53 protein-coding genes and 2 tRNA genes (1 of these 55 only partly in view) are annotated in these 56,231 nt (G+C 64.6%); 34 read left to right on the forward strand and 21 right to left on the reverse strand.

All coding sequences use genetic code 11. The features are described 5' to 3' along the window. Window positions 1-105: 105 nt before the first annotated feature. From BLT08_RS02135 to BLT08_RS02145, 3 genes are all read left to right on the forward strand, one after another. The gene (locus tag BLT08_RS02135; protein WP_090303138.1) at window positions 106-882 is read left to right on the forward strand and encodes an NAD(P)H-hydrate dehydratase; all 777 of its coding nucleotides are present in this window, start codon (window positions 106-108) and stop codon (window positions 880-882) included. A gap of 55 nt (window positions 883-937) precedes the next feature. Further along, window positions 938-1,612, forward strand: a complete 675-nt coding sequence (locus tag BLT08_RS02140; protein ID WP_090303139.1) for a class I SAM-dependent methyltransferase — start codon at window positions 938-940, stop codon at window positions 1,610-1,612. A gap of 101 nt (window positions 1,613-1,713) precedes the next feature. Further along, window positions 1,714-1,992 carry a hypothetical protein gene (locus BLT08_RS02145; RefSeq protein ID WP_090303140.1) on the forward strand — a complete coding sequence of 93 codons (279 nt, stop codon included), beginning with the start codon at window positions 1,714-1,716 and terminating at the stop codon, window positions 1,990-1,992. Between the two features lie 119 nt (window positions 1,993-2,111). On the opposite strand, the gene BLT08_RS02150 is transcribed toward BLT08_RS02145, so the two are convergent. Then, window positions 2,112-2,948 (reverse strand): lipoate--protein ligase family protein, encoded by an 837-nt coding sequence (locus tag BLT08_RS02150; protein WP_090303141.1) that lies wholly within the window; start codon window positions 2,946-2,948, stop codon window positions 2,112-2,114. Between the two features lie 306 nt (window positions 2,949-3,254). On the opposite strand from BLT08_RS02150, the gene BLT08_RS02155 reads away from it, so the two are divergent. Then, entirely contained in the window at window positions 3,255-4,160 is a 906-nt protein-coding gene (locus BLT08_RS02155) for a serine/threonine-protein kinase RIO2 (protein WP_090303142.1), read from the forward strand. A gap of 48 nt (window positions 4,161-4,208) precedes the next feature. On the opposite strand, the gene BLT08_RS02160 is transcribed toward BLT08_RS02155, so the two are convergent. Further along, window positions 4,209-4,940 (reverse strand): DUF7847 domain-containing protein, encoded by a 732-nt coding sequence (locus BLT08_RS02160; protein WP_090303143.1) that lies wholly within the window; start codon window positions 4,938-4,940, stop codon window positions 4,209-4,211. A gap of 466 nt (window positions 4,941-5,406) precedes the next feature. On the opposite strand from BLT08_RS02160, the gene BLT08_RS02165 reads away from it, so the two are divergent. The 4 genes from BLT08_RS02165 (at window position 5,407) to BLT08_RS02180 (ending at window position 9,339) form a co-directional block, all read left to right on the forward strand. Next, a complete protein-coding gene (locus BLT08_RS02165) occupies window positions 5,407-5,997 on the forward strand; it encodes a 50S ribosomal protein L15e (protein WP_090303144.1) in 591 nt (196 codons plus the stop codon). A gap of 189 nt (window positions 5,998-6,186) precedes the next feature. After that, window positions 6,187-8,295, forward strand: a complete 2,109-nt coding sequence (pdhA, locus tag BLT08_RS02170; RefSeq protein ID WP_090303145.1) for a pyruvate dehydrogenase (acetyl-transferring) E1 component subunit alpha — start codon at window positions 6,187-6,189, stop codon at window positions 8,293-8,295. 62 nt (window positions 8,296-8,357) lie between these two features. Then, a complete protein-coding gene (locus tag BLT08_RS02175; protein WP_090303146.1) occupies window positions 8,358-8,792 on the forward strand; it encodes a universal stress protein in 435 nt (144 codons plus the stop codon). Window positions 8,793-8,910: 118 nt separating this feature from the next. Further along, entirely contained in the window at window positions 8,911-9,339 is a 429-nt protein-coding gene (locus BLT08_RS02180; protein WP_090303147.1) for an arsenate-mycothiol transferase ArsC, read from the forward strand. A gap of 71 nt (window positions 9,340-9,410) precedes the next feature. Here the strand turns inward: BLT08_RS02180 and glmS are convergent, their stop codons facing one another. The 4 genes from glmS to BLT08_RS02200 form a co-directional block, all read right to left on the reverse strand. Beyond that, window positions 9,411-9,860 (reverse strand): methylaspartate mutase subunit S, encoded by a 450-nt coding sequence (gene glmS / locus BLT08_RS02185; RefSeq protein ID WP_090303148.1) that lies wholly within the window; start codon window positions 9,858-9,860, stop codon window positions 9,411-9,413. Between the two features lie 322 nt (window positions 9,861-10,182). Further along, window positions 10,183-10,893 (reverse strand): phosphoribosyltransferase family protein, encoded by a 711-nt coding sequence (locus BLT08_RS02190; protein WP_090303149.1) that lies wholly within the window; start codon window positions 10,891-10,893, stop codon window positions 10,183-10,185. A 160-nt stretch (window positions 10,894-11,053) separates the two neighbouring features. Then, window positions 11,054-13,009 carry a threonine--tRNA ligase gene (gene thrS, locus BLT08_RS02195; protein ID WP_090303150.1) on the reverse strand — a complete coding sequence of 652 codons (1,956 nt, stop codon included), beginning with the start codon at window positions 13,007-13,009 and terminating at the stop codon, window positions 11,054-11,056. Window positions 13,010-13,215: 206 nt separating this feature from the next. Continuing rightward, on the reverse strand, window positions 13,216-15,357 hold the full coding sequence (locus BLT08_RS02200) for a DEAD/DEAH box helicase (protein ID WP_090303151.1): 2,142 nt from the start codon (window positions 15,355-15,357) through the stop codon (window positions 13,216-13,218). 165 nt (window positions 15,358-15,522) lie between these two features. Here BLT08_RS02200 and BLT08_RS02205 point away from each other — a divergent pair, with 165 nt between their 5' ends. Together BLT08_RS02205 and BLT08_RS02210 are read left to right on the forward strand one after the other, a co-directional pair. Then, window positions 15,523-16,233: an HAD family hydrolase gene (locus BLT08_RS02205; protein ID WP_090303152.1), complete on the forward strand. Its 711-nt coding sequence runs from the start codon at window positions 15,523-15,525 to the stop codon at window positions 16,231-16,233. After that, window positions 16,230-16,871 (forward strand): class II aldolase/adducin family protein, encoded by a 642-nt coding sequence (locus BLT08_RS02210; protein WP_090303153.1) that lies wholly within the window; start codon window positions 16,230-16,232, stop codon window positions 16,869-16,871. The genes BLT08_RS02205 and BLT08_RS02210 overlap by 4 nt, the downstream gene beginning before the upstream one ends. 22 nt (window positions 16,872-16,893) lie before the next feature. On the opposite strand, the gene pyrE is transcribed toward BLT08_RS02210, so the two are convergent. Then, window positions 16,894-17,421, reverse strand: a complete 528-nt coding sequence (gene pyrE, locus BLT08_RS02215; RefSeq protein ID WP_090303154.1) for an orotate phosphoribosyltransferase — start codon at window positions 17,419-17,421, stop codon at window positions 16,894-16,896. Window positions 17,422-17,595: 174 nt separating this feature from the next. Here pyrE and BLT08_RS02220 point away from each other — a divergent pair, with 174 nt between their 5' ends. The 4 genes from BLT08_RS02220 (at window position 17,596) to aglJ (ending at window position 23,930) form a co-directional block, all read left to right on the forward strand. Further along, window positions 17,596-18,582, forward strand: a complete 987-nt coding sequence (locus BLT08_RS02220; RefSeq protein WP_090303155.1) for an alpha/beta hydrolase — start codon at window positions 17,596-17,598, stop codon at window positions 18,580-18,582. A gap of 214 nt (window positions 18,583-18,796) precedes the next feature. Further along, on the forward strand, window positions 18,797-21,235 hold the full coding sequence (locus tag BLT08_RS02225; protein WP_090303156.1) for a PAS domain-containing sensor histidine kinase: 2,439 nt from the start codon (window positions 18,797-18,799) through the stop codon (window positions 21,233-21,235). 255 nt (window positions 21,236-21,490) lie between these two features. Then, window positions 21,491-22,786 (forward strand): UDP-glucose 6-dehydrogenase AglM, encoded by a 1,296-nt coding sequence (gene aglM, locus BLT08_RS02230; protein ID WP_090303157.1) that lies wholly within the window; start codon window positions 21,491-21,493, stop codon window positions 22,784-22,786. A 118-nt stretch (window positions 22,787-22,904) separates the two neighbouring features. Continuing rightward, window positions 22,905-23,930: an S-layer glycoprotein N-glycosyltransferase AglJ gene (gene aglJ / locus BLT08_RS02235; RefSeq protein WP_090303158.1), complete on the forward strand. Its 1,026-nt coding sequence runs from the start codon at window positions 22,905-22,907 to the stop codon at window positions 23,928-23,930. 12 nt (window positions 23,931-23,942) lie between these two features. Here aglJ and BLT08_RS02240 read toward each other — a convergent pair whose 3' ends face one another. After that, window positions 23,943-24,272, reverse strand: a complete 330-nt coding sequence (locus tag BLT08_RS02240; protein WP_090303159.1) for a hypothetical protein — start codon at window positions 24,270-24,272, stop codon at window positions 23,943-23,945. 133 nt (window positions 24,273-24,405) lie between these two features. On the opposite strand from BLT08_RS02240, the gene BLT08_RS02245 reads away from it, so the two are divergent. Next, window positions 24,406-24,615 (forward strand): ribbon-helix-helix domain-containing protein, encoded by a 210-nt coding sequence (locus BLT08_RS02245; protein WP_006090254.1) that lies wholly within the window; start codon window positions 24,406-24,408, stop codon window positions 24,613-24,615. Between the two features lie 306 nt (window positions 24,616-24,921). Here BLT08_RS02245 and BLT08_RS02250 read toward each other — a convergent pair whose 3' ends face one another. Continuing rightward, window positions 24,922-25,344 (reverse strand): JAB/MPN domain protein-containing protein, encoded by a 423-nt coding sequence (locus BLT08_RS02250; protein WP_090303160.1) that lies wholly within the window; start codon window positions 25,342-25,344, stop codon window positions 24,922-24,924. 50 nt (window positions 25,345-25,394) lie between these two features. Continuing rightward, window positions 25,395-26,078 carry a hypothetical protein gene (locus BLT08_RS02255; protein WP_090303161.1) on the reverse strand — a complete coding sequence of 228 codons (684 nt, stop codon included), beginning with the start codon at window positions 26,076-26,078 and terminating at the stop codon, window positions 25,395-25,397. 106 nt (window positions 26,079-26,184) lie between these two features. Here BLT08_RS02255 and BLT08_RS02260 point away from each other — a divergent pair, with 106 nt between their 5' ends. After that, entirely contained in the window at window positions 26,185-26,868 is a 684-nt protein-coding gene (locus tag BLT08_RS02260) for a VOC family protein (RefSeq protein ID WP_090303162.1), read from the forward strand. A 284-nt stretch (window positions 26,869-27,152) separates the two neighbouring features. Continuing rightward, the gene (locus BLT08_RS02270; protein ID WP_090303164.1) at window positions 27,153-27,644 is read left to right on the forward strand and encodes a YciE/YciF ferroxidase family protein; all 492 of its coding nucleotides are present in this window, start codon (window positions 27,153-27,155) and stop codon (window positions 27,642-27,644) included. Between the two features lie 440 nt (window positions 27,645-28,084). On the opposite strand, the gene BLT08_RS02275 is transcribed toward BLT08_RS02270, so the two are convergent. Both BLT08_RS02275 and BLT08_RS02280 read right to left on the reverse strand, forming a co-directional pair. Further along, a complete protein-coding gene (locus BLT08_RS02275) occupies window positions 28,085-28,375 on the reverse strand; it encodes a DUF5779 family protein (protein WP_090303165.1) in 291 nt (96 codons plus the stop codon). Between the two features lie 176 nt (window positions 28,376-28,551). Beyond that, window positions 28,552-29,007, reverse strand: a complete 456-nt coding sequence (locus BLT08_RS02280) for a ferritin-like domain-containing protein (RefSeq protein ID WP_090303166.1) — start codon at window positions 29,005-29,007, stop codon at window positions 28,552-28,554. A gap of 538 nt (window positions 29,008-29,545) precedes the next feature. Here BLT08_RS02280 and BLT08_RS02285 point away from each other — a divergent pair. The 12 genes from BLT08_RS02285 (at window position 29,546) to BLT08_RS02340 (ending at window position 42,138) form a co-directional block, all read left to right on the forward strand. After that, entirely contained in the window at window positions 29,546-30,139 is a 594-nt protein-coding gene (locus tag BLT08_RS02285; RefSeq protein WP_090303167.1) for an Lrp/AsnC family transcriptional regulator, read from the forward strand. A 389-nt stretch (window positions 30,140-30,528) separates the two neighbouring features. Continuing rightward, entirely contained in the window at window positions 30,529-31,770 is a 1,242-nt protein-coding gene (locus BLT08_RS02290; protein WP_449406630.1) for a LeuA family protein, read from the forward strand. Between the two features lie 374 nt (window positions 31,771-32,144). Then, window positions 32,145-33,965: a biosynthetic-type acetolactate synthase large subunit gene (ilvB, locus tag BLT08_RS02295; RefSeq protein WP_090303168.1), complete on the forward strand. Its 1,821-nt coding sequence runs from the start codon at window positions 32,145-32,147 to the stop codon at window positions 33,963-33,965. 52 nt (window positions 33,966-34,017) lie between these two features. Beyond that, window positions 34,018-34,686 (forward strand): acetolactate synthase small subunit, encoded by a 669-nt coding sequence (ilvN, locus tag BLT08_RS02300; RefSeq protein ID WP_090303910.1) that lies wholly within the window; start codon window positions 34,018-34,020, stop codon window positions 34,684-34,686. Then, window positions 34,679-35,737: a ketol-acid reductoisomerase gene (ilvC, locus tag BLT08_RS02305; RefSeq protein WP_090303169.1), complete on the forward strand. Its 1,059-nt coding sequence runs from the start codon at window positions 34,679-34,681 to the stop codon at window positions 35,735-35,737. The genes ilvN and ilvC overlap by 8 nt, the downstream gene beginning before the upstream one ends. Window positions 35,738-35,759: 22 nt before the next feature. Further along, window positions 35,760-36,035: a DUF7989 family protein gene (locus tag BLT08_RS02310; protein WP_090303170.1), complete on the forward strand. Its 276-nt coding sequence runs from the start codon at window positions 35,760-35,762 to the stop codon at window positions 36,033-36,035. After that, a complete protein-coding gene (leuC, locus tag BLT08_RS02315; protein WP_090303171.1) occupies window positions 36,032-37,453 on the forward strand; it encodes a 3-isopropylmalate dehydratase large subunit in 1,422 nt (473 codons plus the stop codon). Before BLT08_RS02310 ends, leuC begins: the two co-directional genes overlap by 4 nt. Further along, window positions 37,450-38,091, forward strand: coding sequence for a 3-isopropylmalate dehydratase small subunit (gene leuD, locus BLT08_RS02320; protein WP_090303172.1), 642 nt, complete (start codon window positions 37,450-37,452; stop codon window positions 38,089-38,091). Before leuC ends, leuD begins: the two co-directional genes overlap by 4 nt. 170 nt (window positions 38,092-38,261) lie before the next feature. Beyond that, window positions 38,262-39,176, forward strand: coding sequence for a DMT family transporter (locus tag BLT08_RS02325; protein ID WP_090303173.1), 915 nt, complete (start codon window positions 38,262-38,264; stop codon window positions 39,174-39,176). A 171-nt stretch (window positions 39,177-39,347) separates the two neighbouring features. Further along, window positions 39,348-40,331 carry an isocitrate/isopropylmalate dehydrogenase family protein gene (locus BLT08_RS02330; protein WP_090303174.1) on the forward strand — a complete coding sequence of 328 codons (984 nt, stop codon included), beginning with the start codon at window positions 39,348-39,350 and terminating at the stop codon, window positions 40,329-40,331. 170 nt (window positions 40,332-40,501) lie between these two features. Beyond that, window positions 40,502-40,996 (forward strand): protein-tyrosine phosphatase family protein, encoded by a 495-nt coding sequence (locus BLT08_RS02335; protein WP_090303175.1) that lies wholly within the window; start codon window positions 40,502-40,504, stop codon window positions 40,994-40,996. Between the two features lie 56 nt (window positions 40,997-41,052). Continuing rightward, window positions 41,053-42,138 carry an alpha/beta fold hydrolase gene (locus BLT08_RS02340; RefSeq protein ID WP_090303176.1) on the forward strand — a complete coding sequence of 362 codons (1,086 nt, stop codon included), beginning with the start codon at window positions 41,053-41,055 and terminating at the stop codon, window positions 42,136-42,138. A gap of 29 nt (window positions 42,139-42,167) precedes the next feature. Here BLT08_RS02340 and BLT08_RS02345 read toward each other — a convergent pair whose 3' ends face one another. From BLT08_RS02345 to BLT08_RS02365, 5 genes are all read right to left on the reverse strand, one after another. After that, window positions 42,168-42,875 carry a hypothetical protein gene (locus tag BLT08_RS02345; RefSeq protein ID WP_394328191.1) on the reverse strand — a complete coding sequence of 236 codons (708 nt, stop codon included), beginning with the start codon at window positions 42,873-42,875 and terminating at the stop codon, window positions 42,168-42,170. A gap of 182 nt (window positions 42,876-43,057) precedes the next feature. Further along, window positions 43,058-43,870 carry a diphthine synthase gene (gene dph5 / locus BLT08_RS02350; RefSeq protein ID WP_090303177.1) on the reverse strand — a complete coding sequence of 271 codons (813 nt, stop codon included), beginning with the start codon at window positions 43,868-43,870 and terminating at the stop codon, window positions 43,058-43,060. Between the two features lie 70 nt (window positions 43,871-43,940). Then, window positions 43,941-44,015 (reverse strand) — tRNA-Arg (locus BLT08_RS02355). Between the two features lie 134 nt (window positions 44,016-44,149). After that, the gene (locus BLT08_RS02360) at window positions 44,150-44,542 is read right to left on the reverse strand and encodes a RidA family protein (RefSeq protein ID WP_090303178.1); all 393 of its coding nucleotides are present in this window, start codon (window positions 44,540-44,542) and stop codon (window positions 44,150-44,152) included. Window positions 44,543-44,592: 50 nt separating this feature from the next. Then, a complete protein-coding gene (locus BLT08_RS02365) occupies window positions 44,593-44,997 on the reverse strand; it encodes a Rieske (2Fe-2S) protein (RefSeq protein WP_090303179.1) in 405 nt (134 codons plus the stop codon). Between the two features lie 91 nt (window positions 44,998-45,088). Here BLT08_RS02365 and BLT08_RS02370 point away from each other — a divergent pair, with 91 nt between their 5' ends. The 3 genes from BLT08_RS02370 (at window position 45,089) to BLT08_RS02380 (ending at window position 47,081) form a co-directional block, all read left to right on the forward strand. Further along, a complete protein-coding gene (locus tag BLT08_RS02370; RefSeq protein ID WP_090303180.1) occupies window positions 45,089-46,069 on the forward strand; it encodes a class I SAM-dependent methyltransferase in 981 nt (326 codons plus the stop codon). A gap of 85 nt (window positions 46,070-46,154) precedes the next feature. After that, a tRNA-Thr gene (locus BLT08_RS02375) sits at window positions 46,155-46,228 on the forward strand. A gap of 340 nt (window positions 46,229-46,568) precedes the next feature. Continuing rightward, window positions 46,569-47,081, forward strand: a complete 513-nt coding sequence (locus BLT08_RS02380) for a hypothetical protein (protein WP_090303181.1) — start codon at window positions 46,569-46,571, stop codon at window positions 47,079-47,081. A 395-nt stretch (window positions 47,082-47,476) separates the two neighbouring features. Here the strand turns inward: BLT08_RS02380 and BLT08_RS02385 are convergent, their stop codons facing one another. The 3 genes from BLT08_RS02385 to BLT08_RS02395 form a co-directional block, all read right to left on the reverse strand. Further along, a complete protein-coding gene (locus tag BLT08_RS02385; RefSeq protein ID WP_090303182.1) occupies window positions 47,477-48,124 on the reverse strand; it encodes a helix-turn-helix domain-containing protein in 648 nt (215 codons plus the stop codon). Between the two features lie 168 nt (window positions 48,125-48,292). Beyond that, complete coding sequence (locus BLT08_RS02390; RefSeq protein WP_090303183.1) at window positions 48,293-51,190, reverse strand: DUF1508 domain-containing protein; 2,898 nt, start codon at window positions 51,188-51,190, stop codon at window positions 48,293-48,295. Between the two features lie 228 nt (window positions 51,191-51,418). After that, window positions 51,419-52,252, reverse strand: coding sequence for a pantoate kinase (locus tag BLT08_RS02395; protein ID WP_090303184.1), 834 nt, complete (start codon window positions 52,250-52,252; stop codon window positions 51,419-51,421). Window positions 52,253-52,624: 372 nt separating this feature from the next. Between BLT08_RS02395 and BLT08_RS02400 the strand changes: the two genes are divergently transcribed. Both BLT08_RS02400 and BLT08_RS02405 read left to right on the forward strand, forming a co-directional pair. Then, window positions 52,625-53,491 carry a lipase family protein gene (locus BLT08_RS02400; protein ID WP_090303185.1) on the forward strand — a complete coding sequence of 289 codons (867 nt, stop codon included), beginning with the start codon at window positions 52,625-52,627 and terminating at the stop codon, window positions 53,489-53,491. A 282-nt stretch (window positions 53,492-53,773) separates the two neighbouring features. Continuing rightward, window positions 53,774-54,661 carry a lipase/acyltransferase domain-containing protein gene (locus BLT08_RS02405; protein ID WP_394328183.1) on the forward strand — a complete coding sequence of 296 codons (888 nt, stop codon included), beginning with the start codon at window positions 53,774-53,776 and terminating at the stop codon, window positions 54,659-54,661. Window positions 54,662-55,080: 419 nt separating this feature from the next. Here the strand turns inward: BLT08_RS02405 and aspS are convergent, their stop codons facing one another. Further along, window positions 55,081-56,231: the 3' portion of an aspartate--tRNA(Asn) ligase gene (gene aspS, locus BLT08_RS02410; RefSeq protein WP_090303187.1), read on the reverse strand. The gene runs 154 nt beyond the window's last position; only the last 1,151 of its 1,305 coding nucleotides appear in the window; its start codon lies off the right edge, out of view — the gene reads right to left on this strand; it ends in the stop codon at window positions 55,081-55,083.

Here is a 56,231-nt window from a genome sequence, read left to right on the forward strand (position 1 = left end):
ACGGAGTAATCCGCCGGGTTGTGCATTCGGTCGTTTCGTACAGCGTCGCAATGCACCAGAACTCGCCTGCCGAACGGCTACCCGTCACGACCGGACAGTCAACGTATGGCCCGTCTTCAGCAGACGCTTTCGAACATCTCCGAGGAAACGGGGGTCGACAACGGTCGCGTCGGTATCGTTGCGGGGGCGATCGAGTACCCAAATCAGCCGGCCCTCGTCGGCCGGTCGGCACTCAGGACCGGCTCGGACCACGTCCGCGCGTTCGTCGCCGACCCGATCTACGAGATCGTCGCGGGTCACGAGCCGAACCTGCTCGTCGACCGCTACGCGGGCGAACAGTTCGAGGAGAGTGCGGTCGAACGCACCCGCGAGATGAGCGAGTGGGCCGACGCGCTCGTGATCGGTCCCGGACTCGTCGACGCCGACGGGGACGCCGTCTCTCGAGCGATCGAGACCGTCGACGTTCCGACCGTCGTCGACGCCCTCGCGATCGAACCCGCCCTCGAGGCCGACCTCTCGAATGCAGTGCTCACCCCCAGCGACAAAGAGGTCGACCCGATCGAAGACGCCTACGGGAGCCTCGAGGCGTTTTCCGAGGAGACGGGCGCCGTCGTCACGCTGACCGGGAACGTCGACGAGATCGTTGCCGACGGCGAGCGGACGAGCAATGAGACGGGGACCTCGGCGCTGACGGTCGCTGGAACGGGCGACACGATGGCCGGAATCACCGCCTCGCTGCTCGGGCAGGGGATGGACCGCAGCGACGCGGCGGAACTGGGCGCGTGGATCCTCGGCAAGAGCGGCGAACTGGCGACGGCCGAGTACGGTCCCGGCGTCCTCGCGACCGACGTAATCGATCGGATTCCGGATACGATTCGCTGAGCGAGCCCCGAGGCGGGAAACCATTACCTCTCGTCGCGTCGTCAGTACGACTGAGATGTCCGATCAGCGCTCCTCACCTGCGGCGACGACGCAGGACGAAATCTCCCACCCCGTCTTCGCCGTGCTCTACGACCTGTGTCCGGAACCCGCGGAAGTCGAGGCCCAGCGAGCGTATCTCGCGCGCGACCTCTCGGGCCGGGTGCTCGAGCTCGGCTGTGGCACCGGCGGGATGTTCCCGTTCGTCGTCGACGGTGCCACGGGAGACCTCGAGTACCACGCGATCGAGCCGGATCCACACATGCGCAAACGAGCCGCCGAGGCCGCGCGCGAGACCGGTCTCGACGTCGACCTCCGTGACGCGCGGGCCGAATCGCTGCCCTACCCCGACGGCAGCTTCGACGTCGTTTTCGCCGGCGTCGTTTTCTGCACCGTACAGGACCCCGACGCGGCGCTCGAGGAGGTCGTGCGGGTGCTGAAACCGGGCGGCGAGTTCCGCTTCCTCGAGCACGTCCACGCCGACGGCTGGCGCGGAACCGGCCAGGAGCTGCTCGATCCGCTCTGGAAGCGCGGGGCCGGCGGCTGTCACCTCACCCGAGAGACCGTCGCGCGGTTCGTCGCCCACGACGCGCTCGGCGTCGAGGAGGTCGATCGGCTCGATGTCGGGGTCTTTCCGGCGTCCCCGATCGTCCGAGGAACGCTACGTCGGCGGCGGAACGGCGTGCTCGGCTAAACGTTTGATCTCGGGAGAGCGGGGTACTTTCGGCGCCGAATTTACCGAACCCGGAGTCTGCAGGTGGAACCGTTTCCCGCGAGTCTGTTCAAGAGGGATATATGTCTGAACCGGACCGAGAGCCAACGGAGACGACCACGACCTCCAAGGAGGAAGCCGAGGAGGAAGGGCAGTGGATGGCCCGTAACGGGATCGGGATCGCCGTCGTCTCGATCTTCTCGCTGCTGTTGATCATGCTCGCAGCGATGCAGTTCACCGGCGTCATCGACATCTTCGCACCGATCGCAGAGACTGAGGGTCAGCAGTGGGGCGTGTTCTTCGTCCTCGCGCTGATCGTGATCATCGTCGGCGGCTGGAGTTGGAAGGCGATCATGAGCTGAACAGGCGCGATCCGCTCGTTGGCGATGAACCAATCCCCTACCGTCTCGCGGTGTGGCTCGAGGCGGCCCCCGTTTTCCGATCGATCACTGATCCGGAGCCACGGCACCGTCCACGGGAGTCACCGTTCGGTCGCCTCGAGTACCTCTCGATTCCGGATCCAGGCGTCGGCGCCGAATTTCCGGTCGGCGAGGTCGCGAGCGGCCTCGAGCTCGCCCGCCTGCCATTCCGATTCGTCGGCGTCGCACCACTCCCCGAGCGCCGACGCGAGCGTGTCGACGGCCTCCTCGCGGTCGATGCCGGCTTCCTTACGGATGCTCGTCACCCGGTCGGTGAACGTCTCGTGCTCGAGGTCCGTGTCGAAGACGCCGACGTGGTGGGCGGGCTCGAGGTCGTAGCTGATCGAGCCGTGCTGGATGACGACGTCGCGCTGGCGGTACTGGGCGTTGCCGCTGATTTTCTTCGCCTCGGCACCCCCAGTCGCCGGTGCGACGACGTCGTGGGCCGGGTTGATGTCTCGGAGGTAACACGAGGGCTGGTAGATCGACGACTGTTCGGCGCCCGCGAAGTCGGCGTCGACACCCATGCGCTGGAGGCCCTCGAGCACCGGCTGGCAGAACAGGTCGTAGCAGTCCATCAGGTTCCCGGGCACCTCGTCGGCCGGCGCGATGATCGTGTAGGAGATGTCGGCGTAGCGGTCGTGATAGATCCCACCGCCGCCGGTCTGGCGGCGCGTCACGTCGATTCCCTCGCGCTCGCAGTAGTCCCAATCGACCGTTTCGGGGTCTTGGCGGTACCCCAGCGACAGCGTGCTCGGCTCCCACGAGTAGACGCGGACAGTTCGCAGGTCGTCCTCGAGTGCCGTTCGCGCGGCCACTTCCTCGACGGCCATCTGTACGTCCCCCGCGCGCGGATCGTCTCGAATCAGCCGCCACTCCCGATCGGCGAGATCGCTCATACCACTTGGTCGCTCGCAATCGAGTTAGTGATTGCGACGTCTCGAACGACGAGCGACGCGCAACTGATCGCCGTCACGCGTTCCGTGTAGACGAATCGACCGATTCTATATCGCACTATTTGATTTATTAGCGACCACAGGGACCGGTCAAACCGACACTGGACGGGTCACAACTGTGGCTGGTAGCAAACCCGGGTGGCACCTGAATCGGACTCGATCGAGTACGTTACTTCCCGCGACACGTCCGTCACCCCCGGTGACCTGCACGTCACGACGTTTTTACGTACACGCCGGCTACCACGCGCTATGGTGCGGAACGTCGCCGGACTACTTCCGGAACTCGAGACCGAAGACTTCTATCTCCTATCGGGGGTCGAGCAGGGAATGCGCTTCTCCGAGTGGGTTCAGCGGGAGAAACTCCCGAAGTTCTCGAGCCTGACCGAGGAGGAAGTCGACTACCGGCTCGAACGCTGTCTCAAACGAGGGTTGGTCGAGAAGAAAACGATCCAGTACGAGGGCTACACGCTCCAGTTCGAGGGATACGATATCCTCGCGTTGCGAGCGCTCGTCGAGCAGGACACGATCAGCGAGTTCGGCTCGCCGCTGGGCGTCGGCAAGGAGAGCGACGTCTACGAGGTCAAATCCTACAAGCCCCACGCGCTGAAGTACCACCGCGAGGGGTACACGAACTTCCGGGAGGTCCACAAGGAACGGGACTACACCTCGGACAACGAGCACGTCTCCTGGATGTACACCGCTCGGAAAGCCGCCGAACGGGAGTACGACATCTTAGAGGAGCTGTATCCCGACGTCTCGGTTCCCCGGCCGATCGGTCAGAACCGCCACGCCATCGTCATGGAGAAGATGGACGGCGTCGAACTCTCGCGAACGAAACTCGAGGACGCGCAGGTGCTCGGGGTCCTCGATCTGCTCGTTCGCGAGGTCGCGCGCGCGTACGAAGAGGGGTACGTCCACGCGGACATGAGCGAGTACAACGTCTTCGTCAGCGAGGAAGGCGTGAAAGTCTTCGACTGGCCGCAGGCGGTCCCGACCGATCACGAGAACGCAGACGAGTTCCTCCGGCGCGATCTCACGAACATCGTGGGCTACTTCCGACGGAAATACCCCAAGCACGTGCCCGACGAACTCGAGAGCGACGACGTCGCGGAATCGGTCGCCGACGGGTCGTTCGAGACGGTGACAGACGTCTGATCGGCGTCGGAAGTCGGGAAAAACGAATTCTGGTTGATCGAACTGTTCTCAGGCCGGCGTCCCGGCGGCGCCCGGTCGCGGCTCGGCTTCCGGTGGTTCCTCGAGCGTGTGCAGTTGATCGTACGCGCGAGCGGTGGTGGCGAGAACGTAGACGGTGACGACGGCGCCCCCGATCTGAACGAGGGTCGTACCGACAACGCCGCCGGCCAATATCGCTGGCACGCCGACTGCGGCGTTGACGAGCAGGCCGAGGAAGACGACGGCGACGCCGAGACCGAACAGTCGGAGTCGGCTGCCGCGAGTCAGCCCCCAGCTGCTGCGGAACGCCTGCACGAAGTTCTGGTCTTCGACCGCGACGAACACGCTCCAGTAGTAGAGGCTGACGAGGATGAACAGCCCCGGAACGAGCAGGAAGATGCTCCCGACGGCGACGGCGAGGGCGAAGACGATCGCCCCGACGAAGAGGTTGAGCGTGGCCAGCCCGATATTTCTGCGCTGGAACTCACGCGGAATGCTCTCCCGTTCGTCGGAGGCGAACGTTCGCAGCGCAACGATCGCGACGACCAGCGTCGCGATCGTGATGGCAAACGAGAGCAGTCCCGTCGCAACGTCGACGAGGCCGATCGCCGGTGCGGTTTCCGCGGCGGGGCCGAGGTTCGTGGGCGCGACGAGGGCGTTCACCACGGCAAGTACGGCAAATACGGCGACGAAGATGAGTCCGTTCCGCTCGCGGGTGCGGTCGAACCCATCAGTCATCGCGTCGATGATGCTGAAGACCATGCATATAGTACGCGTCCTGAGGAGATATAGTTATGTTAGCACATTTAGATAAACCAGACGGTCCCGTCGGAGAGGCGCTCTCGGGGCCGCGTGTGGGGTTTTGGTTCCGTCGTACTCGAGCGGCCGTGTTCTCAACATCAACCTGATACCGGTATACAAAATGTCCATCGTCGCTTCGATTGGCGCCGGAGTCCGCTGAGCGGACGCGTCGACCCGCGCGGGCGGAGTTATCCATCCACCGACTCCCGTCCATCGACTCGAGCGCCCCGGTCCCCCTTTTCCACGCGAGTGCGTTCCCGGAGTTCGAAGCCCTTATACTCGAGAGTTGGGTAGACTGTCGTAGACTCGCTGAGTCGCGGGCATCAGCGGGCACCTGTTCGGCGACGACGCCACCACAGGTCGGGATGTGATCCGCGGGGATCGGCCCCGGTCGGGATTGAACCAGGAAACGCCCGCGGTGATAGCTATGGCAAAAAGCTTCTACTCCCACATCAAGGACGCATGGAAGGACCCTGACGACGGTAAGCTCGGGGAGCTGCAGTGGCAGCGAAAACAGGAATGGCGAAAGGAAGGCGCAATCGAGCGAATCGATCGCCCGACCCGCCTCGACAAAGCCCGCGAACTCGGTTACAAGGCCAAGCAGGGCATCATCGTGACCCGGGTCTCGGTCCGCAAGGGGACCGCCCGAAAGGAGCGATTCACGGCCGGTCGCCGAACCAAGCGCCAGGGTGTCAACCGCATCGGGCGGCGCAAGAACATCCAGCGCATCGGCGAGGAGCGCGTCTCCCGCAAGTACCCCAACCTACGCGTGCTCAACAGCTACTGGGTCGGGGAAGACGGCTCGCAGAAGTGGTTCGAAGTGATCCTCGTAGATCCCGAACACCCCGCCATCCAGAACGACGACGATCTCAACTGGATCTGCGACGACGCACACAAGAACCGCGCGTTCCGTGGCCTCACCAACGCTGGCAAGGCCAACCGCGGTCTCAACAACCGCGGCAAGGGCGCCGAGAAGGTCCGCCCGTCGAACAACGGCGGCAAAGGCCGCGGCAAGTAACGCGGTTCCGCCGGTCGCGGTCGGCTTCACACCAACTGCTTCGATTTTTGGCGACTCGTCCGCACTCGAGAGCGACTGCGCCGCGAGACGTGGTGCGGTTCTCAGACGGCGGACGGGCGCTCCGTGCTCCGGCCTCATCCGCGCGATAGCGGCGACGGACACTAAGTAGCCGTCCGTGGTACGGCGGGTATGCCACGATCACCGGTCGCCGAGTTCACGATCGATCGCGTGCAGGTACTCGATCAGGAGGGCCGCGTCGACGAATCTCTGGAGCCGGATATCGACGACGAGCGGTTGCTCGAGTGGTACCGGACGATGAAACACGCCCGCCGACTCGATCGGCGGGTGATCGCCCTTCAGCGGCGGGGCGAGCTGGGGACGTACGCGCCGTCGACGGGGCAGGAAGCCGCTCAGGTGGGGAGCACCGCGGCGCTTTCGGACGACGACTGGACGGTCCCCGCGTTCCGCGAACACCCCTCGGCGCTCGCCCGCGGGCTGTCCGCACAGGGTATCTTCGAGTACGCGATGGGGCTCGAAGAGGGCGGCGAACCGCCCGACGAGGTGCCGATCATGCCGCCATCGATTGCGGTGGGTACTCAGCCGCTCCACGCGGCCGGAATCGGTTGGGCCGAGGCGATGAACGGCAGCGACACCGTCGCGCTCACCTACTTCGGTGACGGGGCGACCAGCGAGGGCGAGGTGTACGAAGCGATGAACTTAGCGGGGGTCTACGAGGCCCAGACGATCTTCTTCTGCCAGAACAACCAGTACGCGATATCGACGCCGCTGTCCAAACAGACGCGGGCCGCGACTCTCGCCCAGAAGGCCGTCGCCGCGGGTATCGAGCCGATTCAGGTCGACGGCAACGACATCCTCGGCGTCTATCTGGTCACGCAAGAGGCGATCGAGCGCGCTCGACGCGGCGTTCCGACGCTGATCGAGGCGACGACGTATCGCCGGGAGATGCACACCACCGCGGACGACCCTTCAGTCTACCGGACCGTCGAGGAAGAGGAGGAGTGGGAGCCCTTGGACCCCATCCTGCGATTCGAGGGCTACCTCCGCGAGCGCGGGATCCTCGACGACGAGACCGTCACGGAGATCGAGAGTGACATCGAGGAGGTTCTCGAGACCGACCTCGAGGCGGCCCGGGAAACCGCCGCGAACGCCGATCCCGCGGACATGTTCGAGACGGCCTACGGCGATCCACCTGAGTACCTCGAGCGCCAGCGCGACGCCTTTCTGGACGATTCGGGGCGCGAGGTCGCCCCCGCAGACGGGAGCCGGCGCGGCGACGGCGGTTCGGCGGCGGCCGAGTCGGGTGTCACCGAGGACGCCGAGCGGTTGAATATGGTCGAGGCGATCCGCAAGACGCTGGGCGCGGAGCTGGAACGAGACGACGACGTCCTCGTCTACGGGCAGGACGTCGGGGTCGACGGCGGCGTCTTTCGGGCGACGCAGGGCCTGCTCGATACGTTTCCGGGACGAGTCCACGACGCCCCGGTCGCAGAAGCGGGTATCGTCGGCCTCGGCGTCGGCCTCTCAGTGGCCGGCTACCGACCGGTCGCGGAGATCCAGTTCGCCGGCTTCAGCTTCCAGGCGTTCTCCCAGATCCACCAACACGTCTCGCGGCTTCGGAGCCGCTCCCGCGGAAAACTCACCTGTCCGATGGTGATCCGGGCGCCCTACGGCCTGGGCGTGAAAGCCCTCGAGCACCACTCCGAGAGCTACGAGGCCGGCTACGCCCACGTGCCGGGACTGAAGGTCGTGATTCCCGCCACCGCGGGGGACGCGGCCGGCTTGCTCCGGTCGGCGATTCGAAACCCCGACCCGGTGCTCTTTCTCGAGCCCATGCCGCTGTATCGGGCGGCCCGGCGGCCGGTTCCCGAGGAGCACACCGTCCCGCTCGGCGAGGCACGGGTCGTCGCGGAGGGAACCGACGTCACCGTCGTCACTTGGGGCGCGATGGTCCGCGAGGTCGAGGGAGCCGTCGACGCGAGCGAGGTGTCGGCCGACGTGATCGACCTGCGATCGATTAGCCCGATGGACGCCGAGACGGTCCTCGAGTCGGTCCGGAAGACGGGTCGCTGCGTCGTCGTCCACGAAGCGCCGCGGACGGGCGGCTTCGGCGCCGAAATCGCGGCCCGCATCTCGGACGAAGCGGTCTGGCATCTCGAGGCGCCGATCGAACGCGTCGCGGGCTACGACGTTCCGGTCCCGCTGTTCGGTCGCGAGGAGGCGTACCGACCCGACGAGGCGCGAATTCGGGCGGCGATCGAACGGGTCGCCTCGCAGTAGACGTCGAGTTCCAGCCCTCCTCCGGCCCGAAGCTTATTTCGGAGGACGGTGTAGGTCGACGTATGGTAGACCACGTGCTCGTTCCCGTCGACGACTCGGATCGATCGGTACAGGCGCTCGAGTTCGCCTGCAAAGAGTATCCCGGCGCTCGAATCACGGCGCTGCACGTCCTCGATCCGGGCGACTTCTACGCCGCGACGGGGATCGAAGGCGGTGCGATGGCCAACTACGAGGAGATTCAGGACGCCCACGAGACCCGGGCGGAGGAAATTCTAAAACACGCGCGCGAGGTGGGAGCCGAACACGGTGTCGAGATCGAGACGGACCACATCGTCGGCGGCATCTCGCGGTCGATCGTCGAGTACGCGGACGACAACGACGCCGACCACATCGCCATCGGCAGCCACGGACGGACGGGCGCGAGCCGCATCCTGCTCGGCAGCGTCGCCGAGAAGGTTGCCCGCCGGTCGTCCGTTCCGGTGACGATCGTTCGGTGACTGCAGTCACGCGGCGACGAGTTGGCCCGACAGCGTCTCGTGAGTGTTACCTGTGCATATTGTTCTCACAGGAGCGCACATACGAACGATTAGGGCGCCCCAGCAACTGGTTCCGTGTATGACCGACGACGACACCCACGTTGCGTTCGTCTGCGTCCAGAACGCCGGCCGAAGCCAGATGGCGACCGCGTACGCCGAACGCGAGCGCGAGGCACGGAAACTCACCGACGCGGTCGTGATCCACTCCGGCGGCACGCATCCCGCGGACGCGGTCCACGATATCGTCCGCGAAGCGATGGCCGAGGAAGGGATCGATCTCTCCGAACGGGAGCCACAGCACATCTCCGACGAGACGCTCGAGTCCTGTGACTACGTCGCGACGATGGGCTGTTCGACGCTCGAACTCGAGGCCGAGACGGACGTCCGCGACTGGGATCTGCCCGATCCCCACGGCGAGAACCTCGAGACGATCCACGAGATTCGGGAGGACATACGTGGGCGTGTGAAGGCACTGTTCGACGAGATCGACGCGACTCGTCAGGAGTAACTGATCGGAACCGGGAGCACCGCCGCTCCGGGCTTGCAGCGAAAAAATGCGTCGGTAGTCGGAGGACTCGACTACGCGGAGACGGTCTGGCTCTCCCGCTCGGTTTCCGACGGGCGAACGTCCAAGTCGGCCCGGAGCGCTTCGATAGCGTCCTCCGGATCGGTCTTGGAGTCGAAGACGCGGTCGAAGCCCATCTCGCGGAACAGCTTACGCGTCTCGTCGAAGTCGTCCTGTCCGACGGCGAGGTTGCCGCCGATGTAGGTCGTGACGTCCTCGAGATCCGCGTCCAGCATCTCCTGGTGGAGCCCCTCACAGTCCTGCTCGGCGTGACCGTAGAGCGAGGAGACGAGTACAGCCTCGGCGTCGTGGGCGGTTGCGGCGTCGACGAACTCGTCTTGGGAGGTCTGCACTCCGAGGTTGACGACGTCGAATCCGGCCGCCTCAAACGCTTGTTCCAGGATGGTGATCCCGACAACGTGGGCATCGGACCCGATCACGCCGAGGATGACTGTCTTCGTCATGTTCGTACCTCCACCGAATACGGCGACCACCATAAACCTAATGATTAATAATGTGGCAACAGTTCACACGGTGGCAGTCGTGCGATTGGGACCACTCTGGAAGGGCCATATTCGATTCGGTCGTCTACGCACTTGCTCGAGGCGAAATCCCACTGGTTGGCTCGAATCGGTGGACTACTGCCCGTTCAGGCGACGACGAAAGTCACGATTCGAAAGTCGCTCACACCTATACGTGCTCGCGAGACGGTCGACCTGATCGAACGCGATACAAAACCGGGAGCAGCGATTTCGAGGCGGCTGATACGCCGGCAAGCGGGAGCGATCAAACGGTCGTCAGCGCACCGATCGGCGCGTCGGTCCGGCCTCGAGCGCGCTCGATGCCGTCCTCGCCCGCGGCGATCAGCGCGAAGACGCCGGCGACGTCGGCGTCGGCGGTTTCGACGATGTCGAGGAGGAGTTCCTGCGTTTCGCCCGAGCGAATGAGGTCGTCGACGACGAGCACCGACTCGCCCTCCTCGATGGCGGACTCGGGGAGGTAGTAGGTGAGTTCGATCCCCGACTGGAGCCGTTCGCGCGCCTCGATGAACTCCTCGACGGCGGTCTCCTTGCGCTTTTTCGCGTAGGCACAGCGGGTCCCGTAGTAGCTTGCGAGTGACGCGGCGAGCGTAATCCCGTCGGTCGCGGCGGTCAACACTACGTCGGGGCGATCGAACTCGAAGCCGTTGGCGACGACGGGCGCGACGAGGTCGAGAAACGGCTGGTCGAAGACGGCCGAACTGTTGTCGACGTAGCCCTCGTCGTCGACCCGGATGCGGGCCTCGAGTTCCTGTCCGAGCGCCTCTCGGCCGAGGTCCTCGACGACCTCGCGTGCGCGTTCGGTTCCGGGAAGGACGTGGCCGTTGACGTATCGGTTGAGGTCGCCCGCCGGAAGCTCCGTGGTCTCGGCGAGCTCGTCGTAGGTCCGCGTCTCTTTCAACATCCGCAACACGTCGACGGCCCGCAGCTGGAGGGCGGCCTTCTCGGCTCTGTTCATACAGATATGCACGATTCCGCAACTATGGCTATTTCGATCGAAATCAGCGCTCGAGATCAGCACAGACGTGGGTTCGTCCGGAGACGATCGGCGTCCAGTCGTCGGAACGGACGACGGCTGTTCGAGTACGCGGGAAACCACCAAAATCGGGGGAACGGTTTCAGTCCTGCAGGAAGTCCGGTTCGGTCCGCTGCTCGTCGCGTTCGGCCTCGAGGTGGTTCCGGAACTCCTCGATCTCGACGTCGTACTCCTGATCCTCGAAGCGGTCACGGACCGAGATGTTGCCGTCGTCTTCCTCGTTGTCGCCGACGATGATCTGGTAGGGGACGCGGTCGTCGTGGGCCGCGCGGATCTTGCGCTCTAACGTGGAATCGCGGCCGTCGACCTCGACGCGGAAGTCGTCGAACTCGTTGGCGACGCGGTGGGCGTAGCCGAGGTTGTCGTCCGAAATCGGCAGGACGCGGACCTGCTCGGGGGCGAGCCACAGCGGGAACCGACCCTCGTAGTGCTCGATGAGCATCATGAAGAACCGCTCGTAGCTGCCGTACAGTGCCCGGTGAATCATCACCGGCTCGTGCTCTTCGTTGTCTTCGCCCACGTAGCTCAGGTCGAACCGGTCGGGCATGTTGAAGTCCAGTTGGACCGTCGGGCCGTCCCACGACCGGCCGATGGCGTCCTCAAACGCGAAGTCGATCTTCGGCCCGTAGAAGGCGCCGTCGCCCTCCTCGAGTTCGTAGTCGAGATTTCGCTTCTCGAGGACGTTCTCGAGCTGTTCTTCCGCCTGCTCCCAGATTTCGTCGCTGCCGACGGACTTCTCGGGACGCGTCGCCAGCGCCATCTCGTAGTCGAGGTCGAACGTCTCCAAGACGTCCGTGATCATGTCCATGATCTCCTCGACCTCGCGTTCGATCTGGTCGGGGCGGATGAACAGGTGGCCGTCGTCGATCGTGAAGGCCCAGACTCGCGACAGGCCGGAGAGTTCGCCGCGCTGCTCTTTTCGATACACCTTGCCGTTTTCCGCGTAGCGGATCGGCAGGTCGCGGTAGCTCCAGGACTGATCCTGGAAGATGGCGGCGTGGCCCGGACAGTTCATGGGCTTCAGGCCGAACTCGTCGTCGCCGACGTCGAAGATGAACATGTCGTCGGCGTAGTTCTGGTAGTGACCGGAGCGGTGCCAGAGATCCGTTTTGAAGACGTGGGGCGTCTCGACGTAGTCGTAGCCCGCGTCCTGATTGAGCTCCTCGACGAAGTCCTCGAGTTCCTTGAGGACCGTCTTCCCCGGCGGGTGATACAGCGGCAGTCCGGGGCCGGTGACGTCCTGGATCGAGAACAGGTTCATCTCGTTGCCGATCTTCCGGTGGTCGCGCTTTTCGGCTTCCTGCTGGCGCTCGAGGTAGGCCTCGAGATCGCTCTCGTCCTCGAAGGCCGTGCCGTAGATCCGCGTCTGCATCGTGTTTTCTTCGTCGCCGCGCCAGTAGGCGCCGGCGATCTCCAACAGCTCGACGGCGCCGACCTCGCCCGTCGATTCGACGTGCGGGCCGGCACAGAGGTCCTCCCACTCGCCCTGGCTGTAGAAGGTGACCTGCTGACCCTCCTCGGCGAGCTCCTCGAGGAGTTCGAGTTTGTACGGTTCGTCGGCGAGTCGCTCCTCAGCCTCCTCGATCGAGACGTCCTCGCGCTCGATCTCGTAGTCCGCGGCGATGATCTCCTCCATTTCGGCCTCGATCGCAGCGAGATCCTCCTCGTCGACGTCGAGGTTGTCGAAGTCGTAGTAGAAGCCGTCGTCCGTCGGCGGACCGATGGCGAGTTTGACCTCCTCGGCGTCGAACAGGCGTTCGACCGCCTGGGCGAGACAGTGCGACGCGGAGTGGCGCATGACTCGGAGGTACTCCTCGGACTGGTCCGTGATGATCTCGAGTTCGGCGCCGTCGTAGGCTGGCTGTTCTTTCGCGACGAGTTCGCCGTCGAGTTTGCCGGCGACCGTGTCGCGGCCGAGACCGGGACCGATCTCGTAGGCGCAGTCCTCGACCGTCGCGTCGGCGTCGACCTCGAGTTCGGAGCCGTCTGGCAGTACAACTACGATTCGTTCCTCTGACTGGGAATCTGATTCTGACATGGGTGGCGCTGTGGCTGGTTAGTGAACTTCACACAGAAGTTCGGTCGGGCGTCCGCGTATGCCGCTCGGCTGTGCGTTCGAGGCGACACAGCGAGCGGTAGGTGTGGGTTAGAAGCGGGCGGAAGCCCCTGTAAAGCGGACACCTACCATCGTGAACTCGAATTGTCTCGAGTAGGATAAAAGCCTTCTGATGGTGTACCGATCCGTCAGAACTGATCGAACGTCGTGGCGATCGTCTCGTCGCTGCCGATCTCGTTCTCGAGTTCGGTCGGATCCGGCGCGGGGAACGTCAGCACCGGGTCGTCGTCCGTAACCGTCTCGACGAGTCGCTCGAGTTCGGCGAACACGCCGCTGTCCTCACCGGTTCCCGTCATCCGACACCACGCGCGCGTCCGGGTCAGGCCGACGAACGCTTCGTTTCGCGGACTGACGCGGTTGTCGTGCCAGTAGGGGTCGTCGAGGTACTCGAGGTTCAGCAGGTAGACCGACGCCGCTTCGTTCCCCTTCGCGCGGTTGATCCCGGAAATCGTCACCTCGCCTTGTTGTGCGAAGACGCTCTTGTTTCCCTTCCAGACGAGGTTTCCGTCGACGGACCGTTCTGCGAGCAGGTCGCCGAGTCGCTGCCCGATCGATCGGACTTCGCCGATCGATCCGAGCGGCACTGCGAGCACGTTTTCCGGATTTAGGCCGTGATCCTGTACGTCCGACGTGATCGCGTCGGCGACGGTGGTCAGCTCGTCGTCCTTCTCGTCGAAGGAATCGAATCCGACGAACGGCTTTGCCTCGGGCGTGTCTGCGAGCGGGTGTGGCGAGTGCTCCGCCGGGCGGCGGATGGAGACGGGTTCGCCGTTCCGGCGGAAGTCGCCCTCGAGCACTTCGTAGCCGATGTCTTCCCAGCCGTCCTGCGTCGTAATTGCTTGGACGGCGCCGCGGTCGCTCGTGAGTCCCATTCCGAAGACGTGGGCGAGGAGCAGTACGGACCGCGGGGTCCGGTACGATTTACGCATGATCTGGCTCTTCTGAATACCACCGTGGTAGGACCCGCTGAGATCGACTGCTGGCTCTCCCTCGTCGTCCGTTCCGAAGATGTGTTTCGGGCTCGGCGCGGATAGGCTCGTGAGGTTCTGTGCCTCGTCGTAGGCCCAGATGAGCCGCTTCGGCGGCTTCAGCGCCTCGTAGCACATCTCGTAGAACGCCGGCTCCATGTCCTGTGCCTCGTCGATGAGGATCGCATCGTAGCGCTCCTGGATCGGCTCGTCGTCGACGAGTTGCTGACAGCAGGCCTCGAGTAACTCGCCCGGACTGCTCTTGTCGAACTCGTCTTTGGCGGAGCCGACGTGGTGTGGCGTCCGTCCCGCGTCCTGAGCGATCTTGTAGTACATCCCGTGTTCGCTCTTGCCACCCCAGCCGTGGAGCACCTCGAGTCGTTCCCAGTCGGGTTCGTCGCCGCCGAAATCGGCGTAGAACCGCCTGACCGAGTCCCGAATCGTCTGATAGAGACTTCGCGTGTTGAAGGTGAGTGCGATCCGCCAGTCGGGGTGTTTGGCGTGCATCGCGGCCGCCTTGCGCGCGAGAAGTGCCGTTTTTCCCGAGCCGGCGATTCCGCGGATCTGCTGTGGACCGTCGGGAATCTGGACGCCGATCTCCTCCTGGCGTTCGTCGAACCGTTTCAGCCCCTTCTGGACGGTTTCGTACAGTCCGGCTTTCGTGTCCCCCGCGGAGAGCACGGGTCCGCGGTCGCTACTGATCGCCTGTCCGCCGCCCAGTACCGCGCGGGCGTCGGCGTACTGTTCCGTCGTCAACTCGGTGTCGCCGGGTAACGACGCGAAGACACCCCGGAGGGACGCGGCCGTGAGATCGTCTTTCAGGATCACTCGAGGCGAAGACGGGTGATCGTCGAACCCGCGGCTCTCCCACTCCTCGCGGGTGATGTTCGGGAGGGCGACGATCGGCGTCACGGCGATGTGGCAGTTGCCGCGTTCGTCGACCAGCGTCGGCTCGCGCATCATCGGCGATCGGATTCGGAACCCGTGGTCGCGCGCCTGCGAGTACGGCGCCGCGTGGTCCTGGGCGGTTCCGCGCAGGGACCATCGAGCGCCGTCGATCGACTCGATGTGTTCGATCCGGTACCCCTTGCATTCGATAATCGAGAGCCCGCACCGACGGTGTAAAAGAACGAAATCGGCCTCCCGATCCAGGTCGTCGTTCTGCTGGTCGACGATCGGATAGCGGTAGTAACAGACCCCGATATCGTCCGGCGTGAAACACTGCTTGAGCCGCTCCCACACTTCCAACTCGGCGTCGACACCTGCCGCGTCCGAGTCATGCTCGGCCGAGATAAATTTCACGGCTGGTGTCAGGAATCCGCACGTAATAAACCAATCGGCCACCACGTCCCGGGATGGCACTCGAGTCCGGCGTTTCGGGAGCTCCCGGGTCGGAATCGCTCGACCCGCGTCTCAGCTACTCGACCGGACCGATACTCGTTTTTCGCTGCCCCGTGATATCGAGGTATGACCGTCGACGCCGTGCTCTTCGACTTCGACGACACGTTCTACCCCTACTCGCCGTGCAACGAGGCGGGGAAGGAGGCCGCCCTCGAGACCGCTCGCGAACTGGGCTACGAGTTCGACCGCGACTCGTTCGAGGCGTTCTACCAGACGGGGCGTCGTGCCGTCAAACGCGAGATTTCCGGGACGGCAGCGTCTCACGAGCGCTTTCTGTACTTCAAACAGGCCCTCGAGCAGCACGCGGGCCGACCAAAACCGGCCGACGCGCTCGCGCTGGGCGAGGCCTACTGGGAGGCGTACATCGAGGCGATGGAGCTCTTCGACGGCGTCGAGGCGACCCTCGAGACCCTCCGCGAGCGCGGAATCGACGTCGCTATCGTCACGAATCTCACGACGCGCGTGCAACTCAAGAAACTCGCGGCGCTGGAACTCGAAGAACACATCGACTTGTTGCTGACCTCCGAGGAGACGGGACAGGAGAAGCCGGGGTCGGTCATGTTTTCGCTGCCTCTGGCGCGCCTCGAGTGTTTTCCGTCGCAAGCGGTGATGGTCGGCGACAACGTCGAGGCGGACATCGTGGGTGCCAACGCCGTCGGCTTGGAGACCGTGTTGTTCAACGCAGATATCGACGAGGACGACGACCCGCTCGAGGGTCACCGGGCGCCCGACCACAGGATAGATGCATTCGGGGACCTAACGGAGGTTGTACTGTGATTCTCGAGAGCCAGCGACGACAGGTGGTCGAGCACGCGCCGGATCTCGCCGCGTTGACGCCCGGCCGGACGGGCAATCTGAGCGTTCGCGACGGGAACTCCGGCGACGCCTTCGCCGTCACGCCGACGGGCGTTCCCTACGACAGTTTCGGCGTCGAGGACACGCCGGTCGTCGGCGTCGACGGCGAGCACCGCGACGGAGAGATGGCCCCCAGCAGCGAGGTGCCGATGCACGCCGCGATCTACCGGCGCGAGGACGTCGGCGCGATCGTCCACACCCACTCGCCGTGGTCGACGGCGATGGCGGTCGCCCACGAGCCCCTGCCCCCGATCCACTACATGATCGTCGCCGTGGGCAAGCGGGTGCCGGTCGCCGAGTACGCCCCCTACGGCACCGACGCGCTCGCCGAGAACATCGTGACGGCGATGGACGAAGCCGACGCGACCGCGTCGTTTATCGAGAACCACGGGCTGGTCGTTACCGCACCCGATCTGGAGACCGCCCTCGAGAACACCCACCACGTCGAGAGTCTCGCGCGGCTGTACCTGCAGACGAAAGCGGCGGGTCTCGAGCCGCGGACGCTTTCGGACGAGCAGTTGGAGACGGTGCTCGAGAAGTTCGAGTCGTACGGGCAGTAACTATCGTGTTCCGGGATTCCGTTTAGTCCCGATCGGCCAGCAGGTCGCTCGCGGTCACGAGCGACTCCATCTCGACGCCGGCGTCCTCGACGTTCTCGCGGCCGCCCTCCTCGCGGTCGACGACGACCAGCGCGCGGTTGACGGTCGCCCCCGCTTCGCGAAGCGCCTCGATGGCGTCGACCAGGCTCGTGCCCGTGGTGACGATGTCCTCGAGCACCACGACCTCCTCGCCCTCTGCGAGTCGCCCCTCGATCAGGTTCCCGGTGCCGTACTCCTTGCGCTGCTTGCGCGCGATGACGTAGGGAACCCCGGCCGCGACGCTGGTAGCGGCCGCGAGTGGGACGCCACCGAGGGCGACGCCGCCGAGTTTGTCGTCGGCGTCCACGCGCTCGGCGAAGGCCTCGGCGATGGTCTCGAGGCAGTCGGGATCGGTTTCGAAGAGGTACTTGTCGACGTAGTACTCGCTGGTGCCGCCGTGGGAGAGTTCGAACTCGCCGAACTTGACGGCCTCCGCCTCGCGCAGGGCGTCGATGAGTGCCTGGTTCGTCATTGCTCGAAGGGGTGCACCGAACCGAAATAAGCGGTGTGGAACGTCGCGGTGGCGAGTGCGGGGGATCGGCGCGAAATCAATCCAGTGACAGCGACACGAGGCGGCCAGTCCGTCGCCGTCAGCCGTCCTCCCGGGGACGAAGCTTTTTGTCCCCTTCAGTGAGTGTAACGAGTCATGACAGCATCTCGCGCACCGGAACCGCACCCCGACGTCAAGACCTTCCTCGAGATGTACAACTCCCTCGAGACGCCGTCGTTCGACGAGGTCTCGGCCGAGGAGGCGCGCCGAATATTCGACCAGCGGGTACTCGGGGGCGATCCGGTGGTCGATCTCGAGTCCGTCGAGGACCGGACGATCGACGGCCCGAACGGGGAGATTCCGATTCGGATCTACGAACCCGGGACGGCGGACGGATCGAGCGACGACGCCGGCGCGGAGGGCGATCGACCGCTGTTGTTGTACTTCCACGGCGGCGGCTGGGTGATCGGGAGCATCGAGACCCACGACAATACGTGTCGAAAGCTCGCCAACGACTCGGGGTATCCCGTCGTCAGCGTCGACTATCGGCTCGCGCCCGAACATCCCTTCCCCGCGGGTCTCGAGGACTGTTACGCCGCCCTCGAATGGGCTGTAGACGCCGCACCCGCCCTCGAGGCCGACTCGGACCGGATCGTGCTCGCGGGCGACAGCGCGGGCGGGAACCTGGCGGCGGCGACGGCGCTGCTCTCGCGGGACCGCGGCGGCCCCGAGGTCGCGTACCAACTGCTCGTCTATCCGGGGACGGGCGACGCGGCCGAGACGAATTCCTACGAGGAGAACGCGGAGGGCTACGCCCTCACGGCCGACGACATGTCCTGGTTCCGCGAGCAGTACCTCGAGCGGGAGATCGACGACGGCAACATCTACGCGTGGCCGCGACTCGCAAACGATCTCTCCGGGCTCCCGCCTGCGACGGTGTTGACCGCCGGATTCGATCCCCTACGGGACGACGGGGCGGCCTACGCGAAGCGACTCGAGGACGCCGGCGTTCCCGTCACCTATCGCAACTACGACGACATGGTCCACGGCTTCTTCGGCATGATCTCGGAGCCGGTGAATCTCGACCGCGCCCACGCGGCCCACGAGGACGCCGTGAGCGATTTACGCCGCGCGCTCGAGTGACCGCGGCACGCCGTCGACCGGTCGTCTCGTGGGAGGTGAATTGCGTTGCGATGCCAAGCGATCGACACCTTCGCAAATCAAGCCAGAGTTCGTGCCGCTCTCGCGCCCTGTCTCTCACGCGTCACTCAATCTAGCCAGTAACTGGGAGACGCCGAACAATACAGGGAGCGGTCTAAGCAAGGAATTTATCCGAGCCGATGGCCTCAACGTGTATATGAGCGAACGGGCCGGGGCTTCTGAAACGGCGTTCTGGGGAGAAACGGATGACACCGAGGCTCTCCAGCACTATCGCACCCTCCTCGATACGATCGACGACGGGATCTATCGACTCGACGCCGACGAGCGCCTCGTCTCGTTCAACGACGCCATCCTCGAGATAACCGGGTACACGCGCGAGGAACTGTTCGGCGAGCACGTGTCCGTGCTCTTCGGCGACGACAGTGCGACGATCGAACGCGAGATCGACCGTCTCAGAGCGAACGCCGGCGACGAAAGCGGGTTACTCGAGCTCACTATGGAGACCGCCGAGGGGGAACAGATTCGTTGTGAAGTGCGGGTGAACGTGCTCAACTCGGGTGATTCCGTGCATGGAACAGTCGGACTCGTTCGCGACAGTGGCGAACGCAAACAGTCGAAAACGGAAGCCACCGAAGCGACGTTTCGCCGACTGTTCGAGAACGTCCCCGGAAACTATCTCATCGTACAGCCCGAGGACTACGAAATCGTGGCTGTGAGCGATGCATATCTGGACGCGACGATGACGGATCGGACGGAGATCATGGGGAAGACACTGTTCGAGATCTTTCCGAACAATCCCGACGATCCGGCCGAGGGTGCCGGAAACCTGCGTGAATCGCTCGATAGAGTCGCGGAGACCGGAGACGCAGACACCATGCCGGTGACGCACTATCCGATCCCTGATCGCGAGTCCGATAGCAACGAGTTCGAGGAACGCTGGTGGAGTCCGGTCAATTCGCCAGTGTTTGACACGACTGGCGAACTCGACTATATCGTCCACAGCGTCGAGGATATCACACCGATCGTCCAGGAACTCCAGGCAGCGGGCGAGCAGGAACTGCTGCAGGATTCAGAGACAGCGGATTCACAGCTCGAATCTGATGATTCACAGGTCGCATCGGACATCGTACTGCGCGGACAGGAGTTGCTCCAAGAGGCAAAACGAGAGGCGTACGAACAGCTGCGCGAGAGCGAAGAACGCTTTCGCGCGTTGGTCACCACCACGTCGGACGCGGTGTTCAGTACGAACGCGGACTGGAGCGAGCTGCACAGTTTAGAGGGGACGGATTTCCTCCCCGACACCGACGAGCACGGGCCGTCGTGGGTCGAACAACACGTCCCTCCCGAAGACCAGCCGCGGGTTCAGAACGCCATCGACGAAGCTATTCGTACGAAAAGTAGCTTCGAGCTGGAACACCGAGTCGTTCGCGAAGACGACACGGTAGCCTGGGTCGTCTCGCGTGCCACACCACTCGTGGACGAGAACGGCGACATCACTCGATGGTTAGGAGCGGCGAACGACGTGACCGAGCGGGTCGAACGCGAGCGCTATCTCGAGGATGCAAAAGAGCGACTGGAGGCGGCGGCCGAAGCCGGCGCTGTCGGGACGTGGGAGTGGCACATTCCCGATGACCAGATGGTTACCAGTGCGTCGTTCGCCACAAAGTACGGGATCGATCCCGACGCGGCCACGGAGGGCGTCTCGCTCGATCAGTTCATCTCGGCCATCCACGACGACGACCGCGAGCGGGTCAGACGGAGTATCCAGGACGCCATCGAATCGGGGGAGGAGTACGAAGAAGAGTACCGCGTGTGGGACGCCGACGACGAACTCCGCTGGGTCGTTGCGCGCGGGCACGTCGAGTACGACGATGACGGGCGGCCAGTGTCGTTCCCCGGCGCGCTGGCCGATATCACCGAACGCAAGCGGTTCGAGCGGCGACTCGAGGTCTCTAACGAGCGCCTCGAACAGTTCGCCTACGCGGCCTCACACGACCTGCAAGAGCCCCTGCGGATGGTCACGAGCTACCTCCGGCTGATCGAATCCCGCTACGCCGACGAGCTCGACGAGGACGGCGAGGAGTTCATCGAGTTCGCCGTCGACGGTGCCGACCGGATGCACGACATGATCAAGGGGTTGCTCGAGTATTCGCGGGTCGAACGGCGCGGTGATCCCTTCGAGCCGACCGATCTGGACGCCGTTCTCGGGGATGTTCGCCGAGACCTCGAGATGAAAATCGAAGAGAACGATGCCGAAATTACGGCCGAGTCGCTGCCTCGTGTCGAGGGGGATCCGGGGCAGTTACGTCAAGTATTCCAGAACCTGCTTTCGAACGCGATCGAGTACAGCGACGACCCGCCACAGGTAGCTGTTTCGGCTGTGCGGAGCGGTTCCGAGGTTCTCGTCTCAGTGGCCGACGAGGGGATCGGCATCGACCCGGACGACAGCGGGCGTGTCTTCGAAATATTTCAGAGCCTGCACGCCCAAGACGAGCACTCGGGAACGGGGATCGGTCTCGCGCTCTGTAAGCGCATCGTCGAGCGCCACGGTGGCGAGATCTGGGTCGAGTCCGAACCGGGCGAGGGCGCGACCTTTTCGTTTACGCTCCCTGCAGCGAGCGACGATGAGGCGTGAATGCCGTTCCTGACCGATTGTGCCGTTTCGGTCGGGGTTCAACTTCCTGCGAGCGATGTCCCTTGTATTCAGCAAGCCTCCTACCGCCAGTCACTGTGAGAGGCGTTCAACAGCGCCGAGTGCAAGTCTGATCAGTTCCAGTACACCCGAGCGGGGTCGGTGCGCTCACACGGCGAAAACGAACTGATGGCCGCTCGCCGTCGGTCGGTACCCGAACCCAAAAACATCTAACGACGGCCGTACATCGCTTACAGCATGCACGTTTCTATCGTCGGCAGCGGCTACGTCGGGACGACCGTCGCCGCCTGCCTCGCGGATCTCGGCCACGACGTGGTCAACGTCGAAATCGACGAGGCGATCGTCGAGACGATCAACGCGGGCGAGGCTCCGATCCACGAGTCGGGCCTCGCAGAGCGCATCGCCGAACACGCGGGCACGAACCTCCGGGCCACGACCGACTACGCCGAAATTCGGGCCACCGACGTCACCCTCCTCTGTCTGCCGACGCCGCAAGCCGACGACGGAAGCCTCGACCTGGCGATCATGCAGGCCGGTTCGGAATCCCTCGGTCGGGCGCTCGCCGAGAAGGACGGCGACCACCTCGTGGTCGTCAAGAGCACCGTTCTGCCCGGAACCACGGAGAACGTTGTCGGACCGATCCTCGAGGAGGAGTCCGGCAAACGGATCGGGAGCGGCCTCGAACTGGCGATGAACCCCGAGTTCCTGCGGATGGGGACCGCCGTCTCCGACTTCCTCGAACCGGACAAGGTCGTCGTCGGGTCGACGAGCGAAGGAGCCGCCGCGACGCTCCGTGAGCTTTACGAGCCGATTCTGGAGGGCGAGGCGACCGACCTCGTCGAGACCGACATCCGGGAAGCCGAACTCATCAAGTACGCCAACAACGCCTTCCTCGCGTCGAAGGTCTCGCTGGTGAACGAACTGGGCAACATCGCGAAGGAGTACGGCGCGGACGCCTACGAGGTGCTCGAGGCGGTCGGGCTCGACGACCGCATCTCCGAGCGGTTCATGCGCTCGGGGCTGGGCTGGGGCGGCTCCTGTTTCCCGAAGGACGTCGACGCCTTGCGGGCCGGCGCGCGCGATCAGGGCTACGACCCCGCGCTGCTCGACGCCGTCGTCGCGGTCAACGACGCCCAGCCCCGTCGGCTCGTCGACCTGCTCGAGACCCACGTCCCGCTCGAGGGCGCTCGAATCGCGGTGCTCGGGCTCTCCTTCAAGCCCGGCACGGACGACATCCGGAAGTCCCGCGCGTTAGACGTCCTCGAGTACCTCGAAGCGCGCGGCGCGCGCCCCGTCGCCTACGATCCGGTCGCGGTCGAGAACGTGCGCGAGGAACACCCGAATCTCGAGGTCGAGTACGCCGATTCCGCGACCGCGGCGCTCGAGGGGGCCGACGGCGCGGTCGTCGCGACGGACTGGCCGGAGTTCGACGACCTCGCGTTCGACGGGATGGCCCGGCGAGTGGTAGTCGACGGCCGTCGGATCGAGGTCGACGAGGAAGATCTCGAGGTCTACGACGGCCTCACCTGGTAGTCTACCGACGAGATGATGGCAGACGTCTCGGGTGGGGGCGCTGCGACGGGACGTCGCTGATAAACGCATCACTGGTCGATCAGTAATTTTTTGCGGTCACGGGGGAGAGTGCCTCTCGATGGACAATGACGCGGTTCGCGCGGACTCGAAAATCACCGTCGGCGACGGAGAGGTCATCGCCATGAGTCGCGAAACGCGCGAGATCACTGCCGACGAGGTCTGCGTCCTCATTCCGACGCTGAACGAGGCGGCCACGATCGGCGACGTCATCGACGGTTTCTACGAGGAGGGGTACACGAACGTCTTCGTCGTCGACGGCGACTCGAGCGACGAGACGCGCGAGATCGCCCGCGACCGCGGCGCTCACGTCCTCGTCCAGTCCGGTAGCGGGAAGGGACAGGCCGTCCGCGAGGCGCTCGAGTACGTCAACGTTCCCTACGTGTTGATGCTCGACGGCGACGGAACGTACGATCCGGCTGACGCAGATCGGATGCTCGAACCACTCTCGCGGGGCTACGATCACGTCATCGGCAACCGCTTCGCGGAGATGGACGACGACGCGATGAAGGCGCTGAACGGCTTCGGCAACCGGCTGATTAACAAGTCGTTCCGGTTTATCCACGGGGCCGACTACGACGACATCCTCTCGGGGTACCGCGCGTTCACCGTCGACTCGTTCGAGCGACTCGGACTCGATTCGGACGGCTTTACGATCGAGACGGAGCTCGCGGTCGAGTGCGTCAAACACGGGATCGAGACGACGGTCGTCCCGGTCAGTTACGCCGCTCGGCCCGAGGAGTCGGAGACGAACCTCCACCCGCTGAAAGACGGCGGGACGATCGTCCTCGCGCTGTACTCGCTCGCGAAGACGAACAACCCGCTCTTTTACTTCGGGAGCCTCGGTGTCGCCGGTATCCTCTCCGGCGGCGTCGTCGCATCGTACGTCCTCTGGCAGTGGGTGCAGTACGGCATCGGCCACGAGATCCTGGCGATGGTTTCGGCGGCCGCGATCTTGCTCGGCGTGCAGCTGCTCATGTTCGGCGTTCTGTCGGACATGCTCGTCACGCTCCACCGCGAGCAGCGCCGTCGTCTCGAGCAGATCACGCGGAACTCTCGAGAGCGAGACGAACGAGACGACGAGTAGCGGCGGCCGGGATTAGAACGGAAGCATCGAACGGACTTGCTGGAAGACCCCACCGGAGTTGTTTCGACGGTACTCCTCGAACGGTTCGTGAAGTTGGTTGAGTAGCTCCTGGCGCGAGCGAAACTCCGCCGTGGGGATTTCGTCGAGCATCTCACCCAGCGCGACGGTGTTCCCGTGGACGTCGTAGGGGACCTGTTCGTGGCCGAGTTCAGCCGCGACATCGTCTCTTGTCGCCGGAAACGAGAGGTCAGACCGTCTGAGCCGTGCGTCGACCGCGGCGATTCCGAACTCGACACTCTCCGGTTCGTCGTCGTCTCCGCCCGATGGTGGCCGAACTCCCATACCGACCCGTAGGGAGTCCGATAGCAAAACCGCTACGAAGACTGGCGGCGTACCCTGTGGAGAAGACGGGGGTTCCGCTGCGCTCTCTGCCGACTGTCGACACGCATTTGACGCCGGCGACGGAGTATCGTGTATGACCGAGTACACCACGGTGTCGATCCCGAAGGATCTCGCCGAGCGCGTCGAGGACACGATCGAAGGCACCAGCTTCCAGAGCACGAGCGACCTCACGCGATTCCTGCTTCGCAGTATCGTCATCCAGCACCAGAAGCGAGGGGAACTCACCGAGGCCGAGTTCGAGGAGATCACCGAACAGCTTCGCGGACTGGGCTACCTCGAGTAGCCGACGTTCGTCGCCGCTGGTCGTTTCACTCCGCCGACGGACCGGCCGCTTATCAGACTCGAGCCGGCTAGTTCCGCCCGGAGGTCGAAACCCATGCCACACATCCCCGACTTCCCATCGAAATCGAACGACGATGAGGATGGACGAAAGTCGAACCGCGGCGGCATCATCGACCGGATAATCGGCGACGGACCGTCGGCGTCCAGCGGCTGACCGGTACCGACTCGCTCAGCTCTCACCGTCGCGGTCGCCCCGAACATCCCGTTTTTCCGAGAGCCACTCCACAGCGGCTCGCTTCGCGGCGACTTAGCTCGGCAGCGACTGGTCCGGCGGGCGAGCGTCGATGACCTCGAGCGGCCGTCGCTCGCCGCGGCGGTCGAAGGCGGCGAACGTCCGGTCGTCGAGTTCCCACGGCGGGACGGCGACGAAGATGACCTCCGCGAGGTCGTCCCGTTTGGTCACCTCGAGTTCTCGGACCGGGTGGGAGACGAAGTGTCCCTGCGCTTGTCGGGCGGGCGTCGAGAGGTCGACGCCGAAGACGGCGTTGACGGCGTTGCCGGGATCGGGGAGGAAGAAGTCCGTAAAGACCGGCGTCTCGGGTGCGAGTCCGGACGCGCCCTCGAGTTCGCCCGCGGGCGTGATCGAGACGCCGGTCGCCACGCGATCCGGATCGGCGTCGCTGGCCAGGTCGAGCAGGACGTCGACGAGGGCGCGCGTGATGTAGACCACACCGATGGTACGCGCGGAGCGTAATTAGCTGTATCCCCCGCAGGTGTCGACTACACCGGAGCGAACTTTCGGAGCATCCCGGCGACGAGCCGCGGCGTCCCCCGGCGGGAGTTCTCGAGCGCCTCCTCGAGTGCGCCCGTAGCGTCGGTCGTGACCCCGGCACCGTGGCCCACGAGAATGCGCTCGGGCGAGAAGCCGCCGAGAGCATCCTGCGGTGGAACGAGCCGACGCATCGGGTGGACGCCGAGGCGTTCGTCGCCGGCGACGAAGTGGTCGACCGTCCCGAGCGATTCGGGGACGACGAGCGTGCCGTTCTCGCGATCGTAGAGCGCGACTTCCCGCCAGAAACGGCTGTCGACGACGGTGTGGGCCTCGAGACCGGTGTCGGAGACCTCGTCCGTAAAGCGGGCGACGGGGGCGTCGATCTCCTCGGTGACGCCCTCGAAGATTCGCGGCAGGTAGACCGGGACGTTGTGCCGGTTCGCGATCTCGGCCGCGTCGCGTTTGTGCCGGTCGAGCAGAACGACGACGCCGGCGACGTCACCGAACTCGGCGAACAGGTCGTCGATTCCCGCCGCGTCGACGGGGTCGATAATCCAGGCCTCGCCGTCGACCTCGAGGACGTGGCTCGCTCGCTGCATCGCCTCGTCGGGGTGGGCGATCCAGCTGACGCCGCCGTCGAAGCGGTTGCACTCCGCGAAATCGGTTGCTTCCTCGTCGGCGCGAACAGTCATGTCCAACTGCTACGGCCGTTTCGGGCATAAACGTGGGTGTCGCGGAAGGGGATCTCCCGGAGCTGCCGGCGACGCCTCTATGCCCCTCCCGAAAGTACGTTCAGCTATGCTCACTGGGCTCTCCTGGCTCGCACTCGAGGCCAAGTATCTCGACCGGGCGCGGTCGTTCTACGAGGAGACGCTGGATCTGACCCCGCTCGAGCGCGACGACGGCGAGATCGCGTTCGAGGCGGGCGAGACCGATCTCGTCTTCCGACGCCCCGACGGCGTCCCTCGCGGCGGGCTCCACACCCACTACGCGTTCTCGATCCCTGAAGCAGAGTACGACGACTGGTGGGATCGCCTGAGCGAGGAGTACGACCTCGAGGAGGCTCAGTTCGGTCCGGCCAGTTCGCTGTATCTCTACGATCCCGACGGCAACTGCGTCGAACTCGGCCAACAGGACGTCGCCGGGCCGGGGATCGACGGCATCTTCGAGGTCGTCCTCGAGGTCGAGAGTCTCGAGCGCGCCGAGTCGTTCTACGCCGATCTCGGCTTCGAGACGGTCGATACCGGTGCGAACCGCAAGCGAATTCGGATGAACGGCCCGATGGCGCTGGAGCTCTGGGAGCCACACCTCGGAATCGCCGACGCCCGCGGCGGCGTCCACGTCGATCTGGGATTCGAGACCAGCGAGCCGACGGCGGCGCTCGAGGCGGTCTCGGATCGCGTTCGGGCCGTCGATTACGTGGGCGACGAGCGGGTCGTCGTTCGGGACCCGGACGGGCACATCCTCACGTTCACGACGTAGATCCACTCTCGATTCGTCAGTCGGGAGGTTACTGACGATTGAGTTCCCATCCGAGGGCGTCGACAACCGCCCTCCGACGCTTCGTACGATCGTTGGCGGACCGCTCGCAACGGGTGCTGCCCTGATCGAGTACGCGAATATCGGTACGGGTATCGACGGTCGGGAACGGGCACTTTCGTCCGGCGAAGCCGTCTTCGTCACGCTCGAACGGCGTCCCGAGTGCGTGCCTGCCCAGCGCAAGCCCGACGCTTATCGAAATCAGCGCCGTCCCGTCGAACGGAGACATGAGCATCGATTCAACCGAAGACCTCTTCGTAACCGGACTCAAGCACGCGTACTACACCGAACAGCGACTCCTCGACGCGCTCGAGGAACTCGAGGAGACCTCCTCGAGCGAGGAGCTCCGGAGCGGGTTCGCCGAGCACCGCGAGGAGACCGAGATTCACGTCGACCGCATCGAGGACGTGTTCGACCAGCTCGACGCCGAGGCCGAAGCCGAGGAAGACCCGGTCGTCGAGGGGATGATCGAGGCCCACGAGGAGTTCATGGGCAAGGATCCCAGCGACCAGGCCATCGACCGGTTCAACATCGCCGCCGGACAGAAGTCCGAACACTACGAGATTTCGGTCTACGGAAATCTCATCCCGATGGCGGATCAGCTCGGGATGGACGACGCCGCCGACACCTTAGAGGAGACGCTTCGAGAGGAGCAGGACGAACTCGAGACCCTCTCGGAGATGGGCGAGCAGTTCGACTACGACGAACTCGAGGCTTAGACCTGGTACGTCGAGTATGTGGCGTCCGCGTCAGTCCACTTTCACTTTTTCGCAGCCGGTATGGACTCGAACAGTCGATCGAGTAGGTATGCGGGTATCGAGTGAGTCTGCTGGTGGCTCGAATGCCCCTAAAAGTTCGTCCAGACGTATCCAACGGAGAGTATCTTGCTCACGCTGGCGGTGATGCGTGCCACATCCTCCCCAGCCGATTCGTTCGCTCGCAAACTCGCACACTCATCCCCTGGAAGACGCGTCGCAACTTCCAAGCCGTCGCTCGTTACACTCGCGAAGACCTCGCGCAATATCGTCGATCAGCCCTCGCTGTCGCTCACGGTTCATTCCGTTCACCGTTCGCTTTCCGAGGTTCTCACTCCGCTCGAACCTCGCGGTCGCTCGGTCGTGATCGACAGCGCGCGCCACCGCACGTAGTTTAGAGGGTGCTAGAGTCGATCCGTGCTCACGTCTACGCCCGGCGGCGTTACGAGCAGGAAGCCGCGGAAGTGGACGAGATTCCCGCCCGACTCCTTGATGTCGCGGGCGAAGCCCGACGCCAGTTCGTTCACGTCGCCCTCGACGTTGAGGACGAGCACGTTCCCCTTCGAGATCGCCTCGAGCCACTCCTCGGGCGGCGTCGTTCCATCGAGCATGCCGAGGATGATGCTGCCCTCGATGTCGAGCTCTTCGTCGATGTGCTCCTCGACGGTCCGTAAGTCGAGGTCGAAATCGCTCATACCGGGTGGGTCGAACCGGGATGAGAAAAACGTTCGCCTCCAACCTTTTACCGAGCGAACGAGCGAAGCGAGTGAGCGCAGCGTAAAAGGTTGATCAAAAGCACAGCGTCACCCCCTCGGCCGCTCGCTCACTCCGTTCGCTCGCGGAACGACTCCCGAATTCGTCCGCGCGACGATCAGTTCTGCGGGAACTCCTTGTGGAACCCGCGAAACTCCGTGTGGTGGGCTTCCTCGTCGGCGAGGATCGTCACCGCGACGTCCTCGGTGACGGGGTCGTTCGCGTCCGAAGCGGCCTTATGGAGCGCGCGGTAGGTCTCCATCGCGTCGTCTTCGGCCTCGAGAACGCCCTCGATGACCGACTGGACGTCGGTCGTGTCCTCGGGCGGCTGGAGGCTGTGCTGGTTGGCCTCGAAGGCTTCCGACCCCGGCGGCGATTCGTCGAGTTGTTTCAGCCGCTCGCCGAGCATCTGCGCGTGTCCGAGTTCCTCCTGGACGTCCTCCTCGAGGCTCGCTTTGACCTCCTCGGCGTGAACCCCGTCGAGGACGATGGCGTTGGTCAGGTAGTTCATCACGGTCTCGAGTTCGTCGATATAGGCCTCCGTCAGGAGGTCCGTAATCTCGTCGGTTGTCATGCCGAGGTGGCTACCACGCGGGGGTCCTAAGTACTCACACCCGCGCGTGCCTGTCACTGCGGTATTCGCCGACCGGTCAACCCACCTGCGGTGGCGCGCGCCGTGTCGCGGTGAGTGAATAGCGAACCGGACTCAACGTTGTGCGAGGTCGTCGCGAGTAGTGCGGGACCGGAGGTCCCGCAGACTATGCGAACGGGCGCTACGAGGCGGTTGCACCGCCTCGAGTTCGCGGTGCGTCGCGCCGCGCACGGCCCGTGAGCAAATACCATGAGCGACTGCTCGGAAGGCGCTTTGCGCCTTCCGGTGGATGAATGAATGACTGAACGGAATGAACGTTAGCGCGGAACACCGTGTTCCGCAAACCATCCTCACGGGCGCAAAGCGCCCGTGAAGAGAAATCGGCTGGGGAGGACGTGGAAATTCCCCGCCGCCAGCGTGAGAAGAAACTCGCTCCCGACACTTCCGATCACGCTTCAGTTCGATACTCCCGAATGATCGACTCCGTACACTCTTGCCCACGCCGGCCGAACGTCGAATCATGCGCGAACTCGACGACACGGACCTCGAGATTCTCGACCTCCTCCTCGAGAACGCCCGTCGACCGTACAAGGAGATCGCCGAGCAGGTCGACCTCACGCCACCGGCCGTCTCGGACCGGATCTCGCGACTCGAGGAGCAGGGCATCGTCCAGGGGTTTACGATCGACGTCGATCGGGAGAAACTGCGCGGCGAGGTGCCCGTGCTGGTCGAACTCGAGGCGAAGCCCGACGCCGTCGACGACGTCTACGCGGCCGCGACGGAACTCCCGGGTGTCGACTCCGTTTCCGAGGCGATGGACGGCCGCGTCATCGTCCGAGCGACGGTACCCGACGCGACCGCGCGCTCGTGGCTCGAGACCGAACTCGACCTCGCGTGGCTCTCGGGGTACGACGTCACGCTGCTCGCGCGCTCGGATCGCGTCGCCGGCCTCTCGGCGGCGGGCTTCTCGCTCGAGTGCGTCGTCTGTGACAAGCAGATTACCGGCGACGGCGTCACGCGGACCGTCGCCGGCGAGGTGAAGACGTTCTGCTGCCCGTCGTGTGAGGCCCGATACGTCGAGGAGTACGAGTCGCGTCGGGAGGCCCTCGAGTGAGCGAGCTCGAGTACCGCTCGGCGGCTCCACATCCCCGTTCGATCGGCGTCCAGACGGCTCCTGCGGTGGACGAACGGACGGTCGATCCCCATTATTCGTGAGAATCTGTTCTCGAGTGCCACATTTGCCGCAACTTTGTGCCCACACGTCCACTGAGGTGCGCGCGCCAGCATTGAGATGGTGATCCGGGCGACGTTCTGGCTCGAATCGGACGATGAACGGTTCGTTTTCGAAACGAAAAACAGTATGATACTAGGAGCATGACTCTGTATTAGGTCGTTGATGTCGTGCGGTTTTTCGGTCTAGACGGCTGATTGTGTGACTGTCTCACAGCAGTGATCGCCTCTCACAGCGTCAAGTTTATATACGACGTCGCACCTCGGGTTCAGATACAATGTCTTCACCAGACAACCCGTCCTCTGACACCAGTCAGGGGGGTCGAGTTCTTCCAGGGCACGTTAGATTCCACTGACGAAATAGAGTCAGCACGTGTTTTCGATACGACCCTCCGGGACGGCGAACAGTCGCCCGGAACTTCGTTCTCCTACGACGATAAACGGCAGATCGCGTCCATCTTGGACGATATGGGCACCCACGTCATCGAGGCAGGGTTCCCGGTCAACTCGGACGCCGAGTTCGAGGCCGTTCGTGATATCGCGTCATCGACCCAGACGACGACCTGCGGGTTAGCTCGCGTCGTCGATGGGGACATCGAAGCCGCACTGGACTCCGGTGTCGAAATGGTGCACACGTTCGTCAGCACCAGCGACGTCCAGATCGAGGATTCGATGCACGCGACCAGGGACGAAGTTGTACAGCGCGCAGTCGACTCGGTCGAACGCGTCGTCGAAACGGGGACCACCTGCATGTTCTCGCCGATGGACGCGACGCGAACCGACGAGGCGTTCCTGATGGACGTGATCGAAGCGGTCACGGACGCGGGAGTCGACTGGATCAACATTCCGGACACGTGTGGCGTCGCCACGCCGACGCGGTTCAAGGCCATGATCGAGAAGGTCTGTGCCCACACCGACGCGCGGATCGACGTCCACACGCACGACGACTTCGGGCTGGCCACCGCCAACGCGCTGGCCGGCATCGAAGCGGGCGCGGATCAGGCCCAGGTCTCGGTCAACTCCATCGGCGAGCGGGCCGGTAACGCCGCCTACGAGGAGTACGTGATGGCCGTCGAGTCGCTCTACCAGACCGATACGGGGATCGACACGACGCGAATCACCGAACTCTCCGAGATCGTCGAGGAGAAAAGCCAGATGGAGACGCCGGGCAACAAGCCGATCGTCGGCGACAACGCCTTCTCCCACGAGAGCGGGATCCACGCCGCCGGCGTCATCGAAAACTCCGATACCTTCGAACCCGGCGTGATGACGCCGGAGATGGTCGGTGCCACGCGAAAGCTCGTCATGGGCAAACACACCGGCACCCACTCGGTCCGCGAGCGACTGGTCGAGCGCGGATTCGACCCGTCGGAAGACCAGGTCAGAGCGGTCACCCGCCGCGTCAAAGACTACGGCGCGGAGAAGCGCCGCGTCACGGTCGACGACTTAGAGCGCTTCGCCGAAGAGGCCGGCGTCGAACGCGGGCAACAGGAGGAAGAGGAGGTGCGCGTCTGAGGGATGTCCGCCACGTTTGCCACCGGCCGCGAGCCTTTGCTGTCGCGCTCGAGCGGTCGAACGTTCGCGGTTCACGGCTCGCGCAAAAATTGCAAGAGCCGTGAGACTCGCAACCATTATGAGCCTCGAGCAACCTACGGTAACAGTAATGACGGTCCGCGCTTCGCAGTCGGCTCGCACGCACGCAGCCGACGGCAGCGCGTTCGCTTCGATTCGTATTGTAGGGGCGCTCTCGCCCCATCTCTAGTACCTCGTAGCTCCGGACCGGAATTCGTCGCATCGTTTTCAGAGCGACACGTAACCCAGCAGATGACAGCATACCATACACCCAGCGCACGCACAACGGATCGCCGCACGGCGGCGGGAGGCAATCGATGAGCGAACGTGCAGCAAAAATAACCCCAGCGGACTCGGAGGAAGAAGCGGACGACCAGATCACCGACAGCGCGGCGCCGGACGCGGCCACCGAGGTCGACGAGGACGCCGATACGACGTCGGCCCCTACGCCGGTCACGACGGGAGCGGAATCCGTCGTCCGCGCGCTAGAGAACGCCGGCGTCGAGTACGCTTTCGGCGTCCAGGGCGGAGCGATCATGCCCGTCTACGACGCCCTGTACGATTCGGATATCACCCACGTGACGATGGCCCACGAACAGGGGGCATCCCACGCGGCGGACGCCTACGGCATCGTTTCCGGCGAGCCGGGCGTCTGTCTGGCGACCTCTGGGCCGGGCGCGACGAACCTCGTGACCGGCATCGCGGACGCCGACATGGACTCGGATCCGATGGTCGCGCTCACGGGCCAGGTGCCGACGGAGTTCGTCGGCAACGACGCGTTCCAGGAGACCGACACGACGGGCGTCACGACGCCGGTCACGAAGGATAACACCTTCTCGTCGGATCCGGACCGCGTCGGCAGCGACGTCAGCGAGGCGTTCGCGCTCGCCCGCGAAGGACGACCCGGACCGACGCTGGTCGACCTGCCGAAAGACGTGACGAAAGCCGAGACGGACCGCGAACCCGACGCGCCGAAGACGCCCGACACCTACCACGTCCAGGAGCGAGCCGACTCGGAGATCGTCGCGGATGCCGCCGAGCGAATTGAAAACGCCGACCGTCCGGTCATGCTGCTCGGCGGCGGCGTCATCAAGGGCGAGGCCAGCGAGGCCTGCCGCGAGTTCGCCATCGAACACGAGATTCCGGTCATCACGACGATGCCCGGCATCGGATCCTTCCCCGAGGATCACGAGCTCTCGATGGAGATGGCCGGCATGCACGGGACGGGTTACGCCAACATGGCGATCACCCACTGTGACACCATGCTGGCGATCGGGACCCGATTCGACGACCGGCTGACCGGCGGCATCGAGACCTTCGCGCCCGACGCGGAGGTCATCCACGTCGACATCGATCCCGCGGAGATCAGCAAGAACATCCACGCGGACTATCCACTGGTCGGCGACGCCGAAACCGTCGTCGGCCAGCTGAGCGAGGCCGTCGAGACCTCGCCGGCGGCCAAGAAGTGGCGCGTGCAGTGCCAGCAGTGGAAGTCCGATTACTCGATGGCCTACGACGCGCCCGAGGACAGACCGGTCCAGCCGGAGTTCGTCGTCGAGGCGTTAGACGAAGCCACCGCCGACGACACCATCGTCACCACCGGCGTCGGCCAACACCAGATGTGGGCCTGCCAGTACTGGACCTACACCGAGCCCCGCACGTGGGTCTCGAGTCACGGTCTCGGGACGATGGGGTACGGCCTGCCGGCCGCTATCGGCGCGCGACTCGCCGCCGACGACGACCAGGACGTCGTCTGTATCGACGGCGACGGCTCGTTCCTGATGACGCTGCAGGGGCTCTCAGTTGCGGTTCGCGAGAACCTGGACATCACGGTCGCCGTGCTCAACAACGAGTACATCGGGATGGTTCGACAGTGGCAGGACGCCTTCTTCGAGGGCCGTCACTCCGCGTCGAACTACAACTGGATGCCGGAGTTCGACAAGCTCGCCGAAGCGTTCGGCGCAGCCGGCTTCCGCATCGACGAGTACGACGACGTCGCGGACACGATCGAGGAGGCGCTCGACTACGACGGTCCCTCGGTCATCGACGTCCACATCGACCCGCAGGCGAACGTTTACCCGATGGTGCCGTCCGGCGGCGACAACGGCCAGTTCGCACTGGAGGATGATCACCTATGAATTCCGAAAGAGCAAGCTCTCTCGTCTTCACACGAACCACGAGGTGGTTCGCGTGAAACGAGGGCTGGACGGCCCCGCCCCGGAGGAGCGACCGACCCCCGACGGTCGGCGCAACAAGCAGGGGATCCGGATCGATCCGGAGGTCGAAGCGAAACACGAGCCGCGCCGAACGGTTATCTCGGCGCTGGTCACCCACGAGCCCGGCGTGCTCTCGGACGTCTCGGGACTGTTCTCGAGGCGGCAGTTCAACATCGAGAGTCTGACCGTCGGGCCGACGGAAGACGACGAGCGCGCGCGGATCACGGTCGTCGTCGAAGAACCCGATCCCGGCATCGACCAGATCAAGAAACAGCTTCGGAAGCTCGTGCCGGTAATCTCGGTGCGAGAGCTCGAGCCCGACGCGATGCGCCGGGAGCTGGCGCTGGTCAAAGTCACCGCCGACGAGCCCGCACAGGTCAACGCCGTCGCGGACATGTACGACGCGACGACCGTCGACTCGAGTCCGGAGACGGCGACGTTCGAGATCACGGGCTCCCGCCAGAAGATCGAAGCCGCGATCGAGACGTTCGGCCAGTTCGGCGTTCGAGAGATCTCCCGAACCGGCACGACGGCGCTCGCTCGCGGCACCGAGGACACAGCCGCGCCCGTGAGCGCGACCGAATCGGCCGCCGACGGGGCGAACCAAGACGGAACCTACACACAGACAGCTGACGATGACTGACGAATTCACCACCGAGATTTACTACGACGACGACGCAGACGTATCGACGCTCGACGACGAGACCGTGGCCGTACTGGGCTACGGGAGCCAGGGTCACGCCCACGCGCTGAACCTCCACGAGAGTGGAGTCGACGTGATCGTCGGTCTCCGCGAGGGATCGGCCTCGCGCGACGCCGCCGAAGCGGACGGGCTGACGGTCGCGACGCCCGACGAAGCGGCCAAACAGGCGGGCTACATCTCCGTGCTCGTCCCCGACACCGTCCAGGCGTCGGTCTACGAGAACGCGATCGAGCCGAACCTCGAGGCGGGCGACACCCTGCAGTTCGCCCACGGCCTGAACATCCACTACGGCCAGATCGAGCCCCCGGAGGGCGTCGACGTCTCGATGGTCGCCCCGAAGAGCCCGGGCCACCTCGTGCGCCGGAACTACGAGAACGACGAGGGGACGCCGGGCCTGCTGGCGGTCTATCAGGACACGACGGGCGACGCGGAAGAGCGCGCCCTCGCGTACGCGAAGGCGATCGGCTGTACTCGCGCCGGCGTCATCGAGACGACGTTCCAGGAGGAAGTCGAGTCCGACCTCTTCGGCGAGCAGGCCGTCCTCTGTGGCGGCGTCACCTCGCTGGTCAAACACGGCTACGAGACGCTCGTCGACGCGGGCTACTCGCCGGAGATCGCCTACTTCGAGTGTCTGAACGAGCTCAAACTGATCGTCGACCTGATGTACGAGGGCGGCCACGCCGAGATGTGGGATTCCGTCTCCGATACGGCGGAGTACGGCGGTCTCTCCCGCGGCGACCGCATCGTCGACGAGCACGTTCGCGAGAACATGGAGGAGACGCTCGAGGAGATCCAGAACGGCGAGTTCACGCGCGAGTGGATCCTCGAGAACCAGGCCGGCCGACCGAGCTACACCCAGCTTCGCCAGGCCGAGAAGAACCACGAGATCGAGGAGGTCGGCGCCCGACTGCGCGACCTGTTCGCGTGGGCGGAAGAAGAGGACACGGAAGACGAAGAAGACGACTCCGTCCGCGTGCAGGCGGACGACTGAGATAGCACACGATTCAGAACCCATGAGACAGAACGAGAACACAGACACGATGGCCGACGTCAGCCACAAGAATCCCTACACCGGGGAGACGGCTGGACGGCTGTTCAGCCGCGGCCCGACCGTCGTCACCGACGGGGGGACCGACGGTGAAGAGCCGTCGGCAACCGATCCGAACGGACGCACGGACGAGGAACCGGAGACGATGGCGGACGTCGAACACACGCCGCCACAGGACGCCGACGACGCGAACCGCGTCTTCGAGCGCGGTCGTAAACCCACCCCAGAGGACACAGAATGAGCGAGGGAACGCTGTACGACAAGGTCTGGGATCGACACAAAGTAACCCGCCTGCCAACCGGGCAGGATCAGCTGTTCGTCGGCCTTCACCTCATCCACGAGGTCACGAGCCCGCAGGCGTTCGGGATGCTCCGCGAGCGCGACCTCGAGGTCGCGTATCCGAAGCTGACCCACGCGACGGTCGACCACATCGTGCCGACGGCCGACCAGTCCCGTCCGTACGAGGAGGACGCGGCCGAGGAGATGATGAGCGAACTCGAGCGGAACGTCCGCGACGCGGGCATCGACTTCTCGGACCCGACGACGGGCGATCAGGGGATCGTTCACGTCATCGGTCCGGAGCAGGGGCTCACCCAGCCCGGCAAGACGATCGTCTGTGGGGACTCCCACACCTCGACTCACGGCGCCTTCGGCGCGCTCGCGTTCGGGATCGGTACCAGCCAGATCCGTGACGTGCTCGCGACGGGCACCGTCGCGATGGAGAAACAGAAGGTCCGCAAGATCCAGGTCGACGGCGAACTCGGCGAGGGCGTCGAAGCGAAGGACATCGTCCTCGAGATCATCCGCCGACTCGGTACCGAAGGCGGCGTCGGCTACGTCTACGAGTACGCCGGCGAGGCCATCGAGAACCTCGGCATGGAGGGCCGAATGTCGATTTGTAACATGTCCATCGAAGGCGGCGCTCGCGCGGGCTACGTCAACCCCGACGAGACCACCTACGAGTGGATGAAAGAGACGGACTACTTCCAGGACAATCCCGAGCGTTTCGAGGAACTAAAACCCTACTGGGAGTCGATCCGGAGCGACGACGACGCGGCGTACGACGACGTCGTCACGATCGACGCGACCGAACTCGAGCCGGTCGTCACCTGGGGCACCACGCCCGGACAGGGGATCGGCATCTCTGATCCGATTCCGGAACCCGAATCGCTGCCCGCGGACAAGCAAGACACGGCTCGACGCGCCCAGGAACACATGCGCGTCGAACCCGGCGAGACGATGGAGGGCTACGAGATCGACGTCGCCTTCCTCGGCTCGTGTACGAACGCCCGCCTGCCCGACCTGCGCCGTGCGGCGGCGCTCGTCGAGGGCCAGCAGGTCCACGACGATGTCCGCGCCCTCGTCGTTCCCGGCAGCCAGCGCGTCCAGGAGACCGCCGAGCAAGAGGGTCTCAAGGACATCTTCGAGGAAGCCGGCTTCGAGTGGCGAAACGCCGGCTGTTCGATGTGTCTGGGGATGAACGAGGACCAACTCGAGGGCGACGAGGCCTGTGCCTCCTCCTCGAACCGGAACTTCGTCGGCCGCCAGGGCAGCAAGGACGGACGGACCGTCCTGATGAGTCCGGGAATGGTCGCTGCGGCGGCGATCAACGGGGAAGTCTCTGACGTGCGCGAATTGAAGGAGGTGACCACCGCATGAGCGGAGCGGAAGAAGTCGAAATCCCGGAAGTCAACTACGTCTCCGGCTCGGCCGTCCCGATTCGGGGCAACGACATCGACACCGACCAGATCATTCCCGCGCGGTTCATGAAGGTCGTCACCTTCGACGGACTGGGCGAGTTCGCGTTCTTCGATCTGCGCTTCGACGACGACGACAACCAGAAAGAACACCCGTTCAACGAGGAACGGTTCCAGGACTCCTCGGTGATGGTCGTCAACAGCAACTTCGGCTGTGGCTCCTCGAGAGAGCACGCGCCCCAGGCCCTGATGCGCTGGGGGATCGATGCGATTATCGGCGAGAGCTTCGCCGAGATTTTCGCGGGTAACTGTCTGGCGCTCGGCATTCCGACCGTGACCGCCGACAGCGAGACGATCCAGGCCCTGCAGGACTGGGTCGACGCGAACCCCGACGGCGAGATCGATATCGACGTCGAAGCCGAACAGGTTACGTACGGCGACGAGACGATCGACGTCACCGTCGACGACGCCCAGCGCAAGGCGCTCGTCGAGGGCGTCTGGGACACGACGGCGCTGATGAAGTCCAACGCCGGCGAAGTGCGGAAAAAGGCTCAGGAACTGCCGTACGTTGAGGACGCGGCGATTCCCGACGCCGAGTAGACTCGAGTCGACGACCTCGAAACCGAACGAGGTGGCGGTTCGTTTTTCCCACCTGTCTTCCGCCGTCGAGTGGCGACTTCGCTCGAGCCGTGGCCCCTGCTATCACGCCGGAAGCGGCAGAACGCGCCGCCCACCGTCATCGATTTCGGCACCTGTCCGAAAGCCAGTGTATGTCCCCGAACCGTGACGTCGCCTTGTTCCTCTCGCTGGCGGTGCTCTGGGGCCTCTCCTTTCCGGCGATTTCGGTCGGACTCGAGTCGCTCCCGCCGCTGCTCTTTGCGGCCGCCCGGTACGATATCGCGGCGATCTTGCTGCTGGCGGCGGCGATCGTTCGCGTCGATCAGTGGCGACCGACCGCGCGGAACGATCTGGCGGCGATCGTCGGCGGCGGGATCTTTCTCGTCGCCGGCAACGGATTGCTCTTTATCGGCCAGCAGACGGTCCCCAGCGGCGTCGCCGCGATCCTACAGGGGCTGGTGCCGATCGTCACCGCGCTGTGGGCGATCCCGCTGCTGGGCGAGCGACTGTCGGCAATCGGTGCCGTCGGCGCCGCGATCGGGTTTCTGGGCGTCGGGCTGATCGTCCAGCCGGATCCCGGCAATCTGCTGGCCGGCGATACCGCCGCGCGCTTGCTCGTCGTCGGGCAGGTCTGTAGCGTCGCACTCGGCGGCGTCTTGGTCCAACGAGCGGGTCCAACGTTGCCGCAGCTACCGCTCGTCGGCTGGTCGATGCTCGTCGGCGCCGTCGTCTTACATCTCGTGAGCCTCGGCACCGGCGAGCTCTCACGCGTCGGCGCGATCGAGCCCGCCTCGTTCGGTGCCGTGGTCTACCTCGGCGTGTTCGCGACCGCGATCGCCTTCATGATCTACTTCACCATCCTCGAGAAACACGGCGCGTTCGAGGCGGCGCTGATCGGGTATCTGGTGCCGATCGTCGCAACGGTCGCCGGCGTCGTCCTGCTCGACGAGTCGATCGGCGCGCTGACGATCGGCGGCTTCCTCCTGGTCGCGATCGGATTCGCGCTGCTCAAGCGGCGGGCGATCGCCGACGCCGTCGGGGTCTCGACGGGCGTCGGCAGCCCCTGATCGGGGCTCGCATCGAGGAACCTTCCTACGTCGTCAGCGCGTCTCTCGTCTCCGCGACGGTCGCCCGTTCGACTCTCGGGGTTCGTCGCGAACTCGCTATCGACGCGTTCGCGACTCGTTCACAATGTTGGTATCGATACCCTCTTTTCGGCCGCCACGAGATGGTCGAGCATGACTCACGAAATCGCCGTCATCCCGGGCGACGGAATCGGGCAGGAAGTCACCCCCGCCGCGGTCGAGGTCCTCGAGGCGCTCGACATCGACTTCGAGTTCACCGAAGCGGACGCAGGCGACGCCGTCCTCGAGAAGACCGGCGAAGCACTCCCGCAGGAAACGTACGATCTCGCGGCGTCGGCCGACGCGACGCTGTTCGGTGCGGCCGGCGAGACCGCCGCGGACGTCATCCTTCCGCTCCGGGACGCGGTCGACTCCTTCGTCAACATCCGCCCCGCGAAGGCGTATCCGGGGATCGACGCCGTTCGGCCCGAGACGGATCTCGTCTTCCTCCGCGAGAACACGGAGGGCGTCTACTCGGGGCTCGAGGACCGACTCACGCAGGACGTCTCGACGCTCACCCGCGTCGTCACGGAGACCGCCTCGAGGGACCTCGCAGAGTTCGCTTGCGACTACGTCTCGGAGGCCGACGAGCACGACGGCTTCTCCATCGTCCACAAGGCGAACGTCATGCGCGAGACGGACGGGCTGTTCCGTGACACCATCAAGTCGGTCGCCGACGAGGAGGGCGTCGAGACGGACGAAGTGCTGATGGACGCCTTCGCGACGCGGGTCTGTCTCGACCCCGAACAGTTCGACGTCATCGTCTGTCCGAACCTCGCGGGCGACGTCCTCTCGGACCTCGCCGCCGGCCTCGTCGGCGGACTCGGCTTGCTCCCCTCGGCCAACGTCGGTCCCGACCGCGCGCTGTTCGAACCGGTCCACGGCACCGCACCCGACATCGCCGGCGAGGGCGTCGCGAACCCGGCCGCGACGATCATCTCCGCCGCGATGTTGCTCGAGTACCTCGGCTACGACGCGGAGAGCGAGGCGGTCCACGAGGCCGTCGAAGCGACGCTCGAAGAGGGGCCGCGAACCGCGGATCTGGGCGGCGACGCTTCGACCGAGGACGTGACGAACGCCGTCATCGATCGACTGTAACGCTCGAACTGCGGTTTTCCGCTCGAGTACCGCTTCTGCGGCTCGATCGGATACAGATTCAAGTGGGATCGCTGCTTCTGTCTGCGCATCTTCACCGTGACACCGACTGTCGTTCGATTCGTCCGAGTACGCTCGAATTCTCTCGGGGAGCGATACGTGGAGCCGAGCCGATGACCTCTGCGAACTTCGGCCGAATCGTCGACGACGGGCCGCTCTTCGGAGCCTGTCGGCCCGGCCACCTCGGCGGCGACCTCGCGGAGTGGACCGAAATTCTCGAGACCAACGGCGTCTCCGGGGTCCTCTGTCTCCTCTCGGAACGCGAAGCCTCTCGATGGGGGCTCCCCGGGGAGTACGGCGAAACGTTCGATACCGCTCACGTTCCGATTCGAGACCGCCACCTTCCCAATATTGAACGGCTCAGGAGTGCCGTCGAGTTCATCGAGCGGATGACGGCCGACGGCGGCCGCGTCGTGCTCCACTGTAACGCCGGTCTCGGTCGCACGGGTGTGGTCGCCGCCGGCTGGGTGGCTCACGACCGAGACTGCTCGCCGGAAGCCGCGATCGACGCCGTCGAAACGCGACCGTGGCCGCGCGCGCCGCGAGAGGCGATCAGGGACGGGAACGCGACCGAGGAGGAGTTGTACGAACTGCTCGAACGGATCTAGTTCGGCGCAGTCTGCCGGACGGACAATTAACACGGATCGCGTGGTAGCCGTTCGTGATGACCCGAGACGACACCCTCGCCGGCGTCCAGTCGCGAACCGTCGACACCGACCGACTCGAGACGCACTACCTCGAGTCGGGCGGCGAATCCGAATCCGGTGAGACCGACGACACGGTCGTCTTCGTCCACGGAAACGTCTCTTCCTCCCGGTTTTTCGAGGACGCGATAGCCGACCTGCCGGATCGCTATCACGCGATCGCACCGGACCTGCGTGGCTACGGCGATTCGGAGACGAAACCCGTCGATGCGACGAACGGGCTCGGGGATTTCGCCGGCGACCTCCGTGCCCTGTTCGACGAACTCGACGTCGAGGATCCCATCACGCTCGTCGGCTGGTCGAACGGCGGCGGGGCCGCGATGCGGTACACGATCGACAACCCGGAGATGGTCGACTCACTCGTGCTGATCAACCCGCTCTCGCCGTACGGCTTCGGCGGGACGAAAGACGAGGACGGAACGCCGTGTTTCGACGACTACGCCGGCTCCGGCGGCGGCCTCGGCAACGACGAGTTCGTCGCGGGTCTCGCCGACCGGGACCGGAGCGAGGGCGGCGAATCCTCGCCGCGGAAGGTGCTGCGAACGTTCTACGTCGACCCGACCCACGAGTTCGACGAGGCTCGCGAGGAGTCGTACCTGACGGGGATGCTCGACACCGCAACTGGGGACGAGAACTACCCCGGGAATGCGGCGCCGAGCGAGAACTGGCCCGGTGTTGCGCCGGGCGATACCGGCGTAAACAACGCTATCTCGCCGAAGTACTGCTCGCTCGCGGAGATCACCGAGATCGATCCGGACGAGAAACCACCCGTACGCTGGATCCGCGGCGATTCGGACCAGATCGTCTCCAACGAGTCCTTCTTCGACGTCGGCACGCTCGGGCAGATGGGCGAAGTGCCGGGCTGGCCCGGCGAGGACGTCTTCCCACCGCAGCCGATGGTCGACCAGACCCGCGCGGTTCTCGAGGAGTACGCGGATGCCGGCGGCGAGTTCGACGAGGTCGTTTTCAGAAACACTGGACATACGCCCCACCTCGAAGTGCCCGGGGACTTTCTGGACGAACTCGAGACCGTAATCGGTCAGTAAGCACCGCGTCGCGCGTTCGGCCTCCGTGGCTACTGCCCGTCTTCGTCCTCGTCGGTCCCCCGCTCGCTACGCATCGTCCGGAGCGTCGACAGGCCGCGCTTTCGGGTGACTCCCTTCGAGATCCTGACGCCGTCGAACGTTCCCGTCCCGTAGGCGACGCTCGCACCGAGGTGGTCCATGAAGTAGGCGAAGCTCGCGAGCCACAGCAGTATCCCCGTGAGGGCGACGAAGGCGAGTCCCGTGACGAGCAACGACGGGCCGGCCACTCCCGCTGCGATCCCGGCGACGACGTAGACGAACGCGACGATCACCATGAGTACGGTGACCGTCGCGAACATGTCGTTGACGGCCGTCACCCGCGCGTTGTACTCGATCCACCGGCCGTAACTCCGGAGAAGTCGGACCTCGAACCGGTCTTCCTCGCGGTCGGAACCGCCTCGACTCGACTCGAGCGCGACCTCGACGGCGTCGGCGTCGATACCGCCCCGAAGGTTCGACGCCGTGTACGTCACCCCGGCGAGTCCCGTCGAAACCAGTAAGAGCAGCCCGCCGGCGATCGTAAAGAGGTTGACGAACGGCACGACGTTCAGATCGGTCTGTACGATGATCGATCCGCCGGTGACGACGAGCCCGATCAACAGGAGGTTCGCTTTCAGGATCTCGATGGCCTTGGCGTCGATCTCCTGGAGTCGTTCGACCTGGTAGTCGAACGTCATCCGGAGTTCGTCCCGGAGCATCTCGAACCGCTCCTCGTCCAGTTCGATCTCCCCGGTCGCCGCGTCCGTCTCGAGCGCCGCGTCCGCATCGACCGGTTCGTCGCTCCGATTCCGCCTCATGTGTCCGTCCCTCCCGCCCGGACCGTAAATAGGCAGGCGGTCTCGAGCGACGCGTCGAGAGTCGCGGACAGCTGACGTCGCCGTCAGCTGATATCGAGCGCGTCCCGGTCGGCTCCGGCGAGTTCGACCAGGGCATCGGCCTCGAGCAGATGGCAGTCACCGGGGACGACGAGCAGGTGTAGCGGATCGCCGAACTCCCGCTCCGCGAGTTCGGTCATCGTCCCGGCCTCGACGAGCGGGTCCGGACTGCCCGCGCGGGCGACGACGACGCCGACGAGATCGGGGTACTCCTCGGCGAGGAGTTCGGCCCCGACGTCTGCGGTCATGTACTCCTCGAGCGTTTCGTCCGTCTCGAGGCGATTCGTCGCGGCCTCGTTGTCCACCTTGATATCGAGGTAGACGACCGTGTGGAGGCCGTCCGCGCGGTTGTCGTCGATCGTATTCGAGACGCTCGCGGGGAGTCCCTCCGCGCCGTGAGCGTAGGGAAACGGCAGCGTCGTCGCCTTACCGAAGCGGTAGTTCTGGAGTCCGGTGAGCGCGCTCGTGGCCGTCTGTGCCGTCACGCCGTGGACGACCCGCGTTTCGATGCCGCGCTCGTGGGCTCGCAGACGAAGGTCGACGTGGGTCGTCGAGATCATCGTATCCCCCGCGGTCAGGAAGGCGACGTCCTCGGTCTCGGCGGCCTCGAGAATGTCCTCTGGGTGCTGTTCGACGCCCGTGCGGTCCCGAACCTCGATCTCGATATCGTGGTGGGACTCGAGGTCCTCGAGGGACGTGCCGATCAGCTCGCTGGTGTAGAACTCGGCGTAGACGCGGTCGGCGTTCCGAAGCGCTTCTTGGCCCTCGACGGTGATCGAGTGCTCGTCGTAAAGGCCGAGACCGATGAAGGTGAGCATGACGGCCCGTAGTGCGAGCGGTGGGAATACGTTTTCGAGACGGTCGCCGCGGTCCGGGCCGCGAGGGGAGCTAGCCGAGGAGGATTCGAACCCCCGACCGTTCGGTACGAGACCGAACGCTCTGTCCGTGCTGAGCTACCGGCCACCGCTCGGTACCACGAACGAATGTATATATTTCGTCACTTGTACTGCCGCGGTACCGCGGAGAGGTCCTCGCAGAACGATTCCGGCAACGGGTGACACGGAGTTCGGCTACCGGAGCCAGGACGGATCGAGACGCTACTCGTCGTCCACGACCGCTACCGCTTCGATCTCGACCAGGTGGTCCGGATCGATCAACCGCTGAACCTCGACCATACTGGCTGCCGGACGGATCTCCCCGAACACCTCGCCGTGGGCCCGCCCGATCGCCTCCCAGTCGTCGATATCGGTGACGAAAATTCTGGTCCGGACGACGTCCTCGAGCGATCCGCCGGCTTCTTCGAGTGCGTCCGTGACGATCTCGAGGGCGCGTTTCGTCTGTCGGTACGGATCACCGGGGGCGACGACCTCGCCATCGTCGTCGGTCGCCGTCGTTCCCGCAACGTGGATCTGCGAACCGGCGCGGACTGCTCGAGAGTAGCCTACTTTCGGTTCCCACTCGGTGTCGCTCGAGACACGTTTTCGTTCCATGCGGTGAGCAGACGGGCCACCCTCAAAAGCGTCTCTCGGACCGTGGGGCGTCAGAGCGAGATGTGTGACGTCGAGTCGGGACCGCCGTCGTCGTCCATCCCGCCCTCGTGAACGAACGACGCGTCGTCGTCGGTGAGAAAGACAGTGCCATCGGTGTGGACCGTGATATCAATCGACGGGAGCGTCGTGTCGGCCGCTTCGCCGTTATCACAGTGACCGGAACAGGAGTCGAACAGCGACCCGTGTCGGGGACAGATAAGCTGGCCGTCGCGCATCGGGACGCCCCGACCCGTATCGAACCGCTGAGCCTCGTGCGTACAGCGGTTGATCCAGGCCTCGACACCGTCGTCGCAGGGAACGAGGATCACCTCTTCTCGCTCGCCGTGTCGATCCCGTACCGTAAACAGCCACGAGCCCTCCTCGTGAACCGTCTCCACGGTCGTGAGTTTGTGCATACGGACGGATTGGCACGAGGCCTGAAAACTGTTCACGGCCGGCGGTCCGGAAAACGTCACCGTTACGGCGGACCGCCGGCTTCGTCACGGTATGGAAGTGCCGTGCGTCCGCGTCCCGCGCGAGGAGGGCGAAGCCACGCGCCGCGAACTCGCGGACGCGGACCTGATCGACGACGAGTACGAGATTTCGGTGGCCGACGGCAGTCTCTACGTGCCGATCACGGACCCCGACGCGGTTTCGGACACCCTCGAGGTCGTCGCCCGCCCCGTCGAGGAGCGCGAGACGCAGACGACGCCGGCCGATATTCTGGGGTGGGAGCCGTCCTACGAGCGACTCGGTCGCGCCGCCCTGCTCGACGAGGACGACGACGAACGCGCCCGCGAAATCGCCGACGCCGTCCTCGAGTCAGATCTCCCCCTCGAGACGGTGCTCAACAAGGCGTCGAAGGTGAAAGGCGAGACGCGGGTGCGAGACTGGGATATCCTCGCCGGCGAGGACACGGAGGTCGTCCACCGCGAGTACGGCTGCGAGTTCGCGCTCGACCTCGCCGCCGTCTACTTCTCGCCGCGGCTCGCAACCGAGCGCCACCGGGTCGCAAAACAGGTCAGCGACGACGAGCGGGCGCTCGACATGTTCGCCGGCGTCGGTCCGTTCGTGATTCCGTTCGCGAAACGCGGCGCGGAGTGCGTCGGCGTGGACGTCAACGAAGACGCTATCGAGTACCTGCGCGAGAACGCGCGCCGGAACGGCGTCGCGGATCGCGTGACGGCGATCTGTGACGATGTCCGGACGGTGGCCAACGAGTACGCAAACTGGGCCGATCGCCTCGTGATGAACCTGCCCCACAGCGCCGACGAGTTCCTCGAGAGCGCCGTTACCCTCGCGGGCGACGACTGCGTGATCCACTACTACGATATCCAACACGAGGACGATCCGTTCGGGCCGGGCGAGCGGGCGATTCGGAATGCGGCCGAACCGGAGTACGAGGTTTCCGTCGAGACGCGGCGGACGGTTCGTTCCTACGCGCCACACGAGTTGAACGTCTGTCTGGACGTTCGACTCGAGCGATAAGCCGAGCCACGCGAATGTTCCACACGTCCGTATCGATTCGCAATCCTTATGGCTGGTATCGACCCTACAAATTAACGCGCACCTCGCCGGTGTAGCTCAGACTGGCAGAGCGAATCCTTCGTAAGGATTAGGTCGAGGGTTCAAATCCCTCCACCGGCTTGCTTTCTGCGACGAACGTTACGTGAGGAGCAAAGCAAGCCGTGGAAGATTTGAATCAGAGAGGAGCGTGCTCCGACCGTGGTTCACAATCCTCTCCACCGGCTTTTTACTGCGAACAACACGTGAGCAGCAACGGCCCTCGAGGGATTTGAGTTGGGGAGCGACTTCGCTGTGGCCGTAGTTCACGATCCCGCCGCAGGCATGCGTTTTGGTGGCCCAGTCCGAAAGCAGCAAATCCATCTGATGGAATCCGAGGCGCGGAGAGACGCCGGTGTGACGTTAGGTTGCAGCCACTACCTACTCCACAACGTACATACGGGTTACACAGTAACGAAGTCGTATGATCAGTCCGTCCTGTCCCAGTTGTGACGGAAGTCTCTTCGTGACGAAGATTCGGACAGGTGGGGCGCTCTTTCGACCGGAGAACGACTACTTCCGATGCTGGCGCTGTTTTCACAAGTTCACGCCGGCCGACGAGGAGGGCGACCAGCCGGCCGAGCAGATCGACGCGTTCGACCGTCGCGCGGAATCGAAGGATCCGAGAGTCGAGATTACGGCGGTCGACCTCGAGCTCGAAACCGAAGGGACCCAACGCGCCGTCGAAGCGTTCGCCGTAACGGTCGAGAACAGAACCACCGCGGCGCTCCCGGTGACGCAGGTTCTCCTCTCGTTCGACGGTGGAGAGATGAAGATGACGCCAAAAAACGAAACCGTCGTTGGCTCGGAGGACTCGGCGACGATCGATGTCCACTGGAGTTGGATCCCGCTCGAGCACGAGACGATGACGGTGACGCTCCGCTCGCGTGATAGTACGGTCGCGTCCACGGATGTGACGCTTTCCAAATCCGATTAGTTCAGCGCGGCTTTGTTGAACCGTGCTGGGAGTGATAGGTTAGAACCTCTGTGATAAGTACCGGGCAAGGCGTTACCGCTGCAGTCGGGGTACAAGCGCAGTACCCGGGAGTGACCATCGGGAGCGGCCTTTTTAGTGGGTTTTTGCGCCCAGCGCGGGACCTATGGTCCCGCGGGCCGTGCGAACGGGCGCTTCGCGCCCGTGAGCAGACGAGAGGTTCCGAACGAAGTCGTTCGAAAGACGCTTTGCGTCTTTCGTGATGACGATAAACCTCTGGTTTCTCGAACCATGAGGAATCCCGAGGCGGAAAAAGGTACTTCTGCACCTGCAGTGAACGTGTATTTTACGCGAAACAGATCCGATTACGAGTCTCAACAGAACCATCGGTGACCGTCCTACGGGCCACTATCGAGAACTCGCTTCACGGCGTTCGCTTCGCCGCGACGGACGAGTTCCGACGCCGTCGAGACGGCACACTCGAGTTCCTCGGCAACGGCTTCGATACCGCCCTCGCGCGGAATTTCGTAGAAGCCGACGTCCCAGGCGGCCTGCAGTGCGGCTGCCTGTCGATCGGACACCGCCGCGCCGGCGACTGCGATCTCCTGGCTGACCCAGCGAACGTCCAGTCCAATTCCGTCGGGCACCTCCTCGACGACGGCGGTCAGCGCCGACGGATGGCCGACGACGGTCAGTCGGATCGTCCTATCCGAGCGAATCTCGATAGGCGGGACGACCACGACGGTCTCCTGTGCGAGCGCGTCCAAGAGTGACAGCCCTTCCGGCCCGAGTTCTCGACGAAGATAGAGGAAGAAGCCGTCGTCGGAGGGAGTAATATCGTACTCGAGAACGGTCTCGAGAGCACACAACAGCGCCTCGTAGGCCTCGGGTTGGCCGTAGACGAACGACGTGATCGTCTCGACCCCGTCGACAGCCTGTCCGCCGACGATGATCTCTCGATCGATATCGGGCGATTCGCAGATTCCCTTGTGTAACGGCGGAATCGCTGCCGACGTGTAGCGGAGTTCGATGCGCATCGACTTCATGGCTCGAGAGTACGGCCCGTAGGACTTAAATTCCCGATAGCTATCGGGAGACGTCCTACCGACCGCGACGGGTCCCAGTGCATCTCGAGCGGTACCTCGAACGAACGGAAACGCGCAACATCGCAAAAACGAACGGCAGTCGTCGATCGATTCGAAACGGAACGTCGACTACTCGGTAAAGGTGATCCAGCCGTCGGGAGCGTGGGCCTTCACATCGTTCATCGCCTCGCGGGCGTCGGTGCGGCTCTCGTAGGTCTGGGTGCTCTCGGCCATCGTCGAGCCGTACTCGTCGACCAGCCGCCAGACCCAGCCCTCGCCGTCTTCGTCGGTGTGCAGTTCGAAGGAGACGCTGTCGATCTCGAGGATGCTCGCCTCTTCGATCAGTTCGCGGACGTTCTCGAGGGCCGCGCGTGCGGCCTCGGTCGAGTCGTGGCTCTCGGAGCCGGTCGCGATCGTCCGCCCGTCCTCGTCGATAAGCCGCCACTGCCAGCGCTCGTCCTCGTCGGCGACGAGTTCGAAGGAGGCGACGTCGAAGTCGACGCGACCCGCCATTGGCGCGAGCTGGCGAACGTCCTCGATGGCGCCCATGGCGGCGGCCTTGGTGGAGACGGCACCGACCGCACTCGCACTGACCTCGCGCTCGCGGTCGATGAGCTCCCACGTCCATCCGTCGCTGCCGTCCAGCCGAATCGCGACGTCCTCGATCGCGAATATCGGCGCGTCGACGGCGTGTGCCTTCAGGCTCTCGGCGCCGGCCATCGCCTCGTCACGGGTATCGTAGCTGACGGTCGAATCGGCGACCTCTTCGCGGTCGCGGTCGAGCAGTCGCCAGTGCCAGCCGCCGCTGTCGTACAGCTGGACCGCAACGTCGCCGATCGTGTGCTGGTGAGCCGCCGCGGCCGAGCGGCGGATGTCGTCCAGTTCGTCGACGAGTTCGTCCCGGGTCGGGTGAGCCTCGCCGGCTTCCGCGACGGTCTCGCCCGAGGGCAGCACGAACCGCCACTGCCAGTCCTCGGCCGCGTATGTCTGGAAGATCGCCGTATCCATCGTCCGAATGTCGGAGTCTAAGTGCTCGAGCAGTCGGTTCATCGCCTGCCGTGCGGCACCGCGAGTCGGGTGCGTGGCTGGGTCCTCCGCGACGAGCTTCCCGGCCTCGTCGATGAGCCGCCAGCCCCACTCGTCGTCCTCGTTGACGAACAGCTCGAACGCTGCGGTCTCGATTTCCAGTAACTCGGCGTCGGGAGCCTGCTCTTTCAGCGTCATCATCGCCTCGGCGGCCTCGCCCCGCGAGGTGTGTTCCTGGCCGCTGTCTGCGAGCACGTTGCCGTCCTCGTCGATGAGCCGCCAGCGCCACTCGCCGGAGTCAGCCTCGTAGACCTGGAACGCCGCGTGTTCGAACTCGATGAGGTCGGCCTCGCTGGCCTGTTCCCGAACCCGCTGGATCGCCTCCGACGCCGTCTCGGCGTCCGAGTGGGGTTCGTTGCTCGCGGCGACGATCTCGCGGTCGTCGGTGACGAGCCGCCAGTTCCAGTCGGGGCCGGTCTGGTCGTCGTACTCGAGCGTCGTACCGCCGTCGGTCTGGGCGACTGCGTCGTCCACCGTTGCCGGGAGGTCGTCGTCCGGACCGGCCGAAGGCGACGCGCTGGCCGTCGGGTATACCTCGTACTCCGCCTCGTCGATCTCGACGACGTCGGCCTCGGGGGCTCCGTCGCTGAACTGATCGGCGCTCGATTCGACGTCGGCCTGTTCGGTGACGTCGGTCGGACTGCGGGCGACGATGTGCTCGGTCTCGTCGACGAGCCGCCAGCGCCAGTCACTGCCCGACTCGTACAGTTCGTAGGTCGGTTCGCCGGCCACGGTGACCGACGCGGACTCGAGTGCGGGGAGCAGTGCTTCGGCAGCCGCTTCGGCGTCGCGACGGGAGTCGAACGTGTCCGAGGCGCTCGCGACGACGTCGTCGGCGTCGTCGACGAAGCGCCAGGTCCAGCCGCCCGGTCGCTCGACGAGTTCGACGCCGACGTGCTCGATGTCGAGCAGGCGTGCGCGGTCGAACCGTTCGGCGAACGTCTGTGCGGCCTCCTCGGCCCGTTCCTGAGTTCGGAAGCCGGAGTCGCTCGAGGCTAACGGATTCCGCTCGTCGTCGACGAGTTGCCAGAACCACTGGTCGCGTTTCTCCTCGTAGGTGAACGCCGCGCCCTCGATCTCGATGACGTCGGCGTCGGGGCCGCGGTCCTTGAGGAAGCTCACGGAGTTCTCGGCGCCGTCGCGCTGGTCGAACTCGCCGGTGCTCGAGCCGACGACGCTGCCGTCGTCGCGCGCGAGCGTCCACTGCCAGGTGCCGTCCCGGTCCTCGTAGAGCCGGAACGCGGAGGTTGTCAACTCCATCAGGCCCGCGGAACTGATCTGGGACTGGACCCGCTCGATGCCATCGGTTGCGTCGGGTCGCGTGACGGCGCTCTCGTTGCTCGTCGCGAGCGCCTCGAGGTGGAGGACGTTCCACTGCCAGTCGCCGTTCTCGTCGCGGAAGACGGCGAACTGCGCGCCCTCCATCGCGTCGCCGGTCAGAATGTCCGGATCGTCGGTCGCCCCCTCCTCCTCGACGAACATCCCTTTCTGTCCTGTGAGGATGGGGACGAGGGCCGTGACGCCGGCGATCAGGCCGATTCCGAGGGTGTAGACGGAGATGACTTGGACGCTGTAGTCGGTCCCGAGCTCTCGCCAGTTGTAGGGGTAGGCCCACCCGAAGAAGACGACGCCGCCGAGTGCGATGAGGAGTCCGAGCACGCTCGCGTAGATCCCGATCCGTCGGACCGGAAGCATGAGCACGATCCCGAACAGACAGAGCGCAAGCCCCGCCGCCGCCGTGACGCCGGAGATCCGAATGAGCGTGTAGGAATCCGCGCTCCCGGCGTAGCCGACGACGAACGTGAATATTCCTGCCGCGCCGAGGAGATAGCCGGCGATGAATATCCAGTAGCCGTAGACGTCCTTGCTCGAGTCGGGCTCACCGACGTAGTGTTCGTACAGTCGAAACAGCTTTTGATGAATTTCAGTCGTTGAGGACATTCGTAAACTTGACCGGATAACTGAAACCCATCATAATAAAGCTCCGGCCACAATATCGAGTTCTGATATGTTCGTCTCGGGCTCTAAGAGAGCGGAACCGCTCCGGAGATTCGATATGTGGGGCCTGTTGAACGTATACAGACCTCTCGGAACGTGGGGTCAACCTGCTCGATCGAAGTGTACAGAATCGATCGCCGAGCGAGGCAAACTGCCTCGACACGCACCCCGTTATTTCAGCATCGCACCCGCCGGGTGCGTCGCACAGACGGCCGGCTCGTAGCCGGCATCAGAGAGCCCCGTGCCGAGCGCGAAGACGGTCTCGCCGAGCATGGCCATCGAGGCCTGCCCGTCGACTTCCGTCACGTCGCCGATCGTCCGCGCGACCTGCTCGGTCAACAGCTCCGCTTCGCGAGCGAACAGCCGAGAGGCGTACATAAACGAGAGCAGGGTCGGTTCCTCGACGACCCGCGAGAGCGCCTGTTTTCCGGCGGCAGAGAGCCGCTCGGTCTCGCCCGAAAGCACGTCCGCCGTCGAGAGTTCGCCGAACGAAACGTACTCTACGCGCGCTCGAGACGGAATCGCGTCGAGCGTGTTCACCTGCGGTGCACCCGGTTCCAGGCGGATCGGGACGCCTCCGTGGGCTTGCGCAACCACGTCTCCCAGTCCGGTTCCCGCCTGTACCTCGGCCCCGTGTGCGATGGTCACGAGTTCGTTCCACGAGAGCTTGCGTTCGAATACCTGGTTCGCCGCGAGGGCGGTTCCGAGCGCCATCGCGCCCGAGACCCCGAAGCCGGAGCCGATCGGGAGTTCCGATTCGGCCTCGACGCGGGCGCTCACTTCGAGCGTCTCGAGAACCGTCTCTACGGGATCCACGTCGCACTCCTCGCCGTCGAGGACGACCGTCGACGTGTCGTCAGTGGCCGGTTCGACCGTCACCTCGACGCCGTCGGTAAGCGTCACTCCCGCGCCGCGGGAGCCCGCTTTCGTCGGATCGTCGTCTGGATGAGCGCTGAAAAAGCCCGTAATGTGCCCCGGTACGAACGCCGTCGACTCCTCGCGCATTGGGCGGTATTTCGGCTCGGACGATATAACAGTGAAGATTCGGTACGGATCGACTCGAGCACATCGTCGCGAACGCACCGAAACCGCTCGGCGGAGACAGCGGCCGTCGTCTGCACACGACGTCGGTGAACCCCAACGTACGTGATCTGTGAGTCACAACCGCATGGATCACGACCTCAAGGAACGTGGGTGATTCCAGAAAAAACTAAAGACGGACAGTTGAGAACCATCTGTAGGCCCGGAGCCGACTGCTTTCAAACCCGTACAGTGTATTCTCTAATTAGCTAACGTCTGAAAACGGTGGGCGTATAAAGGAGTTCACATCAGAGCGAATAAAATGAAATCCGATAGCCGATACTGTTTGAATGGATCATGGCAGATAACAACAAGCAACGGAACCTGCCGGGGGAATCGACGCGCACGAACCGACGAGCCGTACTCAAAGCCACGGGAGCGACGGTCGTCGGAGCGACGGGGCTGGCCGCGGTGTCCGGATCGGCATCGGCTTACAGTCACGAAATCGAAACTATCGAAATAGACGAGGGCGGCTGGTTCAGCGGGTGGAGCGCGGACGGCAGCCTTCCGGTCGCGGACGAAGTGTTCGTCTTCATCCACGGCTGGTTCGGCGACTCGACCGTCTCGAGTCAGGCTGACGATGTTCTGGGGTCGCTAGAGGACGGCGGGTACGACCCCGATGAAGCCGTCGCCCTCGAGTGGCCCGCATCGACGATCAATTTCTTCGGCGCCGAGAGCGACACCGAAGACGTCGGTGAGGTCGCCGCCGAACTCGCCGAGGAGTTCTACGACGACGGCGGCGGCAACATCCGCCTCGTCGGTCACTCCCTCGGGGGCCGCTGTGTCCTCTGGGCCGCGACGAAACTGAGTTCGGGTTACGAGATCGACACCGTCGCGCCCCTCGGCGCGGCCGCCGACGGCTCGGAACTCTGTGAGGACCTCTGGATCGACGGCATCGACAACGCCGGCGAGGTCCGCAACTACCACTCCGAGAACGACTCGACGGTCGGCGCAGCCTACGGCGGCTGGGGCGACACTGCGCTCGGCAACGAGGGCGCCGGCTGTGACCCAGACGGCTACACGGACGTCGACGTGACCGACAGCGTTGGCAGCCACATGGGCTTCCTGGGTGACGAAGCGGTCGGTGCCGACCTCGCCGCTGCGATCGACGGCGACCCCGACGACAATGACGACGATGACGACGACGGCTGGGGCTGGTGGTAACGCGACGGCCAATCGCTGTTCCAGAATCGAGCTCTGTACGTCGACCGTTTTCTCGAGCCGATCACCATCGGGGGCACGCGTGTAATTTTGCACCCCTCGCACCCTCGGCACGTTACTGATATTGCTGTTTAGAGCGTATTTGGCGAACAACCATTCCCTGTATGGTCGATCATTCTACCACTGAAAATACTACCCACTACCTGAATTAACAACGATACCTGGTAGCATATAAATAGATTCGTTACTGAGCAGGTAAAATGAATATTCTTCCTGGGAAACGATATGCTGTCGATGACAGACAACGACTCACCACGCGAAGCGGACGAATCGACGACGCCGAGCCGACGAACGATGCTGAAAGGAACCGGAGCGGCCATCGTAGGCACAGCGGGTCTGGCCGCGTCGTCCAGTTCGGCTACCGCCGTCTCGAGTTGGGATATCGAGGTTCTCGAGGTTGGTGACAGCGTCTTCGGAATCGGCTCGACGCCATCGATCCCCGTCGGCGATGAAGTGTTCGTCTACGTCCACGGCTGGTTCGGCGACTCGACCGTCTCGAGTCAGGCCGCAGACGTCGCAACCTCGATGGAGGACGTCGGCTACGAGGCCGACGAGTACGTCGGCATCGAGTGGGACGCGACGACGATCAACTTCCCGTCCGCCGAAAGCGAGACCGAAGACGTCGGCGAGGAACTCGCCGAGATGGTCGAGGAGTTCTACGACGACGGCGGCGGCAACCTTCGACTCATCGGTCACTCGCTGGGCGGCCGCATCGTCCTCGAGACTGTCAATCACATGGACGACGACTACGAAATCGAAACCGTCGCGCCGCTCGGAGCCGCCGCAGACGGCGACATGGTCTGCGAGGGGAGCGACGGACTGTTCAGCGACAACTGGTACGACGGTATCGCGGCGAACGCGGACGAGGTTCGCAACTACCACTCCGAGAACGATTCGACGGTCGGTGCGGCCTACGGTGGCTTCTTCGGTGCCGCACTGGGTAACGACGGCGCGGGCTGTCCGGGCGACACGGCGGACAACTACACGGACGTCGACGTGACCGACAGCGTCTCGAGTCACCTGGGCTTCCTGGGCGACGAGGCAGTGGGTGCCAACCTCGCCGAAGCGGCCGGCGTCGACGTTGACGATGACGACGGCTGGGGCTGGTGGTAACGGCCCGCCGATTCCCCGAGCACCGTCCGCATCGCTCGCACGCAGCGTCTTCGATAGGCGGTAGACACGAACGTGCTCGAAAAATCGAATGTTTCGCTCGAGTTGCACCGACTCTTCGTCTGTCGCCTCCGGCGAGAGTCGCTGTTGGTCCGGCGAGACTTCCTGCGGTCGCATCGCTGGCTCCCAGATAGTCGCCACTCGCGTGTCGCTTTGCTCCCGCTCGCGTTTTCGAGGACGCTCCTATCAGTCGCGTCCTCGTCTACGGCGACAAACGCTGGCGATCTCGCGGGAATAACGCGGGACCAAAGGTCCCGCGAACTCCCACTCGCCGGTCAGCGGCGAGCCCGATTACGGGCTCAGCCGCTGCCGGTCCGGCGAGACTCCCTGCGGTCGTCTCACTGGCTCCCAGACATTTCGCCCTACGGGCTCAATCTCTGGCGATCACGCGGGAAGAGAACAGCCTCTCGAATGTTGTCCAGTCCGAGAATCGTCATCACGAGTCGCTCGCCGCCGAGGCCGAAGCCGGCGTGCGGTGGCATCCCGTACTTGAACATCTTCGTGTAGTACTCGAACTGGTCGGGGTCGAGGCCCTGCTGTTCGAAGCCCTCGATGAGTTTTTCGTAGCGGTGTTCGCGCTGCCCGCCGGAGACGAGTTCCATGCGCGGGTGCATCAGGTCGAAGCCGGTCGAAAGCTGCTCGTCGTCGTCGTGATCCTTGATGTAGAACGGCTTGATCTCGCTCGGCCAGTCGGTGATGAAGTAGTGGCCGCCGACGTCGTCGCCGAGCGCCTTCTCGCCCTCGGTCGGCAGGTCGTCGCCCCAGACGAGCTGCTCGTCGAGTTCGCCCGTCGCGTTGATTCGCTCGATGGCCTCCTCGTAGCTGAGCCGCGGGAACGCCTCGTCGGGAACCTCGAACTCGTCCTCGAGGCCGAGCGCCTCGAGTTCGTCGCTACAGTTCTCCTGAATGGCCTCGTAGGCGGCCGTGACGACGCCTTCGACGACGTCCATCGCGTCGTTCTGGTCGCAGAACGCACCCTCGAAGTCGATCGAGGTTGCCTCGTTGAGGTGTCGCGGCGTGTTGTGCTCTTCGGCGCGGAAGATCGGCCCGATCTCGAAGACCCGCTCGACGTTCGAACCCGCGATCAGCTGCTTGAACAGCTGTGGCGACTGGTTCATGAACGCTTCCTCGCCGAAGTAGGTGATCGGGAAGAGCTCAGTGCCGCCTTCGGTCCCCGTGGCGACGATCTTCGGCGTGTTGATCTCCGTACAGTCGAACGCGCGGAACTGCTCGCGGACGGCGCGCAGGATTTCGGCGCGGATCTCGAAAACGGCCTGGACCTCCTCCTTGCGGAGGTCGAGGGTGCGGTTGTCCAGACGCGTCGAGAGTTCGGCGTCGACCTTTCCGGACGGGTCGAGCGGCAGTTCGGGGTCGGCCGGTGCAACGACCTCGACCTCCTCGGGCGTGATCTCGACGCCCGTCGGCGCGCGCGGCTCCTCTTCGACCGCGCCGGTGACTTTGACGACGCTCTCTCGAGAGACGCCCAGCCCCGTCTCGACGAGCTCTTCGTCCA

The organism is Natronorubrum texcoconense, assembly GCF_900100335.1.
GTDB classification, from domain to species: domain Archaea; phylum Halobacteriota; class Halobacteria; order Halobacteriales; family Natrialbaceae; genus Natronorubrum; species Natronorubrum texcoconense.

Excerpts from the sequence above, each read along its gene's own strand:
- BLT08_RS02135 (WP_090303138.1), top strand. The coding sequence starts at position 106 with ATGGCCCGTCTTCAGCAGACGCTTTCGAACATCTCCGAGGAAACGGGG.
- BLT08_RS02140 (WP_090303139.1), top strand. The coding sequence starts at position 938 with ATGTCCGATCAGCGCTCCTCACCTGCGGCGACGACGCAGGACGAAATC.
- BLT08_RS02145 (WP_090303140.1), top strand. The coding sequence starts at position 1,714 with ATGTCTGAACCGGACCGAGAGCCAACGGAGACGACCACGACCTCCAAG.
- BLT08_RS02150 (WP_090303141.1), bottom strand. The coding sequence starts at position 2,948 with ATGAGCGATCTCGCCGATCGGGAGTGGCGGCTGATTCGAGACGATCCG.
- BLT08_RS02155 (WP_090303142.1), top strand. The coding sequence starts at position 3,255 with ATGGTGCGGAACGTCGCCGGACTACTTCCGGAACTCGAGACCGAAGAC.
- BLT08_RS02160 (WP_090303143.1), bottom strand. The coding sequence starts at position 4,940 with ATGGTCTTCAGCATCATCGACGCGATGACTGATGGGTTCGACCGCACC.
- BLT08_RS02165 (WP_090303144.1), top strand. The coding sequence starts at position 5,407 with ATGGCAAAAAGCTTCTACTCCCACATCAAGGACGCATGGAAGGACCCT.
- pdhA (WP_090303145.1), top strand. The coding sequence starts at position 6,187 with ATGCCACGATCACCGGTCGCCGAGTTCACGATCGATCGCGTGCAGGTA.
- BLT08_RS02175 (WP_090303146.1), top strand. The coding sequence starts at position 8,358 with ATGGTAGACCACGTGCTCGTTCCCGTCGACGACTCGGATCGATCGGTA.
- BLT08_RS02180 (WP_090303147.1), top strand. The coding sequence starts at position 8,911 with ATGACCGACGACGACACCCACGTTGCGTTCGTCTGCGTCCAGAACGCC.
- glmS (WP_090303148.1), bottom strand. The coding sequence starts at position 9,860 with ATGACGAAGACAGTCATCCTCGGCGTGATCGGGTCCGATGCCCACGTT.
- BLT08_RS02190 (WP_090303149.1), bottom strand. The coding sequence starts at position 10,893 with ATGAACAGAGCCGAGAAGGCCGCCCTCCAGCTGCGGGCCGTCGACGTG.
- thrS (WP_090303150.1), bottom strand. The coding sequence starts at position 13,009 with ATGTCAGAATCAGATTCCCAGTCAGAGGAACGAATCGTAGTTGTACTG.
- BLT08_RS02205 (WP_090303152.1), top strand. The coding sequence starts at position 15,523 with ATGACCGTCGACGCCGTGCTCTTCGACTTCGACGACACGTTCTACCCC.
- pyrE (WP_090303154.1), bottom strand. The coding sequence starts at position 17,421 with ATGACGAACCAGGCACTCATCGACGCCCTGCGCGAGGCGGAGGCCGTC.
- BLT08_RS02220 (WP_090303155.1), top strand. The coding sequence starts at position 17,596 with ATGACAGCATCTCGCGCACCGGAACCGCACCCCGACGTCAAGACCTTC.
- BLT08_RS02225 (WP_090303156.1), top strand. The coding sequence starts at position 18,797 with ATGAGCGAACGGGCCGGGGCTTCTGAAACGGCGTTCTGGGGAGAAACG.
- aglM (WP_090303157.1), top strand. The coding sequence starts at position 21,491 with ATGCACGTTTCTATCGTCGGCAGCGGCTACGTCGGGACGACCGTCGCC.
- aglJ (WP_090303158.1), top strand. The coding sequence starts at position 22,905 with ATGGACAATGACGCGGTTCGCGCGGACTCGAAAATCACCGTCGGCGAC.
- BLT08_RS02240 (WP_090303159.1), bottom strand. The coding sequence starts at position 24,272 with ATGGGAGTTCGGCCACCATCGGGCGGAGACGACGACGAACCGGAGAGT.
- BLT08_RS02245 (WP_006090254.1), top strand. The coding sequence starts at position 24,406 with ATGACCGAGTACACCACGGTGTCGATCCCGAAGGATCTCGCCGAGCGC.
- BLT08_RS02255 (WP_090303161.1), bottom strand. The coding sequence starts at position 26,078 with ATGACTGTTCGCGCCGACGAGGAAGCAACCGATTTCGCGGAGTGCAAC.
- BLT08_RS02260 (WP_090303162.1), top strand. The coding sequence starts at position 26,185 with ATGCTCACTGGGCTCTCCTGGCTCGCACTCGAGGCCAAGTATCTCGAC.
- BLT08_RS02270 (WP_090303164.1), top strand. The coding sequence starts at position 27,153 with ATGAGCATCGATTCAACCGAAGACCTCTTCGTAACCGGACTCAAGCAC.
- BLT08_RS02275 (WP_090303165.1), bottom strand. The coding sequence starts at position 28,375 with ATGAGCGATTTCGACCTCGACTTACGGACCGTCGAGGAGCACATCGAC.
- BLT08_RS02280 (WP_090303166.1), bottom strand. The coding sequence starts at position 29,007 with ATGACAACCGACGAGATTACGGACCTCCTGACGGAGGCCTATATCGAC.
- BLT08_RS02285 (WP_090303167.1), top strand. The coding sequence starts at position 29,546 with ATGCGCGAACTCGACGACACGGACCTCGAGATTCTCGACCTCCTCCTC.
- ilvB (WP_090303168.1), top strand. The coding sequence starts at position 32,145 with ATGAGCGAACGTGCAGCAAAAATAACCCCAGCGGACTCGGAGGAAGAA.
- ilvC (WP_090303169.1), top strand. The coding sequence starts at position 34,679 with ATGACTGACGAATTCACCACCGAGATTTACTACGACGACGACGCAGAC.
- BLT08_RS02310 (WP_090303170.1), top strand. The coding sequence starts at position 35,760 with ATGAGACAGAACGAGAACACAGACACGATGGCCGACGTCAGCCACAAG.
- leuC (WP_090303171.1), top strand. The coding sequence starts at position 36,032 with ATGAGCGAGGGAACGCTGTACGACAAGGTCTGGGATCGACACAAAGTA.
- leuD (WP_090303172.1), top strand. The coding sequence starts at position 37,450 with ATGAGCGGAGCGGAAGAAGTCGAAATCCCGGAAGTCAACTACGTCTCC.
- BLT08_RS02325 (WP_090303173.1), top strand. The coding sequence starts at position 38,262 with ATGTCCCCGAACCGTGACGTCGCCTTGTTCCTCTCGCTGGCGGTGCTC.
- BLT08_RS02330 (WP_090303174.1), top strand. The coding sequence starts at position 39,348 with ATGACTCACGAAATCGCCGTCATCCCGGGCGACGGAATCGGGCAGGAA.
- BLT08_RS02335 (WP_090303175.1), top strand. The coding sequence starts at position 40,502 with ATGACCTCTGCGAACTTCGGCCGAATCGTCGACGACGGGCCGCTCTTC.
- BLT08_RS02340 (WP_090303176.1), top strand. The coding sequence starts at position 41,053 with ATGACCCGAGACGACACCCTCGCCGGCGTCCAGTCGCGAACCGTCGAC.
- BLT08_RS02345 (WP_394328191.1), bottom strand. The coding sequence starts at position 42,875 with ATGCTCCGGGACGAACTCCGGATGACGTTCGACTACCAGGTCGAACGA.
- dph5 (WP_090303177.1), bottom strand. The coding sequence starts at position 43,870 with ATGCTCACCTTCATCGGTCTCGGCCTTTACGACGAGCACTCGATCACC.
- BLT08_RS02360 (WP_090303178.1), bottom strand. The coding sequence starts at position 44,542 with ATGGAACGAAAACGTGTCTCGAGCGACACCGAGTGGGAACCGAAAGTA.
- BLT08_RS02365 (WP_090303179.1), bottom strand. The coding sequence starts at position 44,997 with ATGCACAAACTCACGACCGTGGAGACGGTTCACGAGGAGGGCTCGTGG.
- BLT08_RS02370 (WP_090303180.1), top strand. The coding sequence starts at position 45,089 with ATGGAAGTGCCGTGCGTCCGCGTCCCGCGCGAGGAGGGCGAAGCCACG.
- BLT08_RS02380 (WP_090303181.1), top strand. The coding sequence starts at position 46,569 with ATGATCAGTCCGTCCTGTCCCAGTTGTGACGGAAGTCTCTTCGTGACG.
- BLT08_RS02385 (WP_090303182.1), bottom strand. The coding sequence starts at position 48,124 with ATGAAGTCGATGCGCATCGAACTCCGCTACACGTCGGCAGCGATTCCG.
- BLT08_RS02390 (WP_090303183.1), bottom strand. The coding sequence starts at position 51,190 with ATGTCCTCAACGACTGAAATTCATCAAAAGCTGTTTCGACTGTACGAA.
- BLT08_RS02395 (WP_090303184.1), bottom strand. The coding sequence starts at position 52,252 with ATGCGCGAGGAGTCGACGGCGTTCGTACCGGGGCACATTACGGGCTTT.
- BLT08_RS02400 (WP_090303185.1), top strand. The coding sequence starts at position 52,625 with ATGGCAGATAACAACAAGCAACGGAACCTGCCGGGGGAATCGACGCGC.
- BLT08_RS02405 (WP_394328183.1), top strand. The coding sequence starts at position 53,774 with ATGCTGTCGATGACAGACAACGACTCACCACGCGAAGCGGACGAATCG.